The organism is Erwinia piriflorinigrans CFBP 5888, assembly GCF_001050515.1.
Taxonomy (GTDB): domain Bacteria; phylum Pseudomonadota; class Gammaproteobacteria; order Enterobacterales; family Enterobacteriaceae; genus Erwinia; species Erwinia piriflorinigrans.
Genome location: NZ_CAHS01000005.1, coordinates 57,672 through 114,618 on the forward strand (window position 1 = coordinate 57,672; position 56,947 = coordinate 114,618).

Consider the following 56,947-nt stretch of genomic DNA (forward strand, 5'->3'; position numbering starts at 1 on the left):
CTCACTGACAATCAGGCGAGCTTCTTTCAGGAAAGGATATTCTTGGGCAAATTGTGATAGCTGAACCAGCAGGCAGTCACGCAGATCGCGGGCGCAGACGCCGACTGGGTCAAAGCGCTGCACGCGCTTCAGCACCGCTTCGACTTCATCAAGTGCCAGCTCGTCGTTACCCATGCTGTCGAGGATTTCCTCCAGTGAAATCGTCAGATAACCGGTATCATCAACGGCATCAACAATCGACGTTGCAATCGCCCGGTCGGTATCGCTAAACGGCGTCAGCTCCACCTGCCACATCAGGTAATCCTGTAGCGACTGCGTGGTTTCCCCCTGGTAAACGGGCAATTCATCATCATGATAGTCAGTGCCTGTTCCAGAAGGCGTGCCCGCCGTGTAAATCTCATCCCAAGTGGCATCCAGCGGCAGCTCTTCGGGCATATCCTTCTGTTCCAGCGCCTCCCTGGTATCCAGAGCCTCGGTTTCCTGGTATTCGTGGCTGTCGACCTCTTCATGAAGATCGGTCTGTTCAAGCAACGGGTTACTTTCCAGCGCCAGCTGAATTTCTTGTTGTAGTTCAAGCGTCGAAAGTTGCAACAGTCGAATGGCCTGTTGCAACTGTGGCGTCATGGCAAGCTGTTGGCTCAGCCGGAGTTGTAAACCTTGCTTCATGTTCAGGATGTCAGTTCCCCAGAAATCGTACCTAAGGTGAACACCTTATCAGAGTCTGAACTCTTCACCTAAATAGACACGCTTCACCTGTTCATCGGCCAGGATCGCTTCCGGGGTGCCGTGGGCGATTAAGTGACCCTGACTGACGATATAGGCGCGTTCACAGACTGCCAGCGTTTCACGTACGTTATGGTCAGTGATCAATACGCCGAGGCCGCTGTCACGCAGATGTTCTATGATTTTTTTGATATCAATAACCGAAATCGGGTCAACCCCGGCGAAAGGTTCATCCAACAGGATGAATTTCGGATTGGCGGCCAACGCACGGGCAATTTCCACACGGCGGCGTTCCCCCCCGGACAGAGACTGGCCCAGACTGTTACGCAGATGTGCAATATGGAACTCTTCCAGCAGCTCATTGGCACGGTCTTCGCGCTGTTCGCTGGTGAGATCCTCACGAATTTGCAGGACGGCCATCAGATTGTCGTAAACGCTAAGACGACGGAAAATAGAGGCTTCCTGCGGTAGATAGCCGATTCCCCGGCGCGCGCGCGCGTGCAACGGCAGAATGCTGATATCTTCTTCATCGATCACGATGCGCCCCGCATCGCGCGGCACGATCCCTACAACCATGTAAAATGTCGTAGTCTTGCCTGCCCCATTAGGGCCAAGCAGGCCAACGATTTCGCCAGATTTAACCTGTAGGCTGACATCTTCAACCACGCGACGGCCCTTGTAGGCCTTCGCCAGGTTTTCTGCAATTAAGGTTGCCATATTTGTTAGTTACTCTTCTTCTGCGCGTTTGACGATGAGCCCTTGTCTTGCAGCTGTGATGGCACCAGCACGGTAATCACACGTTTGCCGGTGTTACCGAAGGCCTGCATTTTCTGTTCTTTAACCAGATAAGTAATGCGATCGCCTTTCACATTGCTGTCAAGCTGTTCGAGATAAGCGTTGCCGCTTAACTCAACCAAATCTTTTGCCAGCTCATAATGCATCTTCTGAGCGTGGCCCTGAACCGGTTTACCGTTATCCTGCATCTGGTAGAACGTAGCAAGATTACCATAGGCGTCCACCACGGTTTTTTTACTGTCGCCACCCGGTCGCGTGACAACTACTTTGTCCGCCGTGATTTTGATGCTGCCCTGGGTGACCACCACATTGCCGGTGAAGGTAGCAACGTTACCCTGCATATCCAGCGCCTGGTTCTCTGAATCGACGTTTACGGGCTTACTGGAGTCGTCGGTCAGCGCCAGTGCCGGCACGCTAATCGCTAGCAACAGGCTGGCTGTCAGTCGTTTAATGTTGTTGTTCATTTTGAATTTCATAAGATGTTTTGACCTTTTCAATCAACTCGGCAGTTTTGTTCCGCAAATTTCCACGCATCTTCTTGCCGGTAGAGTTAAAGCTCCGGCCATAAAGGGTTACCCGATCCTCTGAGGTGACATCTTGTGTCGTCAGATTAACCTGCGCGTTGTCCGTTTTAATCCGCTCAAGCTGTGCATCCTGGGTCAGGCTATCCACCTGCACATGCCCATAAAGATACAACATTCGATCGTTGGTGAGCTTGGCTTTATCCGCTCGGACTGACCAGGACGGCACCTTGTTATCATCGTATGTCGTCAACACCGGGTTATCAAACCAGCTCACCTCATCGGTTGCGTGATAGGTCGCTTTGTCAGAAACCAGCTTATAACTTATTGCGCCTGTGGGGCTATAGACCAACGTTTGTGAGTTATCGCTCATATACGTTGGATCATTATCTTTGTTGGATGAGGCATCCTGATCACCGTCATTGCCCGTCAGATTCCAACCCATTAACACTATTGCGATCGCCGCCAGTATCAGTGTCATCCAGCGTCTTGTTTTGCTCATACAGACTGCCCTATAGCCGTTTCAAACTTACCCTGTGCAATTAAAATCAGGTCGCAAATCTCGCGCACCGCTCCTCGCCCACCGGCGATCCGCGTCACGTAGTCAGCACGGGGTAAGAGTATGGGATGCGCATCAGCGACCGTCACGCTCAGACCCACTTCTGCCATTACCGGCCAGTCGATAAGGTCGTCACCTATGTAGGCGACCTGGTGAGCGCCGAGTGTCAGTGTATCCAGAAGTTCACGGAAGGCCAAAAGCTTATCCGACTGTCCTTGATAAAGATGAGTAATACCCAGTGTGGCGCAGCGATCCTCCAGCAGCTTGGCTTTGCGTCCGGTAATAATGGCCACTTCTATTCCGGACGTCAGCAGGCAGCGAATACCATAGCCATCACGCACGTTAAAGCCTTTTAGTTCTTCGCCGTTATTGCCCTGATAGATCACGCCGTCGGACATAACGCCATCCACATCGCAGATTAACAGTTTGATGTGCTGTGCTTTGGTAAACACCTGCTGGTTTACCTGCCCGTAACAGGTGTCGACGGTCGTTGCTGGATGACTCATTATTCTTCGCTTCCTTGTTAAACTACGCCAGCGCGCAGCATGTCATGCATATGGACCACGCCAAGTAGCCGATCGCTATCAGCAACCATGACGCAGGTGATATTCCTGGTTTGCATCAAATTCAGTGCATCTACTGCCAGCGTACCCGGCCGGACGCGAATGCCGCCTGGGGTCATGACGCTTTCGATACTGGCTTGCTGGATATTAATGCCCATATCGAACACGCGGCGTAAATCACCATCGGTGAAGATACCGTCTATTCGCATCGAGTCGTCGCAAATGACCGTCATGCCCATGTTTTTTTGCGTAATCTCAAGCAGAGCATCACGCAGTGAAGCATCGCGGCTGACGTGTGGCATTTCATTACCGCAGTGCATGATATCATCAACGCGCAGTAGCAGCTTGCGCCCCAGCGCGCCACCGGGGTGGGAGAGGGCAAAGTCTTCCTGCGTAAAGCCTCGCGCTTTTAATAGCGCAACGGCGAGAGCATCCCCCATCACCAGCGTGGCGGTTGTACTGGTGGTCGGCGCCAGGCCGAGTGGGCAGGCCTCTTGCGGAACTTTAACACACAGATGGATATCTGCGGCGCGCCCCATTGCACTGTCCGGTCGGCTGGAGATGCAGATTAACGTCACATGTAGCCGTTTCAGTACCGGGATCAGTGCCAAAATCTCTGAAGATTCGCCGGAATTGGAGATGGCAATCACCACGTCGTCTGGGGCGACCATACCCAAATCGCCGTGGCTGGCTTCAGCGGGATGAACAAAAAAAGCGGGCGTGCCGGTACTGGCAAAGGTAGCGGCAATTTTTTTGCCTATGTGTCCTGATTTACCCATACCCATGACGACGACTTTGCCGCGACAGCGATAAATCAGATTGCAGGCGTGGGTAAAGTCGTCATTGATGTACTGATCAAGTTGTTCCAGTCCTTCGCGTTCAATTCGCAGTACCTCTTTCCCCGCCAGTTGAAAATCAAAGTCATTTTCGGTAGTGAGATGCGCCATCATTCTTGAATCCTTTTACCAGAAGGTCACTGAGGGGCATTGGTAGAGGATACCCACCCAGAAGATAAATCCGCACAGCAGCAGCGCGCCCGCCAGCCGCCCGATACGGCGACTACGCTGCAAACAGATCAACGTAAATACCGCGCTGACGCCGAGCATGACCCAGTAGTCACGGGCGAAAGCAGCAGCATAGAACGCGCCAGGATGTAACAATGCCGGAATGCCCAGCACGATAGCTAAATTATAAATATTAGAACCGATCAGATTACCGATAGCGATATCATCTTCGCCTTTCAGCGCCCCGGCAATGACGGTTGCCAGTTCAGGCAGGCTGGTGCCTACAGAAATAATGGTCAGTCCGATAACCAGTTCGCTGACCCCAAAGTAGTCGGCGATCACCGTGGCGTTATCGATCACCATGTTTGTCGACATCGGCAGTAAGATCAACGCAACCCCCAGCCACAGGAAAGCCACCGTGTTGCCTGTGTCATCACGCGGTAGCTCGGCGAGCTGTTCGCGAGTGAGTGAATCATTATTTTCGCGCTCGGCACGGCGGGCGATTTTGATAATAAACAGCAGGTAGATCACCGCGATCGCGATCAGCATCAGACCATCGCTGCGGCTTAGCTGGTTATCAAACAGTATGGCTCCGCATAACAGCGTCACCAGCAGCATCAGCGGCAGTTCGCGGCGAATTAAATTAGAATGTACCGTTAATGGGTGCAGCAGCGCCGCGCCGCCGAGGATCAACAAAATATTCGTGATGTTTGAGCCTAATGCCGTTCCAATAGCGATGTTCATTTGCCCGCGTGCGGCGGCAGAGAAAGAGACGATCATTTCCGGCAGCGAGGTTCCAATTCCCACCACGGTCATACCGATAATCAGTGGGGGGATCCCCAGAGAACGGCATAAAATAGCTGCGCTAAACACTAGACGATCGGCCCCGTAAACCAGTAAAACTAAACCGATAATCAATAGTGCTGTAGCAACAAGCATGAAGTGTCCTTTTAATCGGTTATAATCGACGGCTGCCGCACACCACAACAGGTTACGGTCTTTTTGATGGCAGTGATTTTGACGGTCTCTAAGCAAAAAGTAAAACTTATGGCAATTTAAGCTACATCTTATGCGGTAAGTTTCTGTAAAAGTGTTCAGCTTCGGAGGTAATACGTTACCATCGGGGTTAAATTAATCGCTGAGAATAAGGATCGAGGTAACTATGAGCCAGACGGAGACGAATCTGGTGGACGTCAGGGGCGTCAGCTTTTCCCGCGGCAATCGGTCGATTTTCGATAACATCTCGCTTACGGTGCCCAAAGGAAAAGTCACTGCTATCATGGGGCCTTCCGGTATTGGTAAAACCACGCTGCTACGCTTAATCGGTGGGCAGATCCCGCCTGATAGCGGAGAAATATGGTTCAACGGCGAAAATATTCCAACACTTTCCCGTTCCCGGCTCTACGAAGCGCGCAAAAAAATGAGCATGCTGTTTCAGTCGGGAGCGCTGTTTACCGATCTCAGTGTATTTGACAATGTGGCTTGGCCGCTGCGTGAGCACTCTCACTTGCCAGCACCCTTGCTGCGCAGCACGGTATTGATGAAACTGGAAGCCGTTGGGTTACGCGGCGCGGCAAATCTCAAACCTTCGGAGCTGTCTGGCGGTATGGCACGGCGCGCGGCGCTGGCGCGAGCGATTGCGCTGGAGCCAGATCTGATTATGTTCGACGAACCTTTTGTTGGCCAGGACCCGATCACGATGGGCGTATTGGTAAAGCTTATCGACGAACTCAATCACTCTTTAGGCGTGACCTGTATCGTGGTATCTCACGATGTGCCTGAAGTGCTGAGCATTGCCGATTACGCCTATATTATTGCCGGCCAGAAAGTGATCGCCCAGGGAACGGCTCCGGAGCTACGCAAAAATGATGATGCCCGCGTGCGTCAGTTTATTGATGGCATTGCCGACGGGCCGGTGCCATTCCGTTTCCCCGCCGGGGATTATCTGCAAGATTTAGTCGGCTCTGGGAGTTAACACACTGATGTTTCTACAAGCGCTGGCGTCATTAGGACGTCAGGGAATTAATTTCTGTGCCTCCTTTGGTCGCGCCGGTTTAATGTTGTTCCATGCGTTGTTTGGCATTCCTCGCTTTCGCAAGCATGCGCCGCTGTTGGTCAAACAGCTGTATAGCATCGGCGTGTTATCACTGCTGATCGTCGTGGTGTCTGGATTGTTTATCGGCATGGTGCTGGGTCTGCAAGGCTACCTGGTGCTTAAAACTTACAGCGCTGAAACCAGTCTCGGTATGATGGTGGCGCTGTCATTACTGCGAGAGCTGGGCCCGGTGGTCACCGCACTGCTGTTCGCCGGGCGCGCCGGGTCGGCACTGACGGCGGAAATTGGTCTGATGAAAGCCACCGAACAGCTTTCCAGCATGGAGATGATGGCAGTTGATCCGCTACGGCGTATTATCTCGCCGCGCTTCTGGGCCGGATTTATCAGCATGCCGTTATTGACATTAATCTTTGTCGCGGTGGGTATCTTGGGCGGGGCGCTGGTCGGCGTGAGCTGGAAAGGCATCGACCCGGGCTTTTTCTGGTCTGCGATGCAGAATGCGGTCGATCTACGCACTGATATTATCAACTGTACGATTAAAAGCGCCGTATTTGCACTGACCGTGACATGGATTGCGCTGTTTAATGGCTACGATGCGACTCCGACGTCTGAAGGGATTAGTCGGGCAACAACGCGTACTGTAGTACATGCTTCACTGGCAGTACTCGGTCTGGATTTTGTGCTTACGGCACTGATGTTTGGGAACTGAAGCAATGCAAACGAAAAAAAGTGAAATTTGGGTAGGTGCTTTCTTACTGCTAGCGCTTTGCGCGATTATTTTTCTCTGTCTGCGCGTGACCGATCTCAAATCACTCGGCAGCGTAACGACTTGGAAACTGTATGCGACTTTCGACAACGTGGGTGGATTAAAGCCGGGTTCTCCGGTGAAAGTCGGCGGGGTGGTTATCGGCCGCGTATCGGATATTACGCTCGATGCAAAAAACTACTCACCAAAGGTCAGCATGGATATTGACGATCGGTACAACAACATCCCCGATACCAGCTCACTGGCGGTGCGCACCTCCGGTTTGTTGGGGGAGCAGTATCTGGCGTTGAATATCGGTTTTGACGATCCGGAAATGGGAACCGCTATACTTAAAGATGGCGGCACTATTCAGGACACTAAATCTGCGATGGTCTTGGAAGATCTCATTGGGCAGTTTCTTTATAAGAGCGGCAACGGTGACGAAAAAAATCCACCTGTTGCAGGTGATAAGGCAGCTCAGGGGCAGGTAGCCCCGGCAGCAGCGAATAATCCAGAAGAGGGAAAATAATGTTTAAACGTTTACTCATGGCGGCGATGCTGGTTATAGCCCCCTTAGCGGTGAATGCAGCCGCTGACCAGACTAATCCTTATAAGCTGATGGATGAAGCCGCAGCCAAAACCTTCACTCGTCTCAAAGATGAACAGTCTGCTATCAAAAAAGACCCTAATTACCTGCGCCAGATTGTCCGTGAAGAGCTGCTGCCTTACGTACAGGTGAAGTACGCAGGTGCGTTGGTGTTGGGCCGTTACTACAAGGACGCGACTCCGGCGCAGCGTGACGCCTATTTTAAAGCTTTCAACGACTACCTGGCTCAGGCCTATGGCCAGGCGCTGGCAATGTACAGTGGCCAGACCTATCAAATTGCGCCAGAGCAACCCACTGATGGAGCGAACATCATCGCTATCCGCGTCACTATCGTTGATCCTAACGGCCGTCCGCCGGTACGTCTGGACTTCCAATGGCGTAAAAATAGCGTTAACGGCCACTGGCAGGCATATGACATGATCGCCGAGGGGGTCAGTATGATCACCACTAAACAGAATGAGTGGAGCGGTCTTCTGCGTCAGAAAGGGATTGATGGCTTAACAGGGCGGCTGAAGTCTAATGCTCAGCAGCCGATCACCCTGGACAAGCAGTCATAATGAGCGATCAACTGCGCTGGGAATTAAAGGCGGAGCAGCTTTGTCTCATTGGTGAACTGGAACGTGAAACGCTGCTGCCGCTGTGGCAGCAGCGCGAGCTGGTGATGGAGCGCGTGGAGAGTATCGATGTTTCCGCTCTGGAACGCGTCGATTCCGGAGGGCTGGCGTTATTGGTCCATCTGCGACAAATTGCCATCCGCCACGGCAGAAAGCCGCGTTTTACCGGTATTAATGACAAGTTGAATTCGCTGATCGCGCTTTATAACCTGCAAAAAATTATCAGCAGCAGCGATTAAAGATATGTCGACCCCTGCTTGCCGTGTCAAAGCAGGGAACATATTGAGTTTATTACCTTTCATTCCCCAGGGGCCGTCCCGGCCCTGTAGGATGTGCCGCCCCATCATGTTATTGATTCTCATTTAGCCTTTTTCTTATGCCTCCGGCATTTTTTGCTTGTTTAAGAGTAGGGCGGATTCCACTAAGATGTATGCCTGTTTATTATTAAGTGAAATTGAAAGCCTCATGGAAAATAGTGAAATTCAGTCCGTGCTAATGAGCGCGTTACCGCTGCAGGAAGTCCACGTTAGCGGCGATGGTAGCCATTTTCAGGTCATTGCTGTCGGTGAACTTTTCGGCGAGCTGAGTCGCGTTAAGAAGCAGCAGACGGTCTATGCTCCCCTGATGGCTTATATTGCCGATAATCGTATTCACGCGGTTTCCATTAAGACCTACACCCCTGAAGAATGGGCGCGTGACCGTAAGCTAAACGGTTTTTAAGCTGCGCAGATTTCACCACGTGCTTTGTGGTGAGGGGCTGCACAGCAGATTTATTGTCTGACAACAGAGAGTAGTTGCAATGGATAAATTTCGTGTACAGGGTCCGACCCGGCTGAGTGGTGAAGTCACAATTTCCGGTGCTAAGAATGCCGCATTACCGATCCTGTTCGCTGCTCTGCTGGCTGAAGAGCCGGTGGAGATCCAGAATGTCCCAAAACTAAAAGATATCGACACCACCATGAAGCTTCTCAGCCAGCTTGGTGTGAAAGCTGAACGTAATGGTTCTGTGCATCTGGATGCCAGCAAAGTTGATATCTACTGCGCCCCTTATGAGCTGGTGAAAACCATGCGCGCTTCTATTTGGGCGTTGGGCCCGCTGGTGGCACGTTTTGGCCAGGGACAGGTATCGCTGCCTGGCGGTTGCGCTATCGGTGCCCGACCGGTTGATCTGCATATCACCGGTCTTGAGCAGCTTGGTGCGGAGATCAAACTGGAAGAAGGTTACGTTAAGGCCTCTGTTGATGGTCGCCTGAAAGGGGCGCATATCGTTATGGATAAGGTCAGCGTCGGGGCAACCGTCACCATTATGAGTGCGGCGACGTTGGCGACGGGAACCACCGTTATCGAGAATGCCGCGCGTGAGCCGGAAATTGTAGATACTGCCAACTTCCTTAACACGCTTGGGGCGAAAATCTCCGGCGCTGGCAGTGACCGGATCACCATTGAAGGCGTTGAGCGTCTCGGTGGTGGTGTTTATCGCGTGCTTCCCGATCGTATCGAAACCGGTACTTTCCTGGTGGCGGGAGCGATTTCCGGCGGTAAAGTTATCTGCCGTGCGGCGCAGCCCGACACGCTCGATGCCGTGCTGGCGAAACTACGCGAAGCCGGTGCGGATATTGAAGTGGGTGATGACTGGGTAAGTCTGGACATGCACGGTAAGCGCCCGAAAGCCGTCAATCTGCGCACGGCCCCGCATCCCGGCTTCCCAACCGATATGCAGGCGCAGTTCAGTTTGTTGAACCTGGTGGCTGAAGGCACGGGGGTGATTACTGAAACCATCTTCGAAAACCGCTTTATGCATATACCCGAATTGGCCCGCATGGGTGCGCACGCCGAAATTGAAAGCCATACGCTGATCTGTCATGGCGTTGAAAAACTTTCCAGCGCACAGGTTATGGCGACCGATCTGCGTGCTTCTGCCAGTTTGGTTCTGGCGGGTTGTATTGCTGAAGGCACCACGCTGGTGGATCGCATCTACCATATCGACCGAGGATATGAGCATATTGAAGATAAGCTGATAGCCCTTGGGGCAAATATCCAGCGAATCAGCGGCGAAGAGTAGTCTTCCCGCCCAGTAAATAAGGGTCGGTAGTGAATACCGGCCCTTATTTTTTTATCGGCGAGCCCGCTCCTGGCGATCGATGAGACGATGTGTCTTCATATCAAAGTAACGACTTGGCCAGATCTTTGATGGATGAATATCCAATGCTCGTGCAATTATCCATTCGCCTTTCGGCCACGGGCGGCACAATGCGTTGGCTAAGGTTGATGAACTCAAGCCTGCCAGCCGCGACTGGGCTGCAAGCGTGGTGCCTTTTTTACGTAAGGCGGCGATAATATCGGCGGGGTGCCAGTCTTGTAGATGATATCTCACGTGCTTATCCTCCTTGAGCACTTTTAAAAAAACAGCGGTAAGTGACTACGTTGTTCGCCAGCTTTCTGCCGATCTCCCTGGATAAAAAACCAGTCATATCTGGTGATAACAGGATTCTTATAGCATTTAATTTCCATTAAATTCCAGTTTATTTCAGGGATAAACTTTTTTTTTGCGTAAAGCTACGCAAAGTTCAGGTAACTGCGTGTTGTCGTTTCAGAATGTTTTGATAGCGCTCAGAAGATCGGGCAGGGGAAGGGGAAAACAAGGAAGCCCGGCGGTGTGCCGGGCTTCACGTGAGATGCTGATATTAGAATGTGCGCTGGACCGACATATGTGCCAATGCTTCCAGTGCGGTGCGCCACGGTGACTCCGGCAGCACCTTCAGCGCGGCAATGGCTTTATCCGCTTCTTGTTCAGCGGCGTTGCGTGTCCACTCCAGGGATCCACACTGATGCATTGTTTCCAGAACCGTTTCCAGTAAGTGGCGTCCATTACCGTTTTCAATAGCAGCGCGGATCAGGCTGGCTTGTTCTGGCGTTCCATTGCGCATTGCGTGCAGCAACGGCAGGGTAGGTTTACCTTCACTCAGGTCATCCCCGACGTTCTTGCCCAGCGTATCGCCATCAGCACTGTAATCAAGCAGATCGTCAATCAGCTGGAATGCGGTGCCGATATAACGGCCATAATCCTGTAAAGCCTGCTCCTGGGCTGTACTGGCACCCGCCAAAATGGCAGAGGACTGTGCTGCCGCTTCGAACAGACGTGCCGTTTTGCTGTAGATCACCCGCATGTAGCTCTCTTCGGTGATATCCGGGTCATTACAGTTCATCAACTGCAATACTTCGCCTTCAGCAATGACGTTGACCGCTTCTGACATCAGCGCCAGGACTTTTAGCGAGCCGAGGCTGGTCATCATCTGGAAAGCGCGAGTATAGATAAAATCACCGACCAGCACGCTGGCTGCATTGCCAAATGCGGCGTTGGCGGTGGCTTTGCCCCGGCGCATATCTGATTCGTCTACCACGTCGTCGTGCAGCAGGGTGGCGGTATGAATAAATTCAATCAGTGCCGCCACGGTAATATGCTGTTTACCCGCATAGTCATTGATTGCGCGCGCAGCCAGCACGGCAATCATCGGGCGGATGCGTTTACCTCCGCCGTTGATAATGTAGTAACCCAGCTGGTTGATAAGGGACACATCTGAGTTCAGCTGGTCAAGTATTGTCGCATTGACGTCCGCCATATCTTGCGCGGTGAGTTCGTTTATCTGTTCTAAGTTCATTAGTCTGTTCAGCTATCGCTCAGTTCGCAGCTATGATAAGCGCCTTTACCCGTGCCTGTGGCATGAAATGTCTGACAGATTGTACTTGAAAAACGCGGCGGTGAAACGTCCCCAATCACGTTGCGTTTTTTTTCTGCAATACAGCGCATCAGGCACTTGTCTTTAGCGGTGAATTTGCGTAGAATTCGCGCCCTATTGTGAATATTTATAGCGCAGCCTGAAATCAAACAAGGCAAGCGCGGAAGCGGAGTTCTATATGTACGCGGTTTTCCAAAGTGGTGGTAAACAACACCGAGTAAGCGAAGGTCAGACCGTTCGCTTGGAAAAGCTGGACATCGCAACCGGCGAAACGATTGAGTTCGACCAGGTTCTGATGATCGCCAATGGCGAAGACGTTAAAATCGGCGCACCTTTAGTTTCAGGTGGCATGATCAAAGCGGAGATCGTTGCTCACGGTCGTGGCGATAAAATCAAGATTGTTAAGTTCCGTCGCCGTAAGCATTACCGTAAGCAGCAGGGTCACCGTCAGTGGTTCACTGATGTGAAGATCACTGGCATTAGCGCCTAAGAGGAGATCTGACAAATGGCACATAAGAAAGCTGGCGGTTCGACTCGTAACGGTCGTGACTCCAATGCAAAACGCCTGGGCGTAAAACGTTTCGGCGGCGAAACTGTACTGGCTGGTAGCATCATCGTTCGTCAGCGTGGCACCAAATTCCACGCGGGCAACAATGTAGGCTGCGGTCGTGACCACACTCTGTTTGCTACTGCAAATGGCAAGGTCCAGTTCGAAGTTAAAGGCCCGAACAACCGTAAATACATCAGCATCATTGCTGAGTAATCCGGTTTTCGTGCCGCAGAGCAGCTGTTAAGCTGCTCACTGCGACGAAAAGAAAAGCCCCGCACTAGACTGCGGGGCTTTTTACATTCTGCCCGAGAATATTAATGTCAGCTATCAAACAACAGGCTGGAATGGGGATTGCTCTGGCGTTGATCACCGCGATGAGCTGGGGATCGCTCCCTATTGCCATGAAGCTGGTACTGCAGGTGATGGACCCCTTTACGGTGGTATTTTACCGCTTTTTCCTCGCCTCTCTTGGGTTGGGTACGATTCTGGCGCTGAAACGTCAGCTGCCACCTCGGGAATTTTTTCGTCGTCCACGCTGGCTGATGTGGGTCGTGATTGCCACCGCCGGACTGGTGGGCAATTTTTTGCTGTTCAGCTCATCATTGCAGTACCTGAGTCCAACGGCCTCCCAGGTGATTGCCCAACTGGCACCGCCGGGCATGGTGCTGGCTAGCGTCATTATCCTGAAGGAGAAGATGCGCGCCAGCCAGATTATTGGCGGCATTATGCTGCTCTGTGGGCTGGTAATGTTCTTTAATACCAGTCTGGTAGAAATTTTTACCCGTCTGAGCAGTTACACTTGGGGAGTCATCCTTGGCGTCAGTGCGGCGCTGGTGTGGATCGTGTATGGCGTCACGCAGAAAATTTTGCTGCGTCGCCTGGCCTCGCAACAGATCCTGTTTTTGTTGTACACTTTATGTGCAGTAGCGATGTTGCCTTTGGCACACTTGGATCTGCTGTGGCAGTTAGATAGCTGGCAGCTGGGATGCCTGATTTTTTGCTCGCTAAATACTTTGGTAGGTTATGGTGCGTTGGTGGAAGCCTACGCACGCTGGCAGGCGGCACAAGTCAGCGCAGTTGTGACGCTGACGCCCCTTTTTACCCTGATTTTTTCAGAATTATTATCGCTTGGCTGGCCCGACTTTTTTGCTACTCCGCAGCTCAATACCTTAGGGTTTGCCGGAGCAATTGTCGTGGTGTCAGGCGCCATGTTTTCCGCAATTGGTCATCGCTTATGGCCACGGCGGAGCAATCCCGTTCCGATGTCATGCGCATTGGATCCCGGGCGTATGAGTGACGGAGAAGTAAAATGAAGTTTGTTGATGAAGCGACGATCCTGGTAGTAGCTGGCGATGGCGGTAATGGCTGCGTGAGCTTCCGTCGTGAGAAATATATCCCGCGTGGCGGCCCTGATGGTGGCGACGGCGGCGACGGCGGCGACGTGTATATGCAGGCCGATGAGAACCTGAATACCCTGATCGATTACCGCTTTGAGAAATCTTTCCGCGCAGAGCGTGGTCAGAACGGTCAGAGCCGCGACTGCACCGGTAAACGTGGTAACGACATTCTGATCAAAGTTCCGGTCGGAACGCGCATTATCGACCAGGGAACCGGTGAAACGCTGGGCGATATGACCCATCATCAGCAGAAAATGATGGTGGCAAAAGGCGGCTGGCACGGGCTGGGTAACACACGTTTTAAATCATCGGTTAACCGTACTCCGCGTCAGAAAACGATGGGGACACCGGGTGAAAAACGCGACCTACAGCTGGAACTGATGCTGCTGGCAGACGTCGGCATGCTTGGCCTGCCTAACGCCGGGAAATCGACCTTTATTCGCGCCGTATCTGCGGCGAAGCCGAAAGTGGCGGATTATCCCTTCACCACTCTGGTGCCGAGCCTGGGCGTTGTGCGTATGGACAGCGAACAAAGCTTTGTCATTGCCGATATCCCAGGTCTGATTGAAGGTGCCTCTGAGGGCGCCGGTCTCGGCATCCGCTTCCTGAAACACCTTGAGCGCTGCCGCGTGCTGCTGCATACCATCGATCTGGCCCCTATCGATGAAAGCGATCCGGTAGAGAATGCGCGCATAATCCTCGGCGAACTGGAAAAATACAGCGAGAAGCTGTTCCAGAAGCCGCGCTGGCTGGTGTTTAACAAGGTTGACCTGCTGGATGAGGAAGAGGCAGAGTCACGTGCCAAGGCGATTGCTGAAGCGCTGGGCTGGACCGAAAAATACTACCTGATCTCCGCAGCCAACCGTGCAGGCGTGAATGCGCTGTGCTGGGATGTGATGGCCTTTATTAAAGCTAACCCGAAAGAAGCTGAGCTGGCCGCTAAACAGCCGGAAAAAGTGGAATTCATGTGGGATGACTACCATCGTCAGCAGCTGGAAGAAGCGCAGCCAGAAGTGGAAGAAGACGATGACTGGGACGACGACTGGGATGAGGATGACGAAGAAGGCGTCGAAACCATCTATCAGCGTTAAGCCACGCTAAAATAAACGGGACGCAGTTCAATAGCGTCCCGTTTTGCTATCTGTTTCAGCCAATAATGGTAGTGGTAAGACGTGCCATGCAGCACAACCGGTCCTGCTGATTAAAGATCTCAATCTGCCAGACCTGATTCATCCTTCCGTGATGCAATGCCCGACAGACACCGCGCACCGATCCGCTATAGACCGCACGCAGATGGCTGGCGTTGACTTCAACCCCGACCACGTTCTGACCCGGCTGTGAACAGAGCCAGCCCGCCATTGACCCCAGCGTTTCCGCCAGCGCGACGGATGCACCACCGTGCAACAGGCCAAAGGGCTGCTGAGTACGCGCATCCACTGGCATGGTGGCTTCAAGCCAGTCTGCTTCCAGCCGGGTAAATACCATGCCCAGACTGGTGACCATCGTGTCCTGCGCCATCTGATTCAGTTCGGCGAGGCTGCTTTGCCGTGTCCACATATCAGGCTCCTAAGGTTGCGCCACCGTCGATGACGATATCCTGCATGACAATGTGGCCGGCACTGTCCGAGGCGAGAAACAGCACCGCATTGGCAATATCATCCGGTTTGGCAATTTTTTGCAATGGGATCCCCAGCTTATATTGTTCCGGATATCCGGCAATCATTTGCTGTTCATCTTCTGGCTGATGCCACAGACTTCTTTGCATCGCCGTATCAGTAGAGCCGGGAGAGACTATATTGCAGCGTACGCCGAACGGTGCCATCTCAAGTCCTACCGTCAGGCACAGGCTACGTAATGCCGCTTTTGACGCACCGTAGGCTGACATCCCAATACGCGGGGCGTGTGCGGCATTCGAGGCAATAGTGACTATTGCGCCCGAGCGCTGTTGGCGAAACAGTGGCAGAGCCTGCTGGAACAGATTGAACGCCCCACCCGCGTTGACGGCCATGCAGTCCTGCCAGTCTTCCAGGGCCAGCTCTTCAGTGCTGCCAATGCGTAAAATCCCGGCGGCATTGACCAGCACGTCGAGCCGCCGTGCTTCGGCCAGCAGGCGCTGGCAGGTGCGTTTCACCGCTGCCGCATCGGCAATATCGACAGTCACGCGCTGGAAAGGATACTCCCTTTGTGAGAACTGCCTGTCGAAGCCGACGACGGAGGCCCCCGCCGCGACAAACGCCAACGCGGTGTGGTAGCCAATCCCCTGGCCTGCGCCGGTTACCCATACCTGTTTTCCACTGAAGTCAAAGCGGCACGTCATCAGGCGGCATCCCCCGATAGCAATGACCACCAGCCATTAATACTGGGATTTTTCGCCAGAGTGACGAAATCGATATCGCTGTGCACCTGATGCCAGCGAGCGGCCAGGGCCATCATGCGTACCGAATCCAGCCCGTAATCGATAAGATTCTCGCTGTCGTCGAGATCGTCGGCGTCATCATCCAGTAGCGGTAATACCAGCGCACGCAGCTGTTGTTTACTTTGCGGCACCGGGAGCAAGGTTTCACTCATCACCACGCGCCCGCAGCGACCAGCGGCATAGGTTAATGACATCATATGCTCTTCACGGCTAAAATCTGCCAGCGCATCGGCGACCATAAAGGGTTTGATGTTGCGCATAAAAGCGTCGATCGCGGTGGTCAGGCAGCCGATATGGGCATAAACGCCGCAGATAATCAGCTGATCACGACCGGCTTCTTTGAGCATAGATTCAAGCGGCGAACGGTGAAAGGCGCTGTAACGCCATTTGACCAGAACCTGGTCTTGCTCATCGGGTGCCAACGCAGTGACCACGTTCTGCTGCGCGGGGTGCTTGTTCAGGCCCGGTCCCCACATATCATTCAGCAGCGCACGATCTTCGTCGCTCTGTTGATTCGGCTGTGCGGTATAGAACACCGGAATATTCTGGGACTTGCAGTACTGGCGTAGCTGCGCAATATTCGCCACGACCTGCTTGATCAGTGGGCTATCTTCGCCCCAGAAATTGAGGAAATACTCCTGCATATCATGGATCAGCAGCGCGGCGCGGGCTGGCTCGAATGCCCAGCTCACTTTATTTTTAGGCAGTTCAGCGGCGGTGGGAAGTGCATAATTGTCGAGTTTGGGAATAGTCATCAATATCTCCTGGAAATTATCTGTTCTGCCGGGAGGCTAACTGCTCACGCAGATATTTTTTATCGACTTTGCCAACCGGGGTCAGTGGCAGTGAGTCAACGCATTCAATGCGATCCGGTAATTTAAACTCCGCCACTCCCAGCGTGCGCAAATAGCGGCGCAGCAGCGCTGGCTTTAGTACGTTGCGTGCGACGATAAATGCACAGCTTTTTTCACCCATCAAACGGTCTTCCATCGATACCAGCGCAGCGTGGATCACGTCCTCATGGCTCAACAGCAGGTTTTCAATCTCTTCCGCAGCAATTTTTTCACCTCCCCGGTTGATCTGATCTTTTTCACGCCCGTGAACGGTGATATAGCCATCTTCAGCCATAGCGATTAAGTCGCCCGAGCAGTAAAAGCCGTGACGGTCAAAGCTGGCTGCGTTGTGATCGGGGCTGTTGTAGTAGCCACGGAAGGTGTAGGGCCCTCGCGTCATCAGACGCCCGATTTCACCAGCAGGTAGCGGATTACCCTTGGCATCAGCGACCCATACCTCATCGTCAGGTGATACTGGCCGCCCTTGCGTGGTGAGAATATGCTGCTGGTCATCGTCCAGGCGGGTGTAATTGACCAACCCTTCAGCCATACCAAATACCTGCTGGAGCTGACAGCCTATTTCCGTCTGGATACGCGCCGCGAGTGATTCGCTAAGTTTGGCCCCACCAACCTGTAGCAATGCCAGTGAGGCCAGCGCCCGGTTGCTGCCCCATTCGACTATCGCCTGTAGCCAGAGGCTGACTGCCGGTGGCACCAGCGCCGCAACGTTGACCTGATGCTGCTCAATGAGGGGAAAACAGATATTCGCGCTGGGATCCTGCGCCATCACCACGCAGCCTCCGGCAAAGAACACCCCAAGTGAGCCGGGCGAGCTCATGGCGTAGTTATGCGCGGCAGGTAAGGCATTCAGATAACATGTCTGTTGCGTAAAGCGGCAAATCTCAACGCTGCCACGAATACTGTAGTAATAATCATTGTGGGTTCGTGGGATCAGTTTCGGCGTGCCGGTACTGCCGCCTGAAAGCTGAAAAAAGGCCACCTCGTCGGCAGCCGAGGGGCTGGCGATAAAGTCATCCGCTGGCGCATCCATCAAATCCGTCAGCGAGTCCGCCGTGCTGCTGTCGTTATGCAGGGCGACTACCCTCAGCGAAGGCGTATCCTGCTGCAGCTGATTCAGGTAGTTATCATCACTGAACAGGTTGTGCTGGCGATCGGCGATCAGTAACGCGGGCTGAATTTGTCGCGCATAAGCGTTCAGCTCATAGCGCTGATGGTTGAACAGGGCATTGACCGGGGCAACGCCAATTTTCAGCAGGGCGAAAAAAGTTACGTAGAATTCGGCGATGTTGCCGAGCTGTACCAGGGCAGTATCACCGCTTTGTAAACCCCGTCGCTGTAACGATGCGGCAAGGCGGTCAGACTGTTGCGTCAGTTGCTGATAGCTGTAACGTCGGTCACCATCAATAACGGCAATCGCGCTGCTGTCGGCATGACGCTGAAGAATATCGGTCAAAGGCAGATCCAGCCAGTAACCTTTAACACGGTACTGCATGGCCAGATCGTCCGGCCAGCGGGAATAGGGGATGGTCATCTCGGTACTCTTTAGTTAAGGCCCAGGGCACTCAACATGGTATTCAGCTTGACGCCGGTTTCGCGCCATTCGGATTCAGGAGTCGAAGCAGGGACTATTCCGGCTCCGGCGAACAGCTGCACGCGGTTGCCATTCACTTTGCCGCAGCGAATAGTGACCACCCACTCACCATTGCCGTGCTCATCACACCAGCCGACAATGCCGCCAAAAAGACCGCGCTTGAACGGTTCCAGTTCGGCGATCAGTTTCTGCGCGCAGGCGTGTGGGAAACCACTGAGTGCCGGGGTCGGATGTAACAGGCAGGCCATTGACAGCGCGGTATCCGCTTTATTGCTGACTTCACCTTCAATGGCCGTACCCAGGTGCCAGAGCGTAGACGTGGTGAGCAGCTGCGGCGTGGCGGGTAACTTGAGGGAAGCGCTGCGGGGGTGTAACACATCACGCATAGCATCGGTGACCAGCTTGTGTTCGTAGCGATCTTTGCCGGAATTCATCAACCGCTGGCCAGCCTGGCTGTCCTTCTGCGCATCACGCTCACGGCGTGCTGAACCGGCAAGCGGATGAGTATAAAAACGCTTTTCGCACTGACGTAGTAGCAATTCCGGGCTGGCACCGAGTAATGAACCGCCCTGCGGCAACGAAATATGGAAGTTATAGCTCTCCGGGTTCTGTGCAATCAGTCGCATCATCAGATCGCGGCTTTCCACGGGTTGCGCAGTGACGATCTCCATCAGGCGTGATAGCACCACTTTGTCGAGCTGCCGTGATCCGGTGGCCGCTACGGCCTTACTGACCATAAGCATAAATTCGTCCTGCTCCGGCACAGCCTGACGACGAATCACCTCAGGCAACCCGGCTTTGTGAGCGGACATCTGTTGGCGGAATGCCTTGCCGTCAAAATAGTGGCTGGATTCTGGAATAAACAGGGATGAAGGCTGGCTGACATCAAAGGGAATGGCACCAACCAGCACCGGACTGACGATCCCCTGGCGCCTGGCCTCTGAAAATCGCTGCCGGACCTCTTGTTGAAAATCGCCGTCGAGGGAATTTCCACCGGATGCCGGTGTGGTGATAGTGGTAAAACATCCTTGAGCCGCAAGACTGCGCCAGGGTGACATGAAGAAAAAGCCACTTGCTGCGGCATTTGTTGCAAATTCCAGAGTACTTTCTGACGTTAACGATTCCATCGCACACCTCACCTAAATGATAAAAGAAATAAGAATAGTTATCATTTGCTTTAAGGTTGCGTACGTTACGACGATTAATGCACTGTGTCAATAAAGGTAAATTAATGGGCGCACAAAGGTTGTTACATATTTAAGGGCGTTACGACGGTGCGTAACGCACAGGGTAATAGCGTTTAAAGCGGTGAGGCGGGCGGGATGTAACGGCTGATAGCGTGCGTTATTCTGTAACGGAAGTATTAATCCAGCCGCTGGGGTAGCCAGCAGCTGGCATCCAGACCACTGCGATCGCTGCGATTATTCAGACTGAGGCGGCCGTGGTGGATTTGGACAATACGCTGAACGATATTCAGTCCAAGGCCGCTACCGCCATAACGCCTGTCCATACGACGGAATGCTTTAATAGCATCATGCAGGGTGGCGGTATCAATCCCCGGGCCTTCATCACGTACGATGAGGTTGCTGCCTCCGGCATCAACTGTCAGTAACAGCGTAATGGTTGAGCCCTCCGGGCTATAGCGTGAGGCATTTTCAAGTAAATTACGTAGCATCAGGCGGAGCAGCACGGCATCACCCTGTACCCCGATCCCCGTATCCCCGCAGATAATCAGCCGCTGTTGTCGAAGCGCTAACAGTTCGTCCATCTCCATTCGCAGCGGATCCACCACGTCATGCCAGGTTAGCGTTTGGTAATGACCGCTGGTCAAAGCCTGGCCAGCGCGCGACAACATCAGCAATTGTTCGATGACGTGCATCAACCGATCGATACGCGCGACAAGCATAGCGCCCTGCTGTACCCCTTGTTGCTCAAGCAGTTCCAGGTGTAAACGTACCCCCGCCAGCGGCGTACGTAGCTCATGGGCTGCATCGGCGGTAAACAGACGCTCCTGTTGTAAAGAGTGGTCAAGCCTGCTTAAAAGTTGATTTAATGTGCCGGTAACAGCGGCAATTTCATCCATTTCTGAATGAAGAGGAAGTGGGGTGAGATTATCAGCCGAGCGGGTGAGCAGGCTGGTTTGCAGCGCGTGCAGCGGTCGGATAATCCAGCTGATCGCCCAGAAGGAAAGCAGCAGGGTAAAGCAAACCATTACCAGCGAAGGCAGCAGTAACGAGGCTATCGCCTCACGGATCTCATTCTCAACCTGGTCATTGCGGGCGTGAGCGGTGAGCGTTTCATTGACCAGAAATCCGATCTGTTCGCGGCTCTCATGCCATAACCACAAGGCACTTATTAGCTGACAGCTTAGCAGGATCAGCGCCAGCATGATCAGCAAACGCTTACGCATACTGTTCATTGGCGCTCTTCCAGCCGGTAACCCACGCCGCGTACCGTTTTGATTCGCTCTTTACCCAGTTTGCGCCGCAGATTATGAATGTGGACCTCAAGCGTGTTTGAAGAGGTGTCATCCTGCCAACTGTAAAGATCCTGCTGCAATGTTTCACGATGCACCGTCTGACCAATACGCATCAGCAGGCGGGTGAGCAGGGAAAACTCTTTGGGCGTGACGTCTACCGGCTGAAGGTCTACAGCCACCTGTTGTGAGGAAAGGTTGAGGGAGATATCGCCATGCTGCAACAGGTTATCGCTTTTGCCCTGATAGCGGCGGATCAGCGCACGAACGCGCGCTTTCAGCTCCGCCAGCGCAAAGGGTTTAATCAGATAGTCGTCGGCACCCGCATCCAGTCCGTCGACCCGATCTGAGAGAGCATCACGCGCGGTGAGGATTAGCACCGGCAGATCCTGCTGCTCTTTACGCCACTGACGTAGCAGATGGGCGCCATCACGATCCGGCAGGCCGAGATCCAGCACCACCAGGCTATACTGACCGCTTTGCAAAAATGCAGCCCCCTGAGCCGCATTCGCCGCGCAGTCAACGGCATAACCTTCCCCACTTAGGGCGAGGCTTAGGCCTTGTTGCAGCAGCGTATCATCTTCTACGATCAATATTTTCATCAGATCAGTTATTCCGGTAAACGTCCTTATACAGGCGGCTTTCGAAGCGTACCAGAGGGATACGACGTTGACGCTGATCCTGCGGCGGTACGGCATAGCCTGACAGGAACTGCACGAAGGCAACGCGCTGTCCACTAGCGGTGGTCATAAAGCCAGCCAGATTATAGACGCCCTGTAATGAACCGGTTTTGGCCGACACCTTACCGTCAACGCCCGCCTCATGCAGGCCGCCTCGATAGAGTAACGTGCCATCATGGCCTGCCAGCGGCAACATCGAAATGTAGTCAAGCTGGCTATCGTTTTGTGCAATATATTGCAGTACCTGCATCATAGTCGCGGGTGAGATCAAATCGTGGCGTGACAGCCCGGAACCATCTACCTGAATACTGTTACCCAGATCGATATTCGCCTTCTGACGCAGGATCTGACGCACGGCATCCGAACCGGCTCGCCAGGTGCCCGGCACGCCGAAACGCTCGCGGCCAATGGTGCGAAATATCGTATCGGCGATCATATTATCGGACTTCTTCAACATGATCCTTAACAGGTCGTGCAGCGGCGCCGACTGGGTTTGCGCCAGTACCGTGGCAGGCTCCGTCAGCAGCGTCTGGCGGACAAGGTGACCGCTATAATCAATTCCGGCATTTTGTAGCTCGGCCTTCAGCAACGCCCCGGCATAGCTGGCACCATCCTGAATGGCAAACGCCAGCGGCAGCGGTTCGGCACGCTGCGTCAGACAGCCGGTCAGCGTGAAACGGTTTAACTCGCCGGGCATCACATCCAGTTCGCAGTACTGGGCATCGGGTGAGCCTTTTGCCAGCGTACGCACCTCACTAAACATATTGACCGGGTAGTAAGACGCCACGCGGATAAAGGCCTTATCACCCGGATTGGGTGCGCTGTATAACGATACCGAGAAGCAGTTACGGTCAACGATAGCGGCACCCGGCGGTGCGCTGAAGCACTGGGTCATGTCGTTCCACGGCCAGCCTGGGGCTTTGTCGTGGCTGGCGAACACGGACGTATCAATGACCAGATTACCCTCAATATGCTCGACTCCCTGTTTTTTCAGGGCGTTGACCATATTGCGCAGATCCTGACGCGTCAGCGTCGGATCACCGCCGAAGCGTGCCACCAGATCGCCGCGCAGCGTATTTCCACTCAGGCTGCCTTTGCTCTCCAGCTGAGTATGGAAACGATAATCAGGGCCGAGTTGCAACAGGGCAGCAAGGGCGGTGATGACTTTCATGGTACTTGCGGGCAGTGCCATCTGCTGGCTGTGGTAGTCAATTGATGGTGCTGCTGCGCCAATTTTCTGTACCATCAGCGCCAGATTTGCGCCGTCGGGTAAAAATTGGCTGTATTCTTCGACGGGCGCAGCCTGCGCTTGCAGCATAAATGCGCAGGTAATGCCGGTGACAATTCGTGAAAATCGCATAATCTCGCGGTAACTGACAGGTGATGCTGCCATACTACGGTGCAACGTGGTGGAAAGTAAACGATGACCCCTATGCAACTCTGGGGTAAAATACGTATCAAATTGCAAAATTGATCCCGGCCTGGAGCTTGCTCCGGGTCAGGTTTCTTTCGTTTTAAATCAGTAACAGACGCCGCAGAACGCCTTTTCTGCATACTAGCCGTCAGGATGACGACACTTTGAACAGGACAGATTTTACGAGGTATTGAGATGAATCAGATTCCGATGACGTTAAGGGGCGCGGACAAACTGCGCGAAGAGCTGGAAGAGCTAAAAACCGTCAAACGGCCCAGAATTATTGCCTCAATTGCCGATGCGCGTGAACACGGCGATCTGAAAGAAAACGCGGAATATCACGCTGCGCGTGAAGAGCAGGGTTTCTGCGAAGGACGCATTCAGGAAATTGAAGCGAAATTGTCGAACGCCCAGGTGATTGATGTCACCAAAATGGCCGGCAACGCCAACGGCCGGGTGATCTTCGGTGCGACCGTCGCCGTGCTGAATGTTGAGACCGACGAAGAGTCAACCTACCGTATTGTGGGCGATGATGAAGCGGACTTTAAGCAGAATTTGATCTCGGTGAATTCACCGATGGCACGCGGCCTGGTGGGTAAAGTCGCTGATGATGCTACCGTCATCAAAACTCCCGGCGGCGATGTCGAATATGAAATCGTAAAAGTGGAATATCTCTGATTTCTGCTACTCTCAACAATGTTCGTCGCATTTGAGTGGAACCTGATACGGCTGCGTACGGTGTGCAAATTCACTGCGAACCGATCTGGTGTTCACCCGAATCACTGACGGGTGCCAGCGTGCAGGGATAGCAACGATTGCCGCTTTATCAAGCGGCTCAGGTTATCCAGTGCAGATGAGCGTTTTGTAAAGATAAGAAAAAGGCCGCTGGGCGGCCTTTTATCAGAGTCAGGAGCGTGGCACTTTCTCCGGATCGGGCACTGGCAGGATGTGGGCGATATTCGCCGCACTCTTGCTTTAGCGCGGAATGGAGATCTTGCGTTCCTTCGTTGGACGGTACAGCACCAGCGTTTTGCCGATAACCTGCACGTTAACTGCACGCGTTTCGCGCACGATGGCCTCAACAATCAGGGTTTTCGTCTCACGGTCTTCTGTGGCGATTTTCACCTTGATAAGTTCATGGTGCTCAAGTGCTTGTTCGATCTCGGCCAGCACCCCTTCGGTCAAACCATTGTTGCCCAGCATAACAACTGGCTTCAGCGGATGGGCAAGACCTTTCAGGTGCTGTTTTTGTTTGGTACTCAGATTCATCGTATATTTTACTTACATTGGGATTGAAAACGGGTCATTCTACCGCCATCTCGGGTGTATCACCAAATCGGCAGCGCTGATTTACGCGGTTTATTTATCGCTACGTTGAATCATAGTTGGAAATTGTATGACTGGTAAAAAGCGTTCGGCCAGTTCCAGCCGCTGGCTACAGGAACACTTTAGCGATAAATATGTGCTTCAGGCACAGAAAAAGGGGCTGCGTTCACGCGCCTGGTTTAAACTTGACGAAATACAGCAGGGTGACAAGCTTTTCAAACACGGGATGACCGTGGTCGACTTGGGAGCCGCTCCCGGCGGCTGGTCGCAGTATGTGGTCACGCAGATTGGATCAAAAGGGCGCGTTATCGCCTGTGATCTTCTGCCGATGGATCCTATCGTTGGCGTCGATTTCCTGCAGGGCGATTTCCGAGAGGAACTGGTACTTAAAGCGCTGTTGGAACGTGTAGGTGATACCAAAGTTCAGGTGGTGATGTCTGACATGGCTCCTAACATGACGGGTACGCCTGCGGTAGATATTCCCCGGTCAATGTACTTGTGTGAGCTGGCGTTAGCGATGTGCCGGGACGTTCTGGCACCTGGCGGCAGCTTTTTAGTGAAAGTGTTTCAGGGAGATGGCTTTGAAGAATACCTGCGGGAAATTCGCTCCCTGTTTACGAAAGTAAAAATTCGTAAGCCGGACGCTTCGCGCTCTCGTTCGCGTGAAGTGTACATTGTAGCGACAGGGCGCAAACTATAACCAGCATGGCTGGAATGGCTGTCAGCATTGCAGCGATTCCAAGTGTGAAGGATATATAGTACCCTACGCTGTCTGTTAACACCGTTGTAATATGAGGTTAATCCCTTGAGTGACATGGCGAAAAACCTGATTCTCTGGCTAGTCATCGCAGTTGTGCTGATGTCTGTATTCCAGAGCTTTGGGCCCAGCGAGTCGAATGGCCGTAGGGTTGATTATTCAACCTTCTTGTCGGAAGTGAATCAGGATCAGGTCCGCGAGGCACGTATTAACGGGCGTGAGATTAACGTAACCAAAAAAGACAGTAACCGATATACCACCTACATTCCTGTTAACGATCCCAAGTTACTCGATAACCTGTTGACTAAAAATGTAAAAGTAGTAGGCGAACCACCTGAAGAGCCAAGCCTGTTGGCATCTATCTTTATCTCATGGTTCCCAATGCTGTTACTTATCGGTGTCTGGATCTTCTTTATGCGTCAGATGCAGGGCGGCGGCGGAAAGGGCGCGATGTCCTTCGGCAAGAGCAAGGCTCGTATGCTGACAGAAGATCAAATCAAGACCACCTTTGGTGATGTTGCCGGATGTGACGAAGCAAAAGAAGAAGTCAGCGAGCTGGTGGAATACCTGCGTGAGCCGAGCCGTTTCCAGAAGCTTGGCGGCAAAATTCCGAAAGGCGTACTGATGGTCGGACCTCCGGGAACCGGTAAAACGCTGTTAGCGAAAGCGATTGCCGGCGAAGCGAAAGTCCCCTTCTTTACCATCTCCGGTTCTGACTTTGTTGAAATGTTTGTCGGCGTGGGGGCATCCCGCGTCCGTGATATGTTTGAACAGGCGAAGAAAGCTGCACCATGCATCATCTTTATCGATGAAATTGATGCGGTCGGTCGTCAGCGTGGAGCCGGTTTAGGCGGTGGTCACGATGAACGTGAGCAGACGTTGAACCAGATGCTGGTAGAAATGGACGGCTTCGAAGGTAACGAAGGCATCATTGTTATTGCCGCGACGAACCGCCCTGACGTTCTGGACCCGGCGTTACTGCGTCCAGGTCGCTTTGACCGTCAGGTTGTTGTCGGCCTGCCAGATGTTCGTGGCCGTGAGCAGATCCTTAAAGTTCATATGCGCCGTGTACCGCTGGCCACCGATATCGACGCGGCAATCATTGCGCGCGGTACGCCTGGCTTCTCCGGTGCGGATCTGGCTAACCTGGTCAATGAAGCTGCGCTTTTTGCTGCTCGTGGTAACAAGCGTGTGGTGTCGATGGTTGAATTTGAAAAAGCCAAAGACAAAATCATGATGGGTGCGGAACGTCGCTCCATGGTGATGACCGAAGCGCAGAAAGAGTCTACCGCGTATCACGAGGCGGGACATGCGATTATCGGTCGCCTGGTGCCTGAACACGATCCGGTGCACAAAGTGACGATTATCCCGCGTGGACGCGCTCTGGGTGTGACTTTCTTCCTGCCTGAAGGTGACGCCATCAGCGCCAGCCGTCAGAAACTGGAAAGCCAGATTTCTACCCTTTACGGTGGTCGCTTGGCCGAAGAGATTATCTACGGTGTTGAACATGTTTCTACCGGCGCGTCGAACGACATCAAGGTCGCGACGTCTATAGCCCGTAACATGGTTACCCAGTGGGGCTTCTCGGAGAAACTCGGTCCGCTGCTGTATGCGGAAGAAGAGGGTGAGGTGTTCCTCGGCCGTTCGATGGCGAAAGCCAAGCATATGTCTGATGAAACGGCACGTATCATCGACCAGGAAGTGAAATCCTTGGTGGAGATCAACTACAAGCGGGCTCGTCAGATCCTCGGCGAAAATATGGACATCCTTCATTCGATGAAAGACGCATTGATGAAGTATGAAACCATTGATGCCCCTCAGATCGACGATCTGATGGCACGCCGTGAAGTGCGTCCGCCTGCAGGCTGGGAAGATCCAGGCAGCACTAACAACTCTGATGGAAATGGTACGCCAAAGGCACCGCGTCCGGTCGATGAACCGAATACGCCAAACCCGGGTAATACCATGTCAGAGCAGTTAGGCGACAAGTAACGGCGCACGCTGTAAACTGCTGTTGTTATCAACCCCGGCCATGTCCGGGGTTTTTTTATACCCCAATTAACGGAGACAATTTGTTATGAAGCTGTACGCCAGAGATGCCGTGCTCGATCTTTCTCATCCCCATGTGATGGGGATTTTGAATGTCACTCCTGACTCTTTTTCTGATGGCGGCAAGCATAACGAATTAATCCAGGCACTGACCCACGCGAATGAGATGATTAACGCTGGGGCGACGATTATCGATGTCGGCGGTGAGTCCACGCGGCCCGGTGCCGCAGTAGTCAGTACGGAGCAGGAGCTGGAGCGTGTTATTCCTGTGGTGGAGGCCATCGCTCAACGTTTTGAAGTATGGATCTCGGTTGATACCTCTAAGCCAGAAGTGATCCTCGAAGCGGCCCGCGCCGGGGCGCATATCATCAACGATATCCGCTCACTGCAAGAACCTGGCGCGCTGGCTGCTGCTGCACAAACGGGACTGCCGGTCTGTCTGATGCATATGCAGGGTGAGCCTAAAACCATGCAGCAGTCGCCGCAATACCAAAACGTTTTGCACGACGTTGCGGCGTTCTTCGTTGATAATATCGCCCGTTGCGAAGCGGCCGGGATCAAAAAATCGCAGTTGTTGCTCGACCCGGGTTTTGGTTTCGGTAAGAATCTCTCCCACAATTATCAGCTACTGGCGCATCTGGCCGATTTCCATCGCTTTGGCCTGCCGCTGCTGGTCGGCTTATCGCGTAAGAGTATGATTGGTCAGCTACTGAACGTGGGGCCTTCACAGCGTTTGACCGGTAGCCTTGCGTGTGCAGTGATTGCCGCGATGCAGGGGGCCCATATTTTGCGTGTGCACGATGTCAAAGAAACCGTAGAGGCAATGCGCGTTGTCGAAGCCACTCAGTCTGCAAGGGAAAAATAATATTATGAGCGAGCGTAAATATTTTGGTACAGATGGAATTCGCGGCAAAGTCGGTGAGTCGCCTATCACCCCGGATTTCGTTTTGAAGCTAGGCTTCGCCGCAGGAAAAGTGCTGGCGCGTCACGGTTCCAAGCAAATTATCATTGGTAAAGACACGCGTATATCCGGTTATATGCTTGAATCAGCACTTGAAGCCGGTCTGGCGGCGGCGGGATTGTCTGCGGCATTCACCGGGCCAATGCCTACGCCGGCGGTGGCGTATCTGACCCGCACGTTCCGTGCCGAAGCCGGCATTGTCATCTCCGCTTCACATAACCCGTTCGATGACAATGGCATTAAGTTTTTCTCGACCGAGGGCACCAAGCTGCCTGATGAAGTGGAAGCGGCGATTGAAGCTGAAATGGAAAAACCGATTACCTGTGTAGAGTCTGCCGCACTGGGCCGTGCCAGCCGTATCGTTGATGCCGCCGGGCGCTACATCGAGTTTTGCAAAGGCACTTTCCCCAGCCAGCTTAGCCTCAACGGACTGAAAATCGTGGTTGACTGCGCCAACGGTGCAACCTATCACATTGCCCCCAATGTGCTGCGCGAACTGGGAGCGACGGTTATCTCAATTGGCGTTCAGCCCGATGGCATGAACATCAACAAAGGGTGTGGTGCAACCGATCTGCGGCTGTTGCAGGAACGCGTACTGGCAGAGAAAGCCGACGTTGGCCTTGCCTACGATGGTGACGGCGATCGCATTATGATGGTTGATCATCTGGGGCATAAGGTCGACGGTGACCAGATCCTGTATCTGATTGCTCGCGAAGGGTTGCGCCAGGGGGAGCTGCGCGGCGGCGTGGTTGGCACGTTAATGAGCAATATGGGGCTGGAGCTGGCGCTAAAACAGTTGGGTATTCCTTTTGCTCGCGCAAAAGTAGGCGACCGCTACGTGCTTGAGAAATTGAAAGAGAAAGGGTGGCGTCTGGGTGCTGAGAACTCAGGGCATGTGATCCTGTTGGACAAAACAACCACCGGTGACGGCATCGTAGCAGGTTTGCAGGTACTTACTGCGATGGTGCGCAACCATATGAGTCTGCACGATTTGTGCAGCGGGATGAAACTGCTGCCACAAATATTGGTGAACGTTCGCTTCAGTGGCGCTAACGACCCGCTGGAGGATGCGCAGGTCAAAACGGTGACGGCTGAAGCAGAAACCGAGCTAAAAGGGCGCGGTCGCGTACTGTTGCGTAAATCGGGTACCGAGCCGTTGATTCGCGTAATGGTGGAAGGCGAAGATGAAGCGCTGGTTAGCAAGTTGGCCAACCGTATTGCTGATGCGGTGAAGGCGGTTTGACGGGACGGGCGAAGCGCTCTGAATAAGCACTTCATGTATCAGACAAGGATGACCCGTTTGTACGGGGCATCCTGCACGCACCGGGCCTGATGCCACTGTTATTGCTTATTAAACGCGCACTAGTACTGATAAAAACCGCTCTTTGTCGTTTTTTTCCGCAATCGGAATGGGCTGGCGAAATTGCTCTTGCGTGCACGGTCCCCATTGGTTAGTATTCACACCCGCTTCTGATGGGTAGTGATAAACTATCTTTCTAACTGGTTTGAAGCTTTTGATGTGCGGTTGACGCGCAAGGAACAAGGTTGATTATGTACGAAGCTCTTTTAGTAGTTTTCCTTATTGTGGCACTCGGCCTTGTTGGTCTGATTATGCTTCAGCAAGGTAAAGGCGCTGATATGGGAGCATCATTTGGTGCAGGCGCTTCCGGTACGCTGTTTGGTTCTAACGGTTCAGGCAATTTCATGACCCGTATGACTGCAGTGCTGGCGACCCTGTTCTTCATCATCAGCCTGATCTTGGGTAACATCAACAGTAACAAAACTCAGAAAGGAAGCGAGTGGGAAAATCTGTCTCAGCCGGCGCAGTCGCAACAGACTCAGCCAGCTAAACCGGCTACGCCGGGCAGTGATATCCCGCAGTAAGCAGTACAGTAGTTTCGACGCGACAGAAATAAAAAAGTCGCCTCTTTAGTGCCGTGGTGGTGGAATTGGTAGACACGCTACCTTGAGGTGGTAGTGCCCGCATGGGCTTACGGGTTCAAGTCCCGTCCTCGGTACCAAATCAAAGTTTTGCTTGTGAATTGTGCAAGTTATGCGTATTATTCGGACGCGGGGTGGAGCAGCCTGGTAGCTCGTCGGGCTCATAACCCGAAGGTCGTCGGTTCAAATCCGGCCCCCGCAACCACTTTCCCTTAGAGTTCTTTTTCAAATATACTGTTTACTTAGCAATGGGCATGGCAGCTTATTTTGGAAAAAATTCTTTTGGACTGTGCCGAACCGCCGTTAGCGGTTTACAGGGTCCAGTCACAATAAGCCCCGATATTTCGGGGTTTTTTGTTATCAGGAAGCAGCATCACTGGGCTATAGGCCCTTTTTTTACGTCTTGGGGGTGGGATTGTCCACATTAGAGCAAAAATTAACAGAGCTGATCTCAGCACCGGTAGAAGCGCTAGGCTACGAACTGGTTGGTATTGAGTTTGTACGCGGGCGCACATCCACCTTGCGCATCTATATTGATAGTGAAGATGGCATCAATGTTGATGATTGTGCTGATGTGAGCCACCAGGTCAGTGCGGTAATGGACGTCGAAGACCCGATTACCGTGGCCTACAACCTCGAAGTTTCCTCGCCGGGCCTTGATCGACCGATGTTTACCGCAGAGCATTATGCGCGTTTTACTGGCGAAGAAGTGAGCCTGGTGCTGCGTATGGCGGTTCAAAACCGTCGCAAATGGCAGGGTATCATTAAGTCTGTCGAGGGTGAGATGATTACTGTTGCCGTTGAGGGTAACGACGAAGTGTTCGCGCTGAGTAACATCCAGAAGGCGAACCTGGTTCCCCACTTTTAAAAGTCCGGATTGAGGCATACCAGGATGAACAAAGAAATCTTAGCTGTTGTAGAAGCGGTCTCTAATGAGAAGTCCCTCCCACGCGAGAAGATTTTCGAAGCGCTGGAGAGCGCGCTGGCCACAGCCACCAAGAAAAAATACGAGCAGGAAATTGACGTGCGCGTCAGTATCGATCGCAAAAGTGGCGATTTCGATACCTTCCGCCGTTGGCTGATTGTTGACGAAGTGACCCTGCCTACCCGCGAAATTACGCTGGAAGCGGCACTTTATGAAGATGAATCGTTCTCTCTTGGCGGGTTTGTCGAAGACCAGATTGAATCTGTCACCTTCGATCGTATCACTACCCAGACAGCCAAGCAGGTTATCGTGCAGAAAGTGCGCGAGGCCGAGCGTGCAATGGTCGTTGACCAGTTCCGCGAGCAGGAAGGCGAAATCATTACCGGCGTGGTGAAGAAAGTCAATCGTGACAACATTTCACTCGAAGTGCGGCCAAACGATGGTTCCAGTACCAACGCAGAAGCCGTTATCATTCGTGAAGATATGCTGCCGCGTGAAAACTTCCGCCCGGGCGACCGTATTCGTGGCGTACTGTATGCCGTGCGCCCTGAAGCGCGTGGCGCACAGCTGTTCGTCAGCCGTTCGAAACCAGAAATGCTGATCGAACTTTTCCGCATTGAAGTGCCGGAAATTGCCGAAGAAGTTCTTGAAATCAAAGCCGCCGCACGCGATCCAGGCTCCCGAGCCAAGATCGCCGTGAAAACCAACGACAAGCGTATTGACCCGGTCGGCGCATGTGTTGGTATGCGTGGTGCGCGTGTTCAGGCGGTATCCAGTGAGCTGGGTGGCGAGCGTATTGATATCGTACTGTGGGATGACAATCCTGCGCAGTTCGTTATCAACGCAATGGCCCCGGCGGATGTCGCCTCTATCGTGGTGGATGAAGACAATCACACCATGGATATCGCTGTAGAAGCCGGAAATCTGGCTCAGGCGATCGGCCGTAATGGCCAAAACGTGCGTCTGGCTTCGCAGCTGAGTGGCTGGGAGCTGAACGTGATGACGGTCGACGACCTGCAGGCTAAGCATCAGGCTGAAGCTCATGCTGCCATCGACGTCTTTACCAAACATCTCGATATTGATGAAGACTTCGCTACCCTATTGGTAGAAGAAGGCTTCTCTTCTCTGGAAGAGCTGGCTTACGTGCCGATCAACGAGCTGTTGGAAATCGACGGTCTGGATGAAGAGACAGTAGAAGCGTTGCGCGACCGGGCCAAAAACGCGTTAACCACCCTGGCATTGGCTAAGGAAGAGAGCCTCGGCGACACCCAACCGGCTGAAGATTTACTCAGTCTGGAAGGCCTTGAGCGTGAGCTGGCTTTCAAGCTGGCAGCGAAAGGTGTGTGTACGCTGGAAGATCTTGCCGAGCAGGGTGTTGACGATCTGTCAGATATTGATGGCCTGAGCGATGAGCGGGCTGGTGAGCTGATTATGGCTGCACGAAATATCTGCTGGTTCGGCGACGACGCGTAATAAACTGTAGCAGGAAGGAACAGCATGACGACAGATGTAACCGTAAAATCGCTGGCCGCAGAGATTCAGACACCGGTAGAACGCCTGGTACAGCAATTTGCTGATGCAGGGATCCAAAAGTCTGAAACCGACTCTGTTACCCAGCATGAAAAAGAGACATTACTTACCCACCTGAACCGTGAGCACGGTGGTGGAACGAGTAAACTGACTCTGCAGCGCAAGACGCGCAGCACCTTGAATGTTCCTGGCACCGGGGGCAAAAGTAAATCGGTGCAAATCGAAGTCCGCAAAAAGCGCACCTATGTAAAAGGCGATCCGGCTAATGCTGAACAGGCAGAAGCTGAAGCGCAGGCAGAGCGTGAAGCGGAAGAACTGGCTCGTCGCGAGGCTGAAGAAAAAGCCCAGCGCGAAGCTCAAGACAAAGCGAAGCGTGAAGCCGAGGAGCAGGCCAAGCGTGAGGCAGCTGATAAAGCCAAACGTGAAGCGGCGGAAAAAGATAAAGTGAGCAATCAACATACCGACGAAGCAACCCGGGCCTCTCAGTCCGACAGGGCCCGCCGTGAAGCGGAAGCGGCTGAACTAAAGCGTAAAGCTGAAGAAGAAGCGCATCGCAAGATCGAAGAAGAAGCGAAGCGTGTAGCGGAAGAGGCACGTAAAATGGCGGAAGAGAAAGGCGAAGAGTGGGCGGTAGTGAAAGAGGTAGAAGATACCTCTGATTACCACGTCACCACTTCAACTCACGCTCGTGCAGCGGAAGACGAGAATGACGCACAGGTTGAAGGTGATCGTCGCACTCGTGCTGTACGTCCGGCTAAAGCCCCGGTGCGTAAGAAAGGCAACAAGCATTCTGAAGCCAAAACCGACCGTGAAGAGGCGCGTGCGCAGGTTCGCGGTGGTAAAGGCGGCAAGCGTAAGCCGAGCACCCTACAGCAGAGCTTTAATAAGCCAGCGCAGGCGGTTAACCGCGATGTGATTATCGGTGAAACTATCACCGTAGCGGAACTGGCTAACAAAATGGCCGTTAAAGGTTCGCAGGTCATCAAAGCGATGATGAAGTTGGGCGCTATGGCGACCATCAATCAGGTTATCGATCAGGAAACTGCCCAGCTGGTTGCGGAAGAAATGGGTCACAAAGTGACGCTGCGCCGCGAAAACGAGCTGGAAGAAGCGGTAATGAGCGATCGTGATACCGACGCGGTGCATGAATCTCGTGCACCGGTAGTGACCATTATGGGTCATGTTGACCACGGTAAAACCTCACTGCTGGACTACATCCGTTCCACTAAAGTCGCCTCTGGCGAAGCGGGCGGCATTACTCAGCACATCGGTGCTTACCATGTTGAAACTGACAACGGTATGGTGACCTTCCTGGATACCCCTGGCCACGCCGCGTTTACCGCGATGCGTGCCCGTGGTGCTCAGGCGACCGATATCGTTATCCTGGTGGTTGCTGCTGACGATGGCGTGATGCCTCAGACCATTGAAGCGGTACAGCATGCGAAGGCGGCGAAAGTGCCGGTCGTCGTTGCGGTGAACAAATGCGATAAGCCAGAAGCCGATCCGGACCGTGTTAAAAACGAACTCACCCAGTACGGCATTATTCCGGAAGAGTGGGGCGGCGAGAATATGTTCGTCAACGTTTCTGCGAAAGCCGGAACCGGTATTGATGACCTGCTCAACGCTATACTGCTACAGGCAGAAGTTCTTGAACTGTCCGCAGTCCGTCAGGGTATGGCGAGCGGCGTGGTGATCGAGTCCTTCCTGGATAAAGGCCGTGGCCCGGTTGCTACCGTGCTGGTACGCGAAGGTACGCTGAATAAAGGCGATATCGTCCTGTGTGGCTTTGAGTACGGCCGCGTGCGTGCGATGCGTGACGAGCTGGGCCGCGAAGTGTTGACGGCTGGCCCATCTATCCCGGTTGAAATCCTCGGTTTGTCCGGCGTTCCGGCTGCGGGTGATGAAGCAACCGTGGTCCGCGATGAGAAGAAAGCGCGTGAAGTTGCACTGTATCGTCAGGGCAAATTCCGTGAAGTTAAGCTGGCGCGTCAGCAGAAATCCAAGCTGGAGAACATGTTTGCTAACATGACCGAAGGCGAAGTCTCTGAACTGAACATCGTCCTGAAAGCTGACGTGCAGGGCTCTGTCGAAGCGATCTCCGACTCTCTGATGAAACTTTCTACTGATGAAGTGAAAGTGAAAATCGTTGGCTCTGGCGTGGGTGGTATCACTGAAACTGATGCGACTCTGGCCGCAGCGTCCAACGCGATTCTGGTTGGCTTCAACGTGCGTGCCGATGCCTCTGCGCGCCGCGTCATTGATACCGAGAGCCTGGATCTGCGTTACTACTCCGTCATCTATAATCTGATTGACGAAGTGAAAGCGGCGATGAGCGGCATGCTGGCACCTGAGTACAAGCAGCAGATCATTGGTCTGGCTGCGGTACGTGACGTGTTCAAATCACCGAAATTTGGTGCTATCGCCGGTTGTATGGTGACCGAAGGTAACATTAAACGTCACAACCCAATCCGCGTACTGCGTGACAACGTGGTTATCTATGAAGGCGAGCTGGAATCCCTGCGCCGCTTCAAAGATGACGTTAACGAAGTCCGTAACGGCATGGAATGTGGTATCGGCGTGAAGAACTACAACGATGTACGTGTTGGCGATATGATCGAAGTATTCGAAATTATCGAAATTCAGCGTACCATCGATTAATAATCTGACAGGTATCCACCCGATTTCGCGTTGCGGTACGATGATAACCGAATAAGCGTCGGTCACCGTTTTTAACCAGTGACCGGCGCAAAAGAGGGCAGTTAACGTCGCAGACGCAAAAGATGATGGATATTATTTGGGAGGCTTCTGGCCTCCCAAATTATTTGGAGATAAAAATTATGGCGAAAGAATTTGGTCGCCCGCAGCGTGTTTCTCAGGAGCTGCAAAAAGAGATCGCTATCATTCTGCAACGTGAGATCAAAGATCCGCGTCTGGGCATGATGGTGACCGTTTCCGGTGTGGATGTGTCCCGTGACCTGGCCTATGCCAAAGTGTTTGTCACCTTCCTTAACGACAAAGACGAAGCGGCCATTAAAGGCGGCTTACGCGCTCTGGGCGATGCTTCTGGCTATATCCGCACTCTGCTCGGTAAGGCGATGCGCTTGCGTATCGTGCCTGAACTAACCTTCTTCTACGATAACTCGCTGGTTGAAGGTATGCGCATGTCTAACCTGGTGACTAACGTGGTCAGAAACGACGAAGAACGTCGCGGACCGGCAGAAGAAAACCCGGAAGAAGGCAAAGCTGAGTAATGAGTCGTCCTCGTCGTCGCGGCCGCGATATCCACGGCGTACTATTGCTGGATAAACCTCTTGGTCTCTCCTCCAACGATGCGCTGCAAAAAGTAAAACGCCTGTATAACGCCAATCGTGCCGGTCATACCGGCGCGCTGGATCCGCTGGCGACCGGCATGCTGCCCATCTGTCTGGGGGAAGCGACCAAGTTTTCTCAGTATCTGTTGGATTCGGACAAACGTTATCGGGTGATTGCCCGCCTCGGGCAGCGCACCGATACCTCGGATGCAGAAGGCAGGGTGGTGAGTGAGCGGCAGGTGACATTCACCACACAAGCTCTGGAACAGGCGCTGGAGAGTTTCCGTGGCGAAACGCAGCAGATCCCTTCAATGTATTCGGCACTCAAATATCAGGGGCGTAAACTCTACGAATACGCCCGTGAAGGAATAGAGGTGCCGCGTGAATCCCGCAGCATTGTGGTGTATGAGCTGTTGTTTATTCGCCATGAAGGTCATGAACTGGAGCTGGATATTCACGTCTCGAAAGGGACTTACATCCGTACCATTATCGACGATCTTGGTGAAAAACTGGGTTGTGGTGCACATGTTAGTTTCCTGCGCCGTCTCCAGGTTGCCCGCTATCCGATCGCGAGGATGGTCACGCTGGAGCAGCTTAATGCGCTGTCTGAAGAGGCGCACCGCACCGGCGTATCGCCAGCGGATTTGCTCGACCCGCTGCTGATGCCGATGGATAGCCCAGCCTCTGAATATCCGGTAGTGAATCTACTGAGCTCCGTCGCTGCTTACTTTAAGCAGGGCATGCCGGTACAGGTGGCAGGTGCGCCGTCAAGCGGTCTGGTGCGCGTCACTGAAGGCGAGCAAAGTAAGTTTATTGGTATGGCTGAAATCGCTGACGATGGACGTGTTGCGCCGCGCAGGCTGGTTGTAGAATATTCTGGCTAGCTATTTGCGCTCGGGCATGGCTAAGAGTAGAATAGTGCGGCTTTACATTGGGTGGCTGAATTAGAGATCGGCGCCTGTACATTTATCTTAAAATTTGGAGTTGTCTCATGTCTCTAAGTAATGAAACTAAAGCAAAAATCGTTGCTGATTTCGGTCGCGATGCTAACGACAGTGGTTCTACAGAAGTTCAGGTTGCACTGCTGACCGCACAGATTAACCATCTGCAGGGTCACTTCTCTGAGCACAAAAAAGACCACCACAGCCGTCGTGGCCTGCTGCGCATGGTATCTCAGCGTCGTAAGCTGCTGGATTACCTCAAGCGTAAAGAAGTGACACGTTACACCAGCCTGATCGAGCGTCTGGGTCTGCGTCGCTAAGTCTTACAGGCTGTCCCGTCACGTTTTCAGTTTTTTCTGACAACACCGTGGACATTCGGACAGCCCGGTGCAAGTTTGCTGGGAAGGGGCCTTAACGGCCCCTTTTTTCAAGCAGGCGGCAGCAATTAAACGCAAACTATTGTATTGTTGATTCGTGTGATCTTCAGTTGCAGATTTTCGCGCGGCTAATGAGAGGCTTTATCCCATCAGGGATTAGGGTTGTCATTAGTCGCGAGGATGCAAAATGAAGATTAGAAAATCCACGGCTGGTATAAAAAACTACCATCCCTGAAGTTAAGGAACTCATTTTGCTAAACCCGATCGTAAAAAAATTCCAGTATGGCCAACATACCGTCACTCTCGAAACCGGCATGATGGCTCGCCAGGCCACAGCGGCCGTTATGGTAAGCATGGATGACACCGCTGTTTTCGTCACCGTAGTGGGTCAGAAAAAAGCAAAACCGGGTCAGGGCTTTTTCCCGCTGACCGTGAACTACCAGGAGCGTACCTACGCTGCTGGCCGTATTCCAGGCAGCTTCTTCCGTCGTGAAGGCCGTCCAAGCGAAGGCGAAACGCTGACCTCTCGCCTGATTGACCGCCCAATCCGTCCGCTTTTCCCAGAAGGGTTCGTTAATGAAGTGCAGGTTATTGCCACCGTGGTTTCCGTTAACCCTCAGGTTAACCCGGATATCGTGGCGATGATCGGGGCTTCTGCAGCGCTGGCGCTTTCTGGTCTGCCGTTCAATGGCCCTATCGGCGCCGCGCGCGTGGGTTACCTGAACGATCAGTACGTCCTTAACCCAACCAGCGATGAGCTGAAAGAGAGCAAGCTGGATCTGGTTGTTGCCGGTACTAAAGGTGCCGTGCTGATGGTTGAGTCTGAAGCCGAGCTGCTGAGCGAAGATCAGATGCTGGGTGCGGTGGTATTCGGCCATGACCAGCAGCAGATCGTCATTGATAACATCAATGAGCTGGTCGCTGAAGCGGGCAAACCACGTTGGGACTGGCAGCCAGAAGCCATCAACGAAGTGCTGTCTACGCGCATTGCCGCGCTGGCAGAATCGCGCCTGAGCGATGCTTACCGCATTACCGAAAAGCAGGAGCGCTACACTCAGGTTGACGTAATCAAATCTGAAACCACGGCTACGCTGCTGGCGGAAGATGAAGCGCTGGACGCCGCTGAAATTAGCGACCTGCTGCACGCGCTGGAAAAAGAGGTGGTACGTAGCCGCATTCTGCGTGGCGAACCGCGTATTGACGGCCGTGAAAAAGACATGATCCGTGGTCTGGACGTGCGCACCGGCGTGCTGCCGCGTACTCACGGCTCCGCGCTGTTTACCCGTGGTGAAACTCAGGCGCTGGTTACCGCTACCCTGGGGACTGCCCGTGATGCGCAGAACCTTGATGAGCTGATGGGTGAGCGTACTGATAACTTCCTGTTCCACTACAACTTCCCTCCGTACTCTGTCGGTGAAACTGGCATGGTCGGTTCGCCGAAGCGTCGTGAAATTGGTCACGGCCGACTGGCGAAACGCGGCGTGCTGGCTGTGATGCCAAAAGGCGATGCTTTCCCGTACACCGTGCGCGTAGTGTCTGAAATCACTGAATCAAACGGCTCGTCCTCTATGGCGTCTGTGTGTGGTGCTTCTCTGGCGCTGATGGATGCAGGCGTGCCAATTAAAGCTGCTGTAGCCGGTATCGCGATGGGCCTGGTGAAAGACGACAACAACTTTGTGGTGCTGTCTGACATTCTGGGTGATGAAGATCACCTGGGCGATATGGACTTCAAAGTGGCCGGTAGCCGTGAAGGGATCACCGCGCTGCAGATGGACATCAAAATTGAAGGTATCACCCGTGAAATTATGCAGGTGGCTCTGAACCAGGCTAAAGGTGCGCGTTTGCACATCCTTGGCGTAATGGAACAGGCTATCAGCGGCCCACGTGGCGACATCTCCCAGTTTGCTCCACGTATTCACACCATCAAAATCAGCGTTGATAAGATCAAAGATGTGATCGGTAAAGGCGGTTCGGTGATCCGTGCTCTGACGGAAGAGACTGGCACCACCATTGAAATCGAAGATGATGGTACGGTGAAAATCGCCGCTACCGATGGTGATAAAGCTAAGTTTGCCATTCGTCGTATCGAAGAGATCACCGCAGAAATCGAAGTGGGTCGCATCTACAACGGTAAAGTGACGCGCATCGTCGATTTCGGTGCCTTCGTCGCTATCGGCGGCGGTAAAGAAGGTCTGGTACACATTTCTCAAATCGCTGACAAGCGTGTAGAAAAAGTGACAGACTATCTGCAAATGGGCCAGGAAGTGCCGGTAAAAGTGCTTGAAGTTGACCGCCAGGGCCGTGTACGCCTGAGCATCAAAGAGGCTGGTGAACAGTCCCAGCCTGAAGCAGAAGCCGTTCCTGCTGCACCAGAAGCCGAATAAGCAATACTGATGAATTCTCCGCTCTCTCTTCTGGGCGCGGAGAGTTTTTAAACGCGAGGGCGGGACGACCTCGTCGATGGCAAGCGGGTGACAGGATGTTCTTCCCAATGTTTGTTTTCGGGAGTGGTAAATGAAGCCATTTTTGCGCTGGTGTCTCGTTGCGACGGCTTTATCGTTAGCTGGATGCAGCAACACCGATTGGCGTAAGAACGAAGTTTTGGCAGTTCCTTTGCAGCCTACACTGCAACAGGAGGTCATTCTTGCTCGCATGGAACAAATACTTGCCAGTCGGTCATTAACCGATGATGAACGCGCACAGCTGTTATATGAGCGCGGAGTGTTGTATGATAGTCTTGGTTTGAGAGCACTGGCGCGAAATGATTTTTCACAAGCGCTGTCTGTCAGACCCGATATGCCGGAAGTATTCAATTACTTAGGCATATATTTAACGCAGGCAGGTAATTTTGATGCTGCCTATGAAGCGTTTGATTCTGTACTTGAGCTTGATCCAACTTACAATTATGCGCGTTTAAATCGCGGTATCGCCCTTTACTACGGCGGAAGATTTAAACTGGCGCAAGATGATCTGCTGGCGTTTTATCAAGACGATCCTAACGATCCCTTCCGCACCTTGTGGCTGTATCTCACTGAACGTGAGATGAATGCCGACCAGGCTAAAGTCACGCTGAAACAGCGTTACGATAAAGCGGTAAAGGAGCAATGGGGATGGAATATTGTCGAGTTCTACCTGGGCAACATCAGCGAAAAAACGCTGACAGAACGGCTCCAGGCGGACGCAACGGATAACACCTCGCTCGCTGAACATCTCAGTGAAACCAACTTCTATTTAGGTAAGTACTACCTAAGTCTGGGGGAGAAGGACAACGCAGAAGCGTTGTTCAAGCTGACGGTCGCCAACAACGTTCACAACTTTGTTGAGCATCGATATGCATTGTTGGAGCTGGCGCTACTCGGCCAGACACAAGACGATTTATCAGAATCTGACCAGCAATAGCTGACGAACTTTTATTGCCCGAATTTTCGAAAAGTCATCATCTTAGCGGATGAGGGCACTTTTGTTCGTCGAAACCACTAATTTGAGCCGGTTCACACTTTTTGATGAAAATGACTGAAAATTTTCACGACGAGTTATGTAGACTGGCCGCCGCAATCTACGAGGCACGTGTACTACATGACTGATATCCAAACTACTTTCGCTGACCTTGGCCTGAACGCCGACCTCCTTGAATCACTGAACGGCATGGGCTACGTGAAGCCATCCCCGATCCAGGCTGAGTGTATTCCTCACCTGCTGGCAGGTCGTGACGTGTTAGGTATGGCGCAGACCGGGAGTGGCAAAACTGCAGCATTCTCGCTGCCACTGTTACACAACATCGATCCTACAGTTAAAGCACCACAGATCCTGGTGCTGGCACCTACCCGCGAACTGGCGGTTCAGGTTGCTGAAGCTGTTACTGAATTCTCTAAACACATGCGCGGTCTGAACGTTGTTGCCCTGTACGGCGGCCAACGTTATGACGTGCAGCTGCGCGCTTTGCGCCAGGGGCCACAGGTTGTTGTGGGCACGCCTGGTCGTCTGCTTGACCATCTGAAACGCGGCACGTTGGACCTGTCTAACCTGCGCGGTCTGGTGCTCGATGAAGCCGATGAAATGCTGCGTATGGGCTTTATCGAAGACGTTGAAACGATTATGGCGCAGATCCCAGACGGTCATCAGACAGCGCTGTTCTCTGCCACGATGCCAGAGGCGATTCGCCGTATTACTAAACGCTTTATGAAAGATCCGCAGGAAGTGCGTATCCAGTCAAGCCTCACCACACGTCCTGATATTAGCCAGAGCTACTGGACTGCTTACGGCCGTAAGACTGATGCACTGACCCGCTTCCTGGAATCTGAAGACTTTGATGCAGCTATCATTTTCGTGCGTACTAAAAACGCGACGTTGGAAGTTGCCGAAGCGCTTGAGCGTAACGGTTACAACAGCGCCGCGCTTAACGGTGACATGAACCAGGCACTGCGCGAGCAGACGCTGGAGCGCCTGAAAGATGGTCGTCTGGATATCCTGATCGCCACCGACGTTGCTGCCCGTGGTCTGGACGTTGAGCGTATCAGCCTGGTCGTTAACTACGACATTCCAATGGATGCAGAATCTTACGTACACCGTATCGGTCGTACCGGCCGTGCTGGCCGTGCTGGTCGTGCTCTGCTGTTCGTTGAGAACCGTGAACGTCGCCTGCTGCGTAACATCGAACGCACCATGAAACTGACTATTCCAGAGGTTGAGCTGCCAAATGCAGAACTGCTGGGTCAGCGTCGTCTGGCTAAGTTCGCCGCAAAAGTTCAGCAGCAGCTGGAAAGCAGCGATCTGGAACAGTACCGTGCGCTGCTGTCTAAAATGCAGCCGGAAGATGAGATGGATATCGAAACTCTGGCCGCAGCGCTGCTGAAAATGGCGCAGGGCGAACGTCCGCTGATCGTTCCTGCCGATGCGCCACAGCGCCCGCGCCGCGAGTTCCGTGAGCGTGACGAGCGTCGCGGTGACCGTCCTGACCGTGGTCCACGCGAAGCGCGTGGCGAAGCACCGCGCGATGGCGATCGTCCTCGTCGTGAACGTCGTGACGTTGGCGATATGGAAGTGTACCGCATTGAAGTGGGTCGTGATGATGGCGTTGAAGTTCGTCACATCGTTGGCGCTATCGCTAACGAAGGCGATATCAGCAGCCGTTACATCGGTAACATCAAGCTGTTTGGTACTCACTCAACCATCGAGCTGCCAAAAGGTATGCCGGGCGATGTGTTACAGCACTTTACCCGCACGCGTATTCTCAACAAGCCGATGAATATGCAGCTGATCGGTGATGCGCAGCCACGTAGCAACGAACGTGGCGGCGAGCGTCGTCCTGGCGGTCCTGCGCGCGGTGGTTTCGGCGCCGGTGCCGGTCGTGAAGGCGGTCGCGGTGGTGAAGCTGGCGGTCGTCGTTTCAGCAACGAACGCGGCGGTGAGCGTCGTCCAGCGGGCAACCGTGGACCACGTCGCGAAGAAGGCGGTAGCGCACCAGCGCGTCGTCGTGATGCATAATCACTGACAGCCGTAAAAAAAACCAGCCTTCGGGCTGGTTTTTTTATGGGCGCAATTCGGTGCAAATCGGTTGATATCAAAGCATGTTGCGTGCCTGCATAGCCAGCTCAAACGAAGCGAGGCGAGCCGTACTATCAAATATTTGACCGTTAACCATGATCTCATCCGCCGCCGTTTCCCGGATCAGCGCCGCCAGCCCGTGACGTACCTTTTCTTTGTCGCCGACTATCGACATACTTAATGCCTGCTGCACACCATATTGCTCTGCTGATGACCACAAATGATCCATGCTGGTTACCGGTGCCGGTAATGGCCCCGGCCTGCCGCGCCGCAGGTTGATGAACTGCTGCTGCATTGAGGTAAACAGGAAGTTCGCCTCTTGTTGACTGTCGGCAGCCACAACGTTGACGCACACCGTAGCATAAGGCTTCTCCAGTCGTTCTGAAGGCTTAAACTTCTCTCGATAAAGGTGGAGCGCCTGTAACAGCATTTCAGGAGCAAAGTGTGAGGCGAAAGCAAACGGCAGTCCCAACTGCGCGGCCAGCTGAGCACTGTACAAACTGGAGCCCAGCAGCCAGACGGGGATATGCAGTCCTCTGCCCGGTACAGGTTGCACCGGTAGTTCAACGTCATCAGCGGCATCAAACCAGTTAATCAGCTGGGACACGTCCGCTGGAAAATTATCCCCCTGCCCGTGACTATGGCGGCGCAGCGCCAGCATGGTCTGTTGGTCAGAGCCAGGCGCACGGCCAACACCCAGATCGATACGGCCGGGATAGAGTGTTGCGAGGGTGCCAAACTGTTCGGCAATCACCAGCGGGGCATGGTTAGGCAGCATCACCCCACCGGAACCGAGGCGCAGACTTTTTGTATTGGCCGCCAGATAGCCAATCAGCACGGAGGTTGCTGCGCTGGCAATCCCTGTCATGTTGTGATGCTCGGCCAGCCAGTAACGGTGATAGCCGAGCTTTTCTGCCTGCTGCGCCAGCGCCAGGGACGTGCGGAATGCCTCACCGGCGGTAGCACCTTGCGGAACAGGGGCAAGATCGAGCAGCGACAGGGGTACTGGTTTTCTCTCAAACATAGTGGCTCACTTATTTTACCGGGTGAAATCCGGTTGCGGTCTAAACCAGCAGGGTACGGTGTCCTTCTGCACAATGATTGTCCGTTTCGAGCACTGTTCAAAAAATAACGGTAAGAGGTTTTAATCATACCGCCTGTCTGCCGATACTGGCGGACAGTCGCTAGCAGGTTTAGTCGGCAGATAGCGACTGGTTTTGATTTGCCGCCGCTAATCACGTATTGATTAAGTGACCAATGACCATTTAAAAGAGATAATTGTTCGACTATCCTGTGGTGGGAGCTATCTCTCGGTGGCAATGCCGTTGCACATGAGGCTTGCTTATGCAATCGGCTGACATTACTGAAGCCTGAATGAAGAGGACGCGAATTCCCGGTGGATCGCGCAGGTATAGCATGTTAATTCGTACAGAAATTGGCATTGATGCGGCCAGCATTGATGCCCTGCTGCGTCGCAGTTTCCCAACCTCCGCCGAGGCAGAGCTGGTACAGCAGCTACGTGAAGACGGGTTACTGACCCTGGGGATGGTTGCCACCGATGACGAAGGCCAGGTCATGGGCTATGCGTCCTTCAGTCCGGTTACGGTTAACGGTGAAGACCAGCAATGGGTTGGATTAGCACCGTTGGCGATTGATAAAAGCGTGCGTAAGCAAGGGCTTGCATCGCGTTTAATTTACGAAGGACTGGATACGTTAAATGAGTTCGGCTATGCCGCAGTGGTTGTGCTGGGCGATCCGGCTTACTACCAACGTCATGGTTTTGAACCTGCGGCGCGCCACCAGCTACGCTGCCGCTGGCAGGACACGGAGGAGACTTTCCTCGTCTATAAGTTGGCAGAAGAGGCTTTCAATGGCGTATCGGGCAACATTGAGTATCCCTCACCCTTTGATCGACTCTGATCGGCAAGCCACTGGATCAGTGACACAGGCTGCTGTTCTGTCAATCTGATCTTCTGTGGCCTTTTAAGTTGTTTAACCTGGTATTCCAGCCTTGATGCCAGAGAACGGTCGCCCGCAGGGCAGTGAAAAACCAGCTCCAGCGGCCCTTTGCCACGTAGCGCTTTGGCACCTTTTCCATTCTGGTGCTGGGTGAATCGGCGCGCCACGTCACGGGCGATCCCGGTGTAGAGCACGCCACCAGCGGTACGCACAATATACAAATGCCATTCGGCGGGAGAAGCGGTACTCATAGGTTGACCCGACTCAATCATCATTATGATACTGTAACGCATAGTCTGGTAAACAGGCCACAACCTACGCAGCCTGGTGTTTAATACCAGACTGTATAACCCTAACGACTGACCCATTCAGGAAGAAAGATGGCCACTCTGCAACTATTACTCGCTTTCGCCAGTTATTTTTTTACCAGCTGCGCGATGGTATTGATGTTTCTGTTGATCTATATGCGCATCACACCGCACAACGAATGGCGCCTGATCAAGGAAAATAATCTGGCGGCGACCTGGGGATTCATCGGTGCTTTGCTGGGCTATATTATCCCTTTGGCCAGCGTGGCGATTAACTCCGTCAACCTGCTGGATTACTTGCTATGGGGTGCAGTGGCGCTGGTGGTGCAGCTGTTGGTTTTCACTGCCGTTCGTCTGTTTATTCGTGATATCAGCCAACGTATTGAGGAAGACCAGCATGCAGCAGGTCTATTTCTCGGTGCCGTGTCGCTCGGGGTGGGTATCCTGAATGCGGCCTGCATGACTTACTGACCGCTGGTTGGCCTGGCGCAGCTGATGGATAACCTGGTTGCTGCTACCGCGCCAGGGCAGCGTCGGGTCTTTCAGCTGCTGAATAAATTTCCCGTCTATCAGCACGTCGATCTCGTTGATAACCCGCCGCTGGCTGATGTTCAGATCCTGCAACCGGTAGCCGGTCCACAGCCAGATATCTTTATCCGGGCATTCGCGTCTTACCCGACGCAGCAGGCGACCCACATCGGCCAGATTGGCCGGATGCAGCGGATCGCCGCCTGATAATGACAGCCCCTGGCGAATAATGCGCGTATCGTTAAGGTCGGCAATCAGTTGATCTTCCATCTCCGGGGTGAATACGGTTCCCGAATTGAGTCGCCAGGTACTTTGGTTGTAACAGCCCCGGCACTGATGCACGCAGCCTGCGACGAACAGCGTACAGCGCGTGCCGGGGCCATTCACCACATCCACAGGATAGTATTGATGAATATTCATTCTGCCTGACCAGAGGGCAGATGTTTCACCCGGCGCTTAACCTCCTCCTGCTTGCCCGCGTTAAACGGGCGCGCGTCCGGACTGCCGAGATAGCCACACACGCGGCGGGTTACCGAAAGGCGGCTGCTGTTGCCGTTAGCGCAGTTCGGGCAGATAAAACCTTTGCTGGTGCAGGTGAATTCGCCATGAAAACCGCATTCGTAGCATTGGTCGATCGGGGTGTTGGTGCCGTAATAGGGCACCCGGCTGTAGCTGTAATCCCACACGTCTTCCAGGGCTTTAAGGTTATGCTGCATGTTGGGGTACTCGCCATAGCAAATAAAGCCGCCGCTAGCCAGCGGGGGGTAGGCGGCCTCGAAGTCGATTTTGTCGTAAGGATTCACTTTTTTCGCCACGTCGAGGTGGAAGCTGTTGGTATAGTAGCCTTTGTCTGTTACCCCCGGCACCACGCCGAAACGGGCAGCATCAAGGCGGCAGAAGCGATCGCACAGGTTTTCACTTGGCGTACTGTACAGGCTGAAGCCGTAGCCGGTTTCCCGTTTCCACTGGTCGACGGCCGTGCGCATATGGGCAACGATTTCCACCCCTTTGGCACGCAGTTGCACATCGTCATAGGGATGCACGCCGCCGCCGCTCAGAGCATTCAGCGTTTCATGAATGCCAATATAGCCCAGCGAGATTGACGCGCGCCCGTGCTGAAAAATGGCTGCAACAGGTTCATCGGCCTCTAAGCGCACGCCGCAGGCACCCTCCATATAGAGGATAGGGGCGACGCGGGCCTTCACCTTTTCCATCCGGGCGATGCGTGTCATCAACGCCTTTTTTGCCAGCAGCAGACGCTGGTCGAGCAGCGCCCAGAAACGGCCTTCATCCCCGTGCGCTTCCAATGCGATGCACGGCAGATTCAGGCTGATGACGCCGATATTACAGCGACCGTCATGGACAGGCTTTCCCTCTTGCTGATAGCTGTCGAGGAAGCTGCGGCAGCCCATCGGCGTTTTAAACGAACCGGTCACGGCGACAACCTGTTCATAGTTAAGGATGTCGGGATACATACGTTTGCTGGCACACTCCAGCGCCAGCTGCTTGATATCGTAGTTCGGCTCGCCAGCATGGCGGTTCAACCCGGCTTTAATGGCAAATACCAGCTTGGGAAAAACCGCCGTTTTATGATGTTTACCCAGTCCGGCAATACGGTTACGCAGGATTGACTGCTGGATCAACCGCGCTGCCCAGCTGGTGCCGAGGCCAAAACCGAAGGTGACAAACGGTGTCTGACCGTTGGCGGTATGCAGCGTATTAACCTCATACTCCAGCGACTGGAAGGCGTCATAGCACTCTTTTTCAGTGCGTGAACGGGCGTAGGCTTCGCTGTCGGCAATCTGCCATTGATGGGCAATGGCACGATGCCTGGCGAGGCTGGCGTCCACGAACGGTGCCAGTACCTCATCAATGCGATTAATGGTGGTGCCGCCGTAAATATGGCTGGCGACCTGCGCAATGATCTGTGCGGTCACGGCGGTGGCGGTTGAGATCGATTTCGGCGTTTCGATCCCGGCATTACCCATATTAAAGCCCAGAGTCAGCATGCCGTGCAGGTCGATCAACATGCAGTTGAACATCGGGAAGAAGGGCGCGTAGTCAAGATCGTGGTAGTGGATCTCGCCGCGCTCATGAGCGTCAACCACATCTCGCGGCAGCATATGCTGACGTGCGTAGTGTTTGGCGACGATCCCGGCTAACAGATCGCGCTGGGTAGGGATAACTTTACTGTCTTTATTGGCATTCTCATTTAACAGCGCTGTCTGAGTCTGTTCTACCAGACCACGGATCTCTCGAGTTAACTGCCCCTGTCGTTCCCGCGCTACATCGCGATCGTGGCGATACTCAATATAGCGGCGTGCCAGCTGCGGATAGCGGCCGGCCATCAGCAGGTTTTCCACCGCCTGCTGTATTTCGGCAATCTCCACCTGCTTACGGTTGCTTAGCGCAGCGCTAATCTGGCCGGCTGCGCTGGCGCAGTAACCCTCATCGTTAATATTTGCTGCTTTTGCCGCCGCGCGAATGGCGGCTTCGATGCGCGCAGGATCGAATACCACCTGACAGCCATCGCGCTTGATGACCTGAGTTAACACTACGACTCTCCTGATGTGTAAAACAATATATGGGGCTTTTAACTATATTAATGCCTATATATAGCGTTTTGCTGTAGTTTAACTGATGTTTTATTGACCTGCGGCAATGTCAGTGAGGATTCATTATTCCCCCGTACGGTGCTGCCGAATGCTATTTTTGCCGATCCGACGTGCTGTGACGGTTGCATTCAACCATAAGGAGTCACTACTATTGCCGGTTGCTGTGGAGCGAAACCATTTTGCTCTTGTTACTCCGGGATACTGCCCAATGTCGTCCGTTGCTTATAACGAAAAACAGATCATTCGCTGGCTCGGTGCGCGCACCGTGGCCCGGGCGCGGGATCTGATTGCCAACGTACAGCATATTCAGTGGCAAAATACGCTGCTAACCGGAGAAGTACCGGGGCGAAAAGCAGAGCCTTTTAGCGTGATTGTTCATTTTAGCCGTCCACAGGGCAAGTTACTCGCTAGCGGCGAGTGCAGCTGTGCGGTAAAAAACAACTGCAAACATGTGGCTGCGCTGATGTTAGCGAATCTACAAACGCATCAGCCGCAGCCCGCCATTGCCATCGACACGATTCAGGCGGTGCCGATACCCGTGCTGAAACTCCAGTCCTGGGCTAAATTTATCAGCGGCTACGGCCATTATGGTCACCGGCAAAAACGTCTTGATTTTGCCGCGGTCAGTTTTGACTATGCCGGAGTAAGGGTGGATGCCGGTAGCCAGGCAGAGAGTTTTGCCGACCGTAGCGGGCAGCGTTTCCAGGTTCAGCGCCTGGTGGATGACGAGCAATATTGGCTGTCACAGCTGGACAGTACCGTGCTGCATAACATCCCCTCCGGGCATATTTATACGCCGGCCCCGCTTCCTGGTGCGATATTTGCCCCTGCATCGCCCGCCCAATGGCGTGAATTCATCAAAAAAGGCTTGCCGGATCTGCGCAAACGCGGCTGGCGCATCAGCATGGAAGATGACTTTACCTGGAATATCACCGAGGTGGATGAGATTGAAGGGCGCGCTGTTCAGGAGGAAGATGGCTGGTTTAACCTTGAACTGGCGATGAAAATTGGCCGTCGCCGCGTGCGGCTGGAACCTCTACTGGCGGGGCTATTCGCCCGCGACCGCCGCTGGATGTCCGGCAATCTCACGTTAATCCCAGACAATGAACAGATCGAACTGCGCGACGATCGTCAGCAGCGGCTGGTTTTCCTCGCCTCCCAGCTCAAGCCGCTGGTGGGAAGCCTTATCGACCTGTTTGCCAATGGTGAGACGCAGCCGTTGCGCCTCGCCGCCTGGGATATCGGCCGCCTCGGTCAGGGGGACGACCGCAGCCGCTGGATATTTGACGGCGAGGATGCGGTTTATCAGCTGGCGCAGCGGCTCAGTGGCCATACTGGCGTACCGTCGGTTACCCTGCCAACAGGCTTACAGGCAACGCTGCGTGACTATCAGCAACAGGGCGTTAACTGGATGCAGTTCCTGCGCCAGCACAATCTGGCCGGCGTGCTGGCTGATGATATGGGCTTAGGCAAAACCGTTCAGACGCTGGCGCATCTGCTGCTGGAGAAAGAAGCCGGGCGGCTCGATCGCCCTGCGCTCATCGTGGTGCCGACCACACTGGTGCACAACTGGTGCTGCGAGGCCGCTCGTTTTACACCCGGACTCAAGGTGCTGGCATTAACCGGGCCGCAGCGCAAAGACTTTTATCAGCAGCTTGAGCAGTACGATGTGGTGATCTCCACCTACTCACTGTTATGGCGCGATCAGCCGCAGCTGGTGGCACATCGCTATCATCTGCTGATCCTTGATGAAGCGCAGTATGTGAAGAACAGCAGCGCGCGTGCGGCATCGGTGATCCGTACGCTGAAAACGCGCCATCGGCTCTGTTTGACCGGCACCCCGCTGGAAAACCACTTGGGCGAACTGTGGTCGCAGTTTGATTTTCTGCTGCCGGGGTTCCTCGGTAGCGAACGCGATTTTACCCAGCGCTGGCGCATTCCGATAGAACGGCAAGGGGACAGCGTGCGGCGTGAGCTGCTGGCGAAACGCGTGCGGCCGTTTATGCTACGTCGACGTAAGCAGGAGGTGGCAAAAGAGCTGCCGCCTAAGAATACTATCTTGCGCAGCGTGGCGCTGAATGGGGCACAGCGTGAACTGTACGACCATGTTCTTGAGGCGATGCAGGATCGCGTACAGCTGGCGGTACAGCAGCAGGGAGCAGGACGCAGCCACCTGCTGGTACTGGATGCGCTGTTGAAACTGCGCCAGATCTGCTGCGATCCGCGTTTAGTGTCCGATCCTCGTGCAGAGAAAGTCCGGCACTCTGCCAAGCTGACGCTGCTGCGTGAAATGCTGCATGACCTGCTGGCGGAAGATCGACGTATCCTGATCTTCTCGCAGTTCACCACCATGCTGACGATCATCGCCGGGGAGCTACAAAAGGCACACATTCCGTTTGTTACCCTGACCGGTTCTACCCGCGATCGTAACGAGCCGGTACGCCGTTTCCAGCAGGGCGAGGTGCCGGTATTCCTGATTAGCCTGAAAGCAGGCGGCGTGGGGCTGAACCTCACGGCGGCAGATACGGTGATCCATTACGATCCCTGGTGGAACCCGGCGGCGGAGAATCAGGCAACCGATCGTGCTTATCGCCTCGGACAGGATAAGCCGGTATTTGTTTACAAGCTGATTGCTGCCGACACCATCGAAGAGAAGATCGTCGCCTTACAGCAGCAAAAAGCCGATCTGGCCGAAGAGATCCTCAATGATGGGCTCAGCGAGCCTGCCAGCTTTAGCCAGCAGGATATTACCGACCTGTTCGCACCCTGATTAGCCCACTGATGCACCGGGCTAAACCCAGCCTGACCTGATGTACCCTGCCCAGTTTGTTCAAAGGATGTTCCACTCAAGGAGGTTTAACGATGCTCCGGTCACCGTGCCGCATAGTGCTTGCTTTCAGTGTTATCTTGCCGCTCTGCGCTTCAGCGACGAAGGCCAGGGATCTGCCGCTGATGCCGTGGCCGCAGAAAGTAGAGCTTGCCGCCGACGGAGCCAGCCTGACGCTGGTGGCTCCGCTGGATATTCAGGTTAGAGGGGACAATCTGCAAGAGGCGCTGCCGCGCTGGCAGCAGCGTCTGGCGCGCCAAACGGGTAAACCGTATTACCCCCTTTCCCCCGGTGCCACGCCGGTGCAAATCAATATTGCAAAGCCGGTTGCGCCAGTGCCCCAGCCTGACAGCGACGAAAGCTATCGTCTGGTGGTCAGCCAGAACGGTGTGCGTCTTGATAGCGCCACCCGCTTTGGCGCCATGCGCGGAATGGAAACACTGTTACAGCTGGTTCAGAATGGGGCGCTGCCGCTGGTGACCATCGACGATCGTCCACGTTTCTCGTGGCGTGGCATTATGATCGATTCGGCCCGTCACTTCATGCCGGTTGAGACCCTGAAGCGTCAGATCGATGGCATCGCCGCGGCGCGCATGAACGTGTTTCACTGGCATCTGACCGATGACCAGGGCTGGCGCTTTGCCTCCCGCGGCTTTCCGCAGCTACAGGAAAAAGCCAGTGGTGGCCTGTGGTACAGCGCGCAGCAGATGCGCGATGTTGTCAGCTATGCCACCGATCGCGGCGTGCGGGTGGTGCCGGAAATCGGCTTACCCGGGCATACGTCGGCGCTGGCAGTCGCCATGCCGCAGCTGTTCGCTCTTCCCGGACGCTATAAGCTGGAACACGGCTGGGGCGTGTTTAAACCGTTGCTTGACCCGACCAATGAGCAGGTTTACCGCCTTATTGACCAGCTTGTCGGCGAGGTCGCGGCGATTTTCCCCGACCCGTATCTGCATATTGGCAGCGACGAGCTGGATGACGCTCAATGGCGTCAATCCGAGCGCATCCGTCAGTTTATGACGCAGCATAAACTGACGGATAGCCATGGCCTGCATGCTTACTTTACTCAGCGAGTGGAGAAAATCCTCGCCAAACATCAGCGGCGTGCCATCGTCCGCAATGGGGTGAGCTATCGCGATCTGCCCGGCAGCTTCGTGATCCAATCTTGGCAGGGAGTTGATACGCTGGAAGAGATGGCGAAGCACAACTATCGTGGCATCCTGTCCACCGGTTTCAATCTCGATCAGGCGCAGACAGCCGCTTTCCACTACCGTAATGAAGTGTGGCCGCAGGGGCTGAACGGTGGCGATCGTGTCCGGGCAGGGGAAACGGCGCAGAGTTGGCAGTTTGTTTTGCCCCGTCTGAAGGGCGATTCGTTACAAGGCAGTTTTACACTGATCGACAATGCGAGCCGCTGGCGTGGTTTCATCGATTTTGCCGATCGGCCACGGCGCATGGTGAGTCACCTACGCTGGCTGTCTCCCACTCAGTTAACCTTCCGCGTTGACAGTGGGCTTGGGGAGCTCCAGCCGGTACTGTCCCTCGCGGGTGAGCGACTCAGCGGCTACTGGCGTGTTGGCAATGTACGGTATCCGACTATCGGCAGCAGACTGGCACAGATACCACAAGGAGTAGAGCCCGTCTTACTCAGTAAGGCCCAGCTCAGGGAGAATCTGCCGGGAGGGGAAGTGGTGCTGTGGAGTGAAATGGTCGATGAAAACAACATCGATACCCGTCTGTGGCCACGGGCGTTTGTTGTTGCTGAGCGCCTGTGGTCGTCTTCAGACGTCACCGACGAAGAAAATATGTATCAGCGGCTGGCAGCCGTCGATCGCTGGTCGGCGCTGTCCGTGGGCCTGCAACAGCATGCGCAAATCCAGCTACAGATGATGCGCCTGGCTAACAGCAGCGATACCACCCCATTACAAATTTTTGTCGAGGCGTTGGAACCGGCACAACATGACACGCGTCCGCATCTCAAGTACTGCGCCGGTCATGCTTCGCAGATGCAGCCGCTTAACCAGTTGGCGGATATACTCCCCGCTGAAAGCAACAAAGTCCGTGAGCTTGACCGCCAGGTTGACGCGCTGATTGACAATCGCGGTGACCGACAGGCGGCGCTGGCGATACGCCGTCAGCTCCGCCTGTGGCAGGAGAATATCCCGCAGGTAGAATCTTTGCTGGCGCAGAATCCGCAGTTGCGATCGTTGCTACCGCTGGCAGATCGGGTGGAGGCGATCAGTACGATGGGGCTGTCATTAGTGGATGCGATAGAAAGTGAACGTATTTTCGGTGCACGCGAAGTGGCGAAGATGCAAAAGCAGCTCGATCCAGAGGTACTCGGTCAGCATGAGTTGGTGGTCGCGCTGGTCTATCCGATTGAAAAACTGCTGCGTGCGGATAAATAACCGCCGGGCATCGGGTGGGAGCTGGCCATCGAAGACGGCCAGTCTCAATAGTGTAGGGGTGGAGCCGCCCCCCTGTTACGCCTGACGTCGTACGGCGATCGCTTCGATTTCGATTTTTACATCTTTTGGCAAACGTGCCACTTCTACGCACGAGCGTGCCGGGAAGCTGGCCTGATATTCTGTGAAAAAGGCTTCGTAGGTGGCGTTAACCGTGGCGAAGTCATTAAGGTCTTTGACGAACACCGTTGTTTTCACGATATCGCTAACCTGCAAACCGGCTGCTTCAACAATCGCCCGCACGTTTTCCAGCGACTGGCGTGCCTGGGCGGCGATATCATCCGCCACCGTACCGGTCGTCGGATCGACCGGGATCTGGCCAGAGGTCATAATCATGCTGCCGAGGTCGACGCCCTGAACATAGGGGCCGATGGCGGCGGGCGCTTTTTCAGTACTGATTTCGCGAGACATTCTTTCTCCTGAATTGATCTGAGATGATCCCCAGCATGACCTGAGGCTGGCGTTTATGCTGGCTGATGAGGGCTACCCACATCCTGCCCGCCTTCGGCGCGAATGGCAAATGGCAACGATCGGCCGTTTGCCATCACCACATGGTGCGCGAACTCTTTTTCGCAATATTTGCATTTAAGGTACAGTTCATCCTGGCGCTTTTTCACCGCGAAGCTGGAATCAACCGGTTCGTTGCGGCTGATACAGTTGCTGTTCGGACAGGTCAGCACGCGGTCGATGCGCTCCGGCAGCGTAGGGGAGAGCTTCGCCACCACGTTGTAGTCATCAATGCGGTTTACCGTGGCGTGTGGGGCATACACCGCCAGCTGATTGACCTGATCGTCGGTCAAAAAAGTGTTCTCAATCTTGATCAGATCTTTGCGTCCCAGTTCGCCGGAGGGCAGATTCAGGCCGATGGTGATGCGCTGATCGGTTTCCGTCAGGCGGAACAACGACAGCAGCTTAAAGCCCACCTGTGCCGGAATATGGTCAATCACCGTACCGCATTTAATCGCTTCAACCTGAAGTTTATTGTCCAGAGTCATGATGATTTTCCTCTTACAGAGCCAGTTCGCGGTTGAGTACCAGCGCCAGCAGCGCCTGGCGTGCGTAAATGCCGTTGCCTGCCTGCTGGAAATACCAGGCGTGTGGCGTGTCGTCGACGTCGTTGTCGATTTCATCAATACGCGGCAGCGGATGCAGCACCTTCATATTGTCACGAGCACCGTTTAAATCGGCAGCGCGCAGCACAAACTGTGCTTTCACATTGGCATATTCCGACGGGTCCAGACGCTCTTTCTGTACGCGGGTCATATAGAGAATATCCACCTGCGGCACCACTTCTTCAATGCTGTTATGGCGCGTCCAGGCAATGCCTTTTTCGTCAAGCATATCGGTGATGTAGGCTGGCATCGCCAACGCATCCGGGGCGATAAACCAGAAGCGGTTGCCGTCAAATTTTGCCAGCGCCTGCGCCAGTGAGTGTACGGTACGGCCATATTTCAGGTCGCCGACCATGGCTATCTGCAAATTGCTCAACCGTCCCTGGGTTTCCTGGATGGTGAACAGATCGAGCAGCGTCTGGGTCGGATGCTGGTTGGCACCGTCTCCGGCATTCAGCACCGGCACGCCGCCGGAGAATTCGGTTGCCAGCCGTGCGGCACCTTCCTGTGGATGGCGCATCACGATGGCATCCACGTAGGTGCCAATCACCGAAATGGTATCAGCCAGGGTTTCGCCTTTCTTACCCAGCGAGGTATTGCCGCCGTCGGCAAAACCGACCACCGAAGCCCCGAGACGGTGCATGGCGGTTTCAAACGACAGGCGGGTGCGGGTTGAGGCTTCAAAGAAGCAGCTGGCAATCACATTATGTTTCAGCAGTTCCGGCTGCGGGTTTGCTTTCAGGCTGGCGGCAGTGCGCAGCGCCAGCTCCAGCTCGGTACGGTTGAGATCGTTAATGGAAATAATATGTTTGCGATATAGCGGATTGGCCATCTTCTCTCTCCTCTGTTGCCTGTCATGGTGGATATTGCAGCCAGTACGACAGGGCGGATCTCTTTTGCACTGCGTTATGGGCAAAAAAAAGCCCCTCAATGAGGGGCTAATTTTTACGATCGGTGATGCCTGATACAGAGAAACGGCGCTGCCCACCGGCGAAATGGCGCGTTGGTGAGGCAATAGTTATGCGATTCAGTTTCATGCATCCTCCCGGCAAACGGGGTGCATTATACGCATTCATCCACGCCCGGCAAGGGAAAAAAATAGCTGAGTAATCGTTTGCCTTGCCTGAATTATTCTTGCTGCGACAGCGTGGCGACCATCACCGCTTTGATGGTATGCAGACGGTTTTCCGCCTGATCGAATACCACGCTGTGCGCGGATTCAAACACTTCATCGGTCACCTCCATGCCGCCATGCAGATCGTACTGCTGCGCCATTTGCTGTCCGAGCAGAGTCTGATCGTCATGGAAGGCGGGCAGGCAGTGCAGGAATTTCACCTGTGGATTGCCGGTCGCCTTCAACAGCGCCATATTCACCTGATACGGACGCAGCAGCGTAATGCGTTCGTGCCACACTTCTTTTGGTTCACCCATTGATACCCAGACGTCGGTATAAATAAAATCAGCGCCCTGTACCCCTGTAGCGATATCTTCTGTCAGGGTGATTTTCCCCCCGGTCTGCTGCGCCAGGTCGCGGCATTCGGCTATCAATGCGGCATCCGGCCAGCAGCTCTTTGGCGCGATCAGGCGCAGATCGAGACCGACCAGCGCTGCCGCTTCCAGCAGGGTATTGCCCATATTGTTCTGCGTGTCGCCCACGTAGGCCAGAGTCATTTGGTTGAAGGTTTTTTCCGGCAGTTGTTCCTGCATGGTCAGCAGATCTGCCAGCAGCTGGGTGGGGTGAAACTCATTGGTTAGCCCGTTCCACACCGGTACACCCGCATGTTCTGCCAGCGATTCCACCAGCTGCTGGCCATAGCCGCGATACTGGATGGCATGATACATACGGCCCAGTACGCGCGCGGTGTCTTTTATCGATTCTTTATGGCCGATTTGACTGCCGCTCGGGCCAATCCAGGTGACGTTAGCGCCCTGATCGAATGCGGCAACTTCGAAAGAGCATCGGGTACGGGTCGAGTCTTTTTCGAAGATGAGCGCAATATTTTTGCCTTTCAGGTACTGAATCTCATCGCCTTTTTTCTTAGTGGCTTTAAGCCGTGACGCCAGCTTCAGTAAACCGTTGATTTCATCGGGATTGAAATCAAGAAGCCGGAGAAAATGGCGCTGATATAACTGACTCATAAAGCACTCCAGGTAATCTCTATTGAATTA

56 protein-coding genes, 2 tRNA genes and 1 pseudogene (1 of these 59 running past the window's edge) are annotated in these 56,947 nt (G+C 53.9%); 33 read left to right on the forward strand and 26 right to left on the reverse strand.

Translation table 11 applies throughout. The features are described 5' to 3' along the window. The 7 genes in view from rpoN to EPIR_RS01615 are tightly spaced (at most 48 nt apart) and all read right to left on the reverse strand, a layout consistent with a single transcriptional unit that may run on beyond the window. Nucleotides 1-666: the 5' end (the start) of an RNA polymerase factor sigma-54 gene (rpoN, locus tag EPIR_RS01585; protein WP_023653531.1), read on the reverse strand. It extends 768 nt beyond the left edge of the window; the window shows 666 of its 1,434 coding nt (coding positions 1-666); the start codon lies at nt 664-666; the stop codon falls past the left edge of the window. A 48-nt stretch (nt 667-714) separates the two neighbouring features. Continuing rightward, the gene (lptB, locus tag EPIR_RS01590) at nt 715-1,440 is read right to left on the reverse strand and encodes an LPS export ABC transporter ATP-binding protein (RefSeq protein WP_023653532.1); all 726 of its coding nucleotides are present in this window, start codon (nt 1,438-1,440) and stop codon (nt 715-717) included. A 5-nt stretch (nt 1,441-1,445) separates the two neighbouring features. Then, nucleotides 1,446-1,994, reverse strand: a complete 549-nt coding sequence (lptA, locus tag EPIR_RS01595) for a lipopolysaccharide ABC transporter substrate-binding protein LptA (RefSeq protein WP_023653533.1) — start codon at nt 1,992-1,994, stop codon at nt 1,446-1,448. Next, nucleotides 1,966-2,541, reverse strand: coding sequence for an LPS export ABC transporter periplasmic protein LptC (gene lptC, locus EPIR_RS01600; protein ID WP_023653534.1), 576 nt, complete (start codon nt 2,539-2,541; stop codon nt 1,966-1,968). Before lptC ends, lptA begins: the two co-directional genes overlap by 29 nt. Next, the gene (gene kdsC, locus EPIR_RS01605) at nt 2,538-3,104 is read right to left on the reverse strand and encodes a 3-deoxy-manno-octulosonate-8-phosphatase KdsC (RefSeq protein WP_023653535.1); all 567 of its coding nucleotides are present in this window, start codon (nt 3,102-3,104) and stop codon (nt 2,538-2,540) included. Before kdsC ends, lptC begins: the two co-directional genes overlap by 4 nt. Nucleotides 3,105-3,121: 17 nt before the next feature. After that, a complete protein-coding gene (kdsD, locus tag EPIR_RS01610) occupies nt 3,122-4,111 on the reverse strand; it encodes an arabinose-5-phosphate isomerase KdsD (protein ID WP_023653536.1) in 990 nt (329 codons plus the stop codon). Nucleotides 4,112-4,123: 12 nt separating this feature from the next. Beyond that, nucleotides 4,124-5,104, reverse strand: coding sequence for a calcium/sodium antiporter (locus EPIR_RS01615; RefSeq protein ID WP_023653537.1), 981 nt, complete (start codon nt 5,102-5,104; stop codon nt 4,124-4,126). Between the two features lie 223 nt (nt 5,105-5,327). Here EPIR_RS01615 and mlaF point away from each other — a divergent pair, with 223 nt between their 5' ends. The 7 genes from mlaF (at nt 5,328) to murA (ending at nt 10,249) form a co-directional block, all read left to right on the forward strand. Beyond that, complete coding sequence (gene mlaF / locus EPIR_RS01620) at nt 5,328-6,140, forward strand: phospholipid ABC transporter ATP-binding protein MlaF (protein ID WP_023653538.1); 813 nt, start codon at nt 5,328-5,330, stop codon at nt 6,138-6,140. Between the two features lie 7 nt (nt 6,141-6,147). Beyond that, on the forward strand, nt 6,148-6,930 hold the full coding sequence (mlaE, locus tag EPIR_RS01625) for a lipid asymmetry maintenance ABC transporter permease subunit MlaE (protein WP_023653539.1): 783 nt from the start codon (nt 6,148-6,150) through the stop codon (nt 6,928-6,930). A gap of 4 nt (nt 6,931-6,934) precedes the next feature. Continuing rightward, complete coding sequence (gene mlaD / locus EPIR_RS01630; protein WP_023653540.1) at nt 6,935-7,495, forward strand: outer membrane lipid asymmetry maintenance protein MlaD; 561 nt, start codon at nt 6,935-6,937, stop codon at nt 7,493-7,495. Then, the gene (gene mlaC, locus EPIR_RS01635) at nt 7,495-8,130 is read left to right on the forward strand and encodes a phospholipid-binding protein MlaC (RefSeq protein WP_023653541.1); all 636 of its coding nucleotides are present in this window, start codon (nt 7,495-7,497) and stop codon (nt 8,128-8,130) included. Before mlaD ends, mlaC begins: the two co-directional genes overlap by 1 nt. After that, on the forward strand, nt 8,130-8,426 hold the full coding sequence (gene mlaB, locus EPIR_RS01640) for a lipid asymmetry maintenance protein MlaB (protein ID WP_023653542.1): 297 nt from the start codon (nt 8,130-8,132) through the stop codon (nt 8,424-8,426). Before mlaC ends, mlaB begins: the two co-directional genes overlap by 1 nt. 226 nt (nt 8,427-8,652) lie before the next feature. After that, a complete protein-coding gene (gene ibaG, locus EPIR_RS01645) occupies nt 8,653-8,907 on the forward strand; it encodes a BolA family iron metabolism protein IbaG (protein WP_012440089.1) in 255 nt (84 codons plus the stop codon). A gap of 79 nt (nt 8,908-8,986) precedes the next feature. Beyond that, nucleotides 8,987-10,249, forward strand: a complete 1,263-nt coding sequence (gene murA / locus EPIR_RS01650) for a UDP-N-acetylglucosamine 1-carboxyvinyltransferase (protein ID WP_023653544.1) — start codon at nt 8,987-8,989, stop codon at nt 10,247-10,249. 51 nt (nt 10,250-10,300) lie between these two features. Here the strand turns inward: murA and EPIR_RS17935 are convergent, their stop codons facing one another. After that, a complete protein-coding gene (locus EPIR_RS17935) occupies nt 10,301-10,561 on the reverse strand; it encodes a helix-turn-helix domain-containing protein (protein WP_023653545.1) in 261 nt (86 codons plus the stop codon). Between the two features lie 310 nt (nt 10,562-10,871). After that, nucleotides 10,872-11,846: an octaprenyl diphosphate synthase gene (gene ispB / locus EPIR_RS01655; protein ID WP_023653547.1), complete on the reverse strand. Its 975-nt coding sequence runs from the start codon at nt 11,844-11,846 to the stop codon at nt 10,872-10,874. Nucleotides 11,847-12,102: 256 nt separating this feature from the next. On the opposite strand from ispB, the gene rplU reads away from it, so the two are divergent. The 4 genes from rplU (at nt 12,103) to cgtA (ending at nt 14,962) form a co-directional block, all read left to right on the forward strand. Then, nucleotides 12,103-12,414, forward strand: a complete 312-nt coding sequence (rplU, locus tag EPIR_RS01660) for a 50S ribosomal protein L21 (protein WP_023653548.1) — start codon at nt 12,103-12,105, stop codon at nt 12,412-12,414. A 15-nt stretch (nt 12,415-12,429) separates the two neighbouring features. Continuing rightward, on the forward strand, nt 12,430-12,687 hold the full coding sequence (gene rpmA, locus EPIR_RS01665) for a 50S ribosomal protein L27 (protein WP_023653549.1): 258 nt from the start codon (nt 12,430-12,432) through the stop codon (nt 12,685-12,687). 113 nt (nt 12,688-12,800) lie between these two features. Further along, on the forward strand, nt 12,801-13,787 hold the full coding sequence (locus EPIR_RS01670; RefSeq protein WP_048696689.1) for a DMT family transporter: 987 nt from the start codon (nt 12,801-12,803) through the stop codon (nt 13,785-13,787). Continuing rightward, nucleotides 13,784-14,962 (forward strand): Obg family GTPase CgtA, encoded by a 1,179-nt coding sequence (cgtA, locus tag EPIR_RS01675; RefSeq protein WP_023653551.1) that lies wholly within the window; start codon nt 13,784-13,786, stop codon nt 14,960-14,962. Before EPIR_RS01670 ends, cgtA begins: the two co-directional genes overlap by 4 nt. Before the next feature lie 55 nt (nt 14,963-15,017). On the opposite strand, the gene EPIR_RS01680 is transcribed toward cgtA, so the two are convergent. The 8 genes from EPIR_RS01680 to dacB all read right to left on the reverse strand — a co-directional run bounded on the left by EPIR_RS01680 (nt 15,018) and on the right by dacB (nt 23,248). Beyond that, the gene (locus EPIR_RS01680) at nt 15,018-15,428 is read right to left on the reverse strand and encodes a hotdog fold thioesterase (protein ID WP_023653552.1); all 411 of its coding nucleotides are present in this window, start codon (nt 15,426-15,428) and stop codon (nt 15,018-15,020) included. A gap of 1 nt (nt 15,429) precedes the next feature. After that, nucleotides 15,430-16,188 (reverse strand): 2,3-dihydro-2,3-dihydroxybenzoate dehydrogenase, encoded by a 759-nt coding sequence (gene dhbA, locus EPIR_RS01685; protein ID WP_023653553.1) that lies wholly within the window; start codon nt 16,186-16,188, stop codon nt 15,430-15,432. After that, nucleotides 16,188-17,042, reverse strand: coding sequence for an isochorismatase family protein (locus EPIR_RS01690; RefSeq protein ID WP_023653554.1), 855 nt, complete (start codon nt 17,040-17,042; stop codon nt 16,188-16,190). Before EPIR_RS01690 ends, dhbA begins: the two co-directional genes overlap by 1 nt. Before the next feature lie 16 nt (nt 17,043-17,058). Continuing rightward, entirely contained in the window at nt 17,059-18,672 is a 1,614-nt protein-coding gene (locus EPIR_RS01695; RefSeq protein ID WP_023653555.1) for a (2,3-dihydroxybenzoyl)adenylate synthase, read from the reverse strand. An 11-nt stretch (nt 18,673-18,683) separates the two neighbouring features. After that, the gene (locus EPIR_RS01700) at nt 18,684-19,859 is read right to left on the reverse strand and encodes an isochorismate synthase (RefSeq protein ID WP_023653556.1); all 1,176 of its coding nucleotides are present in this window, start codon (nt 19,857-19,859) and stop codon (nt 18,684-18,686) included. 236 nt (nt 19,860-20,095) lie between these two features. Beyond that, a complete protein-coding gene (gene pmrB, locus EPIR_RS01705; protein ID WP_023653557.1) occupies nt 20,096-21,151 on the reverse strand; it encodes a two-component system sensor histidine kinase PmrB in 1,056 nt (351 codons plus the stop codon). Continuing rightward, nucleotides 21,148-21,810, reverse strand: coding sequence for a two-component system response regulator PmrA (pmrA, locus tag EPIR_RS01710; RefSeq protein WP_157037487.1), 663 nt, complete (start codon nt 21,808-21,810; stop codon nt 21,148-21,150). Before pmrA ends, pmrB begins: the two co-directional genes overlap by 4 nt. A 4-nt stretch (nt 21,811-21,814) precedes the next feature. Next, nucleotides 21,815-23,248, reverse strand: coding sequence for a serine-type D-Ala-D-Ala carboxypeptidase (dacB, locus tag EPIR_RS01715; protein ID WP_048696670.1), 1,434 nt, complete (start codon nt 23,246-23,248; stop codon nt 21,815-21,817). Nucleotides 23,249-23,497: 249 nt separating this feature from the next. Between dacB and greA the strand changes: the two genes are divergently transcribed. Next, nucleotides 23,498-23,980, forward strand: a complete 483-nt coding sequence (gene greA / locus EPIR_RS01720; protein WP_023653560.1) for a transcription elongation factor GreA — start codon at nt 23,498-23,500, stop codon at nt 23,978-23,980. Nucleotides 23,981-24,277: 297 nt separating this feature from the next. Here the strand turns inward: greA and yhbY are convergent, their stop codons facing one another. After that, a complete protein-coding gene (gene yhbY / locus EPIR_RS01725) occupies nt 24,278-24,571 on the reverse strand; it encodes a ribosome assembly RNA-binding protein YhbY (RefSeq protein ID WP_023653562.1) in 294 nt (97 codons plus the stop codon). 127 nt (nt 24,572-24,698) lie between these two features. On the opposite strand from yhbY, the gene rlmE reads away from it, so the two are divergent. The 17 genes from rlmE to EPIR_RS01805 all read left to right on the forward strand — a co-directional run bounded on the left by rlmE (nt 24,699) and on the right by EPIR_RS01805 (nt 42,904). Further along, on the forward strand, nt 24,699-25,328 hold the full coding sequence (gene rlmE / locus EPIR_RS01730) for a 23S rRNA (uridine(2552)-2'-O)-methyltransferase RlmE (protein ID WP_023653563.1): 630 nt from the start codon (nt 24,699-24,701) through the stop codon (nt 25,326-25,328). Nucleotides 25,329-25,442: 114 nt separating this feature from the next. Beyond that, on the forward strand, nt 25,443-27,377 hold the full coding sequence (gene ftsH, locus EPIR_RS01735) for an ATP-dependent zinc metalloprotease FtsH (RefSeq protein ID WP_023653564.1): 1,935 nt from the start codon (nt 25,443-25,445) through the stop codon (nt 27,375-27,377). Nucleotides 27,378-27,462: 85 nt separating this feature from the next. Beyond that, nucleotides 27,463-28,299, forward strand: a complete 837-nt coding sequence (gene folP / locus EPIR_RS01740; RefSeq protein WP_023653565.1) for a dihydropteroate synthase — start codon at nt 27,463-27,465, stop codon at nt 28,297-28,299. A 4-nt stretch (nt 28,300-28,303) separates the two neighbouring features. Next, nucleotides 28,304-29,638, forward strand: coding sequence for a phosphoglucosamine mutase (gene glmM, locus EPIR_RS01745; RefSeq protein ID WP_023653566.1), 1,335 nt, complete (start codon nt 28,304-28,306; stop codon nt 29,636-29,638). A gap of 308 nt (nt 29,639-29,946) precedes the next feature. Then, complete coding sequence (secG, locus tag EPIR_RS01750) at nt 29,947-30,279, forward strand: preprotein translocase subunit SecG (RefSeq protein ID WP_023653567.1); 333 nt, start codon at nt 29,947-29,949, stop codon at nt 30,277-30,279. Nucleotides 30,280-30,329: 50 nt separating this feature from the next. After that, nucleotides 30,330-30,416 (forward strand) — tRNA-Leu (locus EPIR_RS01755). A gap of 48 nt (nt 30,417-30,464) precedes the next feature. Next, nucleotides 30,465-30,541: transfer RNA gene (locus EPIR_RS01760), tRNA-Met, on the forward strand. A gap of 210 nt (nt 30,542-30,751) precedes the next feature. Next, complete coding sequence (gene rimP / locus EPIR_RS01765; protein ID WP_023653568.1) at nt 30,752-31,204, forward strand: ribosome maturation factor RimP; 453 nt, start codon at nt 30,752-30,754, stop codon at nt 31,202-31,204. Between the two features lie 24 nt (nt 31,205-31,228). Then, nucleotides 31,229-32,734, forward strand: coding sequence for a transcription termination factor NusA (nusA, locus tag EPIR_RS01770; protein WP_023653569.1), 1,506 nt, complete (start codon nt 31,229-31,231; stop codon nt 32,732-32,734). A gap of 24 nt (nt 32,735-32,758) precedes the next feature. Then, nucleotides 32,759-35,449: a translation initiation factor IF-2 gene (infB, locus tag EPIR_RS01775; RefSeq protein ID WP_048696675.1), complete on the forward strand. Its 2,691-nt coding sequence runs from the start codon at nt 32,759-32,761 to the stop codon at nt 35,447-35,449. Between the two features lie 179 nt (nt 35,450-35,628). Next, nucleotides 35,629-36,042 (forward strand): 30S ribosome-binding factor RbfA, encoded by a 414-nt coding sequence (rbfA, locus tag EPIR_RS01780; RefSeq protein ID WP_012440109.1) that lies wholly within the window; start codon nt 35,629-35,631, stop codon nt 36,040-36,042. Next, entirely contained in the window at nt 36,042-36,986 is a 945-nt protein-coding gene (gene truB, locus EPIR_RS01785) for a tRNA pseudouridine(55) synthase TruB (protein WP_023653571.1), read from the forward strand. The genes rbfA and truB overlap by 1 nt, the downstream gene beginning before the upstream one ends. Before the next feature lie 107 nt (nt 36,987-37,093). Further along, nucleotides 37,094-37,363 (forward strand): 30S ribosomal protein S15, encoded by a 270-nt coding sequence (gene rpsO, locus EPIR_RS01790; protein WP_023653572.1) that lies wholly within the window; start codon nt 37,094-37,096, stop codon nt 37,361-37,363. Between the two features lie 308 nt (nt 37,364-37,671). Then, entirely contained in the window at nt 37,672-39,804 is a 2,133-nt protein-coding gene (pnp, locus tag EPIR_RS01795; RefSeq protein ID WP_023653573.1) for a polyribonucleotide nucleotidyltransferase, read from the forward strand. 130 nt (nt 39,805-39,934) lie between these two features. Next, a complete protein-coding gene (gene nlpI, locus EPIR_RS01800; RefSeq protein WP_023653574.1) occupies nt 39,935-40,819 on the forward strand; it encodes a lipoprotein NlpI in 885 nt (294 codons plus the stop codon). 110 nt (nt 40,820-40,929) lie between these two features. Then, nucleotides 40,930-41,004 (forward strand): protein YrbN, encoded by a 75-nt coding sequence (yrbN, locus tag EPIR_RS19260; protein WP_224750487.1) that lies wholly within the window; start codon nt 40,930-40,932, stop codon nt 41,002-41,004. Beyond that, nucleotides 40,997-42,904 (forward strand): DEAD/DEAH family ATP-dependent RNA helicase, encoded by a 1,908-nt coding sequence (locus EPIR_RS01805; RefSeq protein ID WP_023653575.1) that lies wholly within the window; start codon nt 40,997-40,999, stop codon nt 42,902-42,904. The genes yrbN and EPIR_RS01805 overlap by 8 nt, the downstream gene beginning before the upstream one ends. Nucleotides 42,905-42,980: 76 nt before the next feature. Here EPIR_RS01805 and EPIR_RS01810 read toward each other — a convergent pair whose 3' ends face one another. Further along, nucleotides 42,981-43,988, reverse strand: coding sequence for a luciferase-like monooxygenase (locus EPIR_RS01810; RefSeq protein ID WP_023653576.1), 1,008 nt, complete (start codon nt 43,986-43,988; stop codon nt 42,981-42,983). A gap of 392 nt (nt 43,989-44,380) precedes the next feature. On the opposite strand from EPIR_RS01810, the gene EPIR_RS01815 reads away from it, so the two are divergent. Beyond that, complete coding sequence (locus tag EPIR_RS01815) at nt 44,381-44,884, forward strand: GNAT family N-acetyltransferase (protein ID WP_023653577.1); 504 nt, start codon at nt 44,381-44,383, stop codon at nt 44,882-44,884. Here the strand turns inward: EPIR_RS01815 and EPIR_RS17940 are convergent. Beyond that, nucleotides 44,809-45,174 carry a GIY-YIG nuclease family protein gene (locus tag EPIR_RS17940; protein ID WP_072065997.1) on the reverse strand — a complete coding sequence of 122 codons (366 nt, stop codon included), beginning with the start codon at nt 45,172-45,174 and terminating at the stop codon, nt 44,809-44,811. The genes EPIR_RS01815 and EPIR_RS17940 overlap by 76 nt on opposite strands. 129 nt (nt 45,175-45,303) lie before the next feature. On the opposite strand from EPIR_RS17940, the gene EPIR_RS01820 reads away from it, so the two are divergent. Then, complete coding sequence (locus tag EPIR_RS01820; RefSeq protein WP_023653579.1) at nt 45,304-45,702, forward strand: DUF350 domain-containing protein; 399 nt, start codon at nt 45,304-45,306, stop codon at nt 45,700-45,702. Between the two features lie 15 nt (nt 45,703-45,717). On the opposite strand, the pseudogene nrdG reads toward EPIR_RS01820, so the two are convergent. Further along, nucleotides 45,718-46,179, reverse strand: a pseudogene (nrdG, locus tag EPIR_RS01825) (anaerobic ribonucleoside-triphosphate reductase-activating protein); the annotation flags it as partial. Further along, nucleotides 46,176-48,314: an anaerobic ribonucleoside-triphosphate reductase gene (nrdD, locus tag EPIR_RS01830; protein WP_023653580.1), complete on the reverse strand. Its 2,139-nt coding sequence runs from the start codon at nt 48,312-48,314 to the stop codon at nt 46,176-46,178. The gene nrdD and the pseudogene nrdG, both read right to left, overlap by 4 nt. A 268-nt stretch (nt 48,315-48,582) precedes the next feature. Between nrdD and EPIR_RS01835 the strand changes: the two genes are divergently transcribed. Continuing rightward, complete coding sequence (locus tag EPIR_RS01835; RefSeq protein WP_023653581.1) at nt 48,583-51,144, forward strand: DEAD/DEAH box helicase; 2,562 nt, start codon at nt 48,583-48,585, stop codon at nt 51,142-51,144. A gap of 92 nt (nt 51,145-51,236) precedes the next feature. After that, nucleotides 51,237-53,609: a family 20 glycosylhydrolase gene (locus EPIR_RS01840; RefSeq protein WP_023653582.1), complete on the forward strand. Its 2,373-nt coding sequence runs from the start codon at nt 51,237-51,239 to the stop codon at nt 53,607-53,609. A 75-nt stretch (nt 53,610-53,684) separates the two neighbouring features. On the opposite strand, the gene ridA is transcribed toward EPIR_RS01840, so the two are convergent. The 4 genes from ridA to argF form a co-directional block, all read right to left on the reverse strand. Further along, entirely contained in the window at nt 53,685-54,077 is a 393-nt protein-coding gene (gene ridA, locus EPIR_RS01845) for a 2-iminobutanoate/2-iminopropanoate deaminase (protein WP_023653583.1), read from the reverse strand. Between the two features lie 53 nt (nt 54,078-54,130). Next, entirely contained in the window at nt 54,131-54,661 is a 531-nt protein-coding gene (pyrI, locus tag EPIR_RS01850; RefSeq protein WP_023653584.1) for an aspartate carbamoyltransferase regulatory subunit, read from the reverse strand. 13 nt (nt 54,662-54,674) lie between these two features. Beyond that, nucleotides 54,675-55,610: an aspartate carbamoyltransferase gene (pyrB, locus tag EPIR_RS01855; RefSeq protein WP_023653585.1), complete on the reverse strand. Its 936-nt coding sequence runs from the start codon at nt 55,608-55,610 to the stop codon at nt 54,675-54,677. Between the two features lie 296 nt (nt 55,611-55,906). After that, the gene (argF, locus tag EPIR_RS01860) at nt 55,907-56,917 is read right to left on the reverse strand and encodes an ornithine carbamoyltransferase (protein WP_023653587.1); all 1,011 of its coding nucleotides are present in this window, start codon (nt 56,915-56,917) and stop codon (nt 55,907-55,909) included. Between the last annotated feature and the right edge of the window lie 30 nt (nt 56,918-56,947).

Bases quoted from the DNA above. Each gene is read 5' to 3' on its own strand.
- folP (WP_023653565.1), top strand. From the start codon at position 27,463: ATGAAGCTGTACGCCAGAGATGCCGTGCTCGATCTTTCTCATCCCCAT.
- mlaE (WP_023653539.1), top strand. From the start codon at position 6,148: ATGTTTCTACAAGCGCTGGCGTCATTAGGACGTCAGGGAATTAATTTC.
- truB (WP_023653571.1), top strand. From the start codon at position 36,042: ATGAGTCGTCCTCGTCGTCGCGGCCGCGATATCCACGGCGTACTATTG.
- EPIR_RS01805 (WP_023653575.1), top strand. From the start codon at position 40,997: ATGACTGATATCCAAACTACTTTCGCTGACCTTGGCCTGAACGCCGAC.
- infB (WP_048696675.1), top strand. From the start codon at position 32,759: ATGACGACAGATGTAACCGTAAAATCGCTGGCCGCAGAGATTCAGACA.
- rbfA (WP_012440109.1), top strand. From the start codon at position 35,629: ATGGCGAAAGAATTTGGTCGCCCGCAGCGTGTTTCTCAGGAGCTGCAA.
- EPIR_RS01700 (WP_023653556.1), bottom strand. From the start codon at position 19,859: ATGGAATCGTTAACGTCAGAAAGTACTCTGGAATTTGCAACAAATGCC.
- kdsC (WP_023653535.1), bottom strand. From the start codon at position 3,104: ATGAGTCATCCAGCAACGACCGTCGACACCTGTTACGGGCAGGTAAAC.
- EPIR_RS01695 (WP_023653555.1), bottom strand. From the start codon at position 18,672: ATGACCATCCCCTATTCCCGCTGGCCGGACGATCTGGCCATGCAGTAC.
- EPIR_RS01680 (WP_023653552.1), bottom strand. From the start codon at position 15,428: ATGTGGACACGGCAAAGCAGCCTCGCCGAACTGAATCAGATGGCGCAG.
- pmrA (WP_157037487.1), bottom strand. From the start codon at position 21,810: ATGAAAATATTGATCGTAGAAGATGATACGCTGCTGCAACAAGGCCTA.
- glmM (WP_023653566.1), top strand. From the start codon at position 28,304: ATGAGCGAGCGTAAATATTTTGGTACAGATGGAATTCGCGGCAAAGTC.
- dacB (WP_048696670.1), bottom strand. From the start codon at position 23,248: ATGCGATTTTCACGAATTGTCACCGGCATTACCTGCGCATTTATGCTG.
- ridA (WP_023653583.1), bottom strand. From the start codon at position 54,077: ATGTCTCGCGAAATCAGTACTGAAAAAGCGCCCGCCGCCATCGGCCCC.
- EPIR_RS01840 (WP_023653582.1), top strand. From the start codon at position 51,237: ATGCTCCGGTCACCGTGCCGCATAGTGCTTGCTTTCAGTGTTATCTTG.
- dhbA (WP_023653553.1), bottom strand. From the start codon at position 16,188: ATGACGTGCCGCTTTGACTTCAGTGGAAAACAGGTATGGGTAACCGGC.
- rplU (WP_023653548.1), top strand. From the start codon at position 12,103: ATGTACGCGGTTTTCCAAAGTGGTGGTAAACAACACCGAGTAAGCGAA.
- pmrB (WP_023653557.1), bottom strand. From the start codon at position 21,151: ATGAACAGTATGCGTAAGCGTTTGCTGATCATGCTGGCGCTGATCCTG.
- nusA (WP_023653569.1), top strand. From the start codon at position 31,229: ATGAACAAAGAAATCTTAGCTGTTGTAGAAGCGGTCTCTAATGAGAAG.
- mlaC (WP_023653541.1), top strand. From the start codon at position 7,495: ATGTTTAAACGTTTACTCATGGCGGCGATGCTGGTTATAGCCCCCTTA.
- mlaD (WP_023653540.1), top strand. From the start codon at position 6,935: ATGCAAACGAAAAAAAGTGAAATTTGGGTAGGTGCTTTCTTACTGCTA.
- ispB (WP_023653547.1), bottom strand. From the start codon at position 11,846: ATGAACTTAGAACAGATAAACGAACTCACCGCGCAAGATATGGCGGAC.
- ibaG (WP_012440089.1), top strand. From the start codon at position 8,653: ATGGAAAATAGTGAAATTCAGTCCGTGCTAATGAGCGCGTTACCGCTG.
- murA (WP_023653544.1), top strand. From the start codon at position 8,987: ATGGATAAATTTCGTGTACAGGGTCCGACCCGGCTGAGTGGTGAAGTC.
- argF (WP_023653587.1), bottom strand. From the start codon at position 56,917: ATGAGTCAGTTATATCAGCGCCATTTTCTCCGGCTTCTTGATTTCAAT.
- EPIR_RS01615 (WP_023653537.1), bottom strand. From the start codon at position 5,104: ATGCTTGTTGCTACAGCACTATTGATTATCGGTTTAGTTTTACTGGTT.
- cgtA (WP_023653551.1), top strand. From the start codon at position 13,784: ATGAAGTTTGTTGATGAAGCGACGATCCTGGTAGTAGCTGGCGATGGC.
- mlaB (WP_023653542.1), top strand. From the start codon at position 8,130: ATGAGCGATCAACTGCGCTGGGAATTAAAGGCGGAGCAGCTTTGTCTC.
- kdsD (WP_023653536.1), bottom strand. From the start codon at position 4,111: ATGATGGCGCATCTCACTACCGAAAATGACTTTGATTTTCAACTGGCG.
- EPIR_RS17940 (WP_072065997.1), bottom strand. From the start codon at position 45,174: ATGAGTACCGCTTCTCCCGCCGAATGGCATTTGTATATTGTGCGTACC.
- greA (WP_023653560.1), top strand. From the start codon at position 23,498: ATGAATCAGATTCCGATGACGTTAAGGGGCGCGGACAAACTGCGCGAA.
- rpsO (WP_023653572.1), top strand. From the start codon at position 37,094: ATGTCTCTAAGTAATGAAACTAAAGCAAAAATCGTTGCTGATTTCGGT.
- EPIR_RS01835 (WP_023653581.1), top strand. From the start codon at position 48,583: ATGTCGTCCGTTGCTTATAACGAAAAACAGATCATTCGCTGGCTCGGT.
- lptC (WP_023653534.1), bottom strand. From the start codon at position 2,541: ATGAGCAAAACAAGACGCTGGATGACACTGATACTGGCGGCGATCGCA.
- lptB (WP_023653532.1), bottom strand. From the start codon at position 1,440: ATGGCAACCTTAATTGCAGAAAACCTGGCGAAGGCCTACAAGGGCCGT.
- rpmA (WP_023653549.1), top strand. From the start codon at position 12,430: ATGGCACATAAGAAAGCTGGCGGTTCGACTCGTAACGGTCGTGACTCC.
- nlpI (WP_023653574.1), top strand. From the start codon at position 39,935: ATGAAGCCATTTTTGCGCTGGTGTCTCGTTGCGACGGCTTTATCGTTA.
- pyrI (WP_023653584.1), bottom strand. From the start codon at position 54,661: ATGACTCTGGACAATAAACTTCAGGTTGAAGCGATTAAATGCGGTACG.
- mlaF (WP_023653538.1), top strand. From the start codon at position 5,328: ATGAGCCAGACGGAGACGAATCTGGTGGACGTCAGGGGCGTCAGCTTT.
- EPIR_RS01690 (WP_023653554.1), bottom strand. From the start codon at position 17,042: ATGACTATTCCCAAACTCGACAATTATGCACTTCCCACCGCCGCTGAA.
- lptA (WP_023653533.1), bottom strand. From the start codon at position 1,994: ATGAAATTCAAAATGAACAACAACATTAAACGACTGACAGCCAGCCTG.
- EPIR_RS01820 (WP_023653579.1), top strand. From the start codon at position 45,304: ATGGCCACTCTGCAACTATTACTCGCTTTCGCCAGTTATTTTTTTACC.
- secG (WP_023653567.1), top strand. From the start codon at position 29,947: ATGTACGAAGCTCTTTTAGTAGTTTTCCTTATTGTGGCACTCGGCCTT.
- ftsH (WP_023653564.1), top strand. From the start codon at position 25,443: ATGGCGAAAAACCTGATTCTCTGGCTAGTCATCGCAGTTGTGCTGATG.
- rlmE (WP_023653563.1), top strand. From the start codon at position 24,699: ATGACTGGTAAAAAGCGTTCGGCCAGTTCCAGCCGCTGGCTACAGGAA.
- EPIR_RS01815 (WP_023653577.1), top strand. From the start codon at position 44,381: ATGTTAATTCGTACAGAAATTGGCATTGATGCGGCCAGCATTGATGCC.
- EPIR_RS01810 (WP_023653576.1), bottom strand. From the start codon at position 43,988: ATGTTTGAGAGAAAACCAGTACCCCTGTCGCTGCTCGATCTTGCCCCT.
- yhbY (WP_023653562.1), bottom strand. From the start codon at position 24,571: ATGAATCTGAGTACCAAACAAAAACAGCACCTGAAAGGTCTTGCCCAT.
- pyrB (WP_023653585.1), bottom strand. From the start codon at position 55,610: ATGGCCAATCCGCTATATCGCAAACATATTATTTCCATTAACGATCTC.